The organism is Streptomyces sp. NPDC088124, from assembly GCF_040685895.1.
In the GTDB taxonomy this organism is placed as follows: domain Bacteria; phylum Actinomycetota; class Actinomycetes; order Streptomycetales; family Streptomycetaceae; genus Streptomyces.
In genome coordinates this window covers 1-56,927 of record NZ_JBFBJB010000044.1, presented here as the reverse complement: position 1 = coordinate 56,927, position 56,927 = coordinate 1, and the positions used below count along the sequence as shown (strand labels likewise).

General features: G+C 72.7%; 52 protein-coding genes and 1 pseudogene (1 of these 53 running past the window's edge). 26 read left to right on the top strand and 27 right to left on the bottom strand.

Going from position 1 to position 56,927, the window contains the following annotated elements:
• The 3 genes from AB0P17_RS30795 to AB0P17_RS30785 form a co-directional block, all read right to left on the bottom strand.
• A protein-coding gene (locus AB0P17_RS30795; protein ID WP_365815913.1) for a S1 family peptidase crosses the window boundary here: on the bottom strand, positions 1-123 show its 5' end (the start). The gene continues 1,281 nt to the left of window position 1, outside the view; only the first 123 of its 1,404 coding nucleotides appear in the window; the start codon lies at positions 121-123; the stop codon falls past the left edge of the window.
• Between the two features lie 150 nt (positions 124-273).
• A complete protein-coding gene (locus AB0P17_RS30790; RefSeq protein ID WP_365815911.1) occupies positions 274-2,391 on the bottom strand; it encodes a tetratricopeptide repeat protein in 2,118 nt (705 codons plus the stop codon).
• Positions 2,388-2,786, bottom strand: coding sequence for a hypothetical protein (locus tag AB0P17_RS30785; RefSeq protein WP_365815909.1), 399 nt, complete (start codon positions 2,784-2,786; stop codon positions 2,388-2,390). Before AB0P17_RS30785 ends, AB0P17_RS30790 begins: the two co-directional genes overlap by 4 nt.
• Positions 2,787-2,966: 180 nt before the next feature.
• Between AB0P17_RS30785 and AB0P17_RS30780 the strand changes: the two genes are divergently transcribed.
• Positions 2,967-4,199: a cysteine desulfurase-like protein gene (locus AB0P17_RS30780; protein WP_365815907.1), complete on the top strand. Its 1,233-nt coding sequence runs from the start codon at positions 2,967-2,969 to the stop codon at positions 4,197-4,199.
• A gap of 282 nt (positions 4,200-4,481) precedes the next feature.
• Here the strand turns inward: AB0P17_RS30780 and AB0P17_RS30775 are convergent, their stop codons facing one another.
• Positions 4,482-4,913: an ATP-binding protein gene (locus tag AB0P17_RS30775; RefSeq protein ID WP_365815905.1), complete on the bottom strand. Its 432-nt coding sequence runs from the start codon at positions 4,911-4,913 to the stop codon at positions 4,482-4,484.
• Positions 4,913-5,185, bottom strand: coding sequence for a hypothetical protein (locus tag AB0P17_RS30770; protein ID WP_365815903.1), 273 nt, complete (start codon positions 5,183-5,185; stop codon positions 4,913-4,915). The genes AB0P17_RS30775 and AB0P17_RS30770 overlap by 1 nt, the downstream gene beginning before the upstream one ends.
• A gap of 351 nt (positions 5,186-5,536) precedes the next feature.
• Here AB0P17_RS30770 and AB0P17_RS30765 point away from each other — a divergent pair, with 351 nt between their 5' ends.
• Both AB0P17_RS30765 and AB0P17_RS30760 read left to right on the top strand, forming a co-directional pair.
• Positions 5,537-6,400, top strand: a complete 864-nt coding sequence (locus AB0P17_RS30765; RefSeq protein ID WP_365815901.1) for a helix-turn-helix transcriptional regulator — start codon at positions 5,537-5,539, stop codon at positions 6,398-6,400.
• A 16-nt stretch (positions 6,401-6,416) separates the two neighbouring features.
• Positions 6,417-6,620, top strand: a complete 204-nt coding sequence (locus AB0P17_RS30760) for a DUF397 domain-containing protein (protein WP_365815899.1) — start codon at positions 6,417-6,419, stop codon at positions 6,618-6,620.
• Positions 6,621-6,658: 38 nt separating this feature from the next.
• Here the strand turns inward: AB0P17_RS30760 and AB0P17_RS30755 are convergent, their stop codons facing one another.
• Complete coding sequence (locus AB0P17_RS30755; RefSeq protein ID WP_365815897.1) at positions 6,659-6,805, bottom strand: hypothetical protein; 147 nt, start codon at positions 6,803-6,805, stop codon at positions 6,659-6,661.
• Positions 6,806-6,943: 138 nt separating this feature from the next.
• On the opposite strand from AB0P17_RS30755, the gene AB0P17_RS30750 reads away from it, so the two are divergent.
• Positions 6,944-7,696: a DUF5753 domain-containing protein gene (locus AB0P17_RS30750; protein WP_365815895.1), complete on the top strand. Its 753-nt coding sequence runs from the start codon at positions 6,944-6,946 to the stop codon at positions 7,694-7,696.
• Positions 7,697-7,918: 222 nt separating this feature from the next.
• Complete coding sequence (locus AB0P17_RS30745; RefSeq protein ID WP_365815971.1) at positions 7,919-8,521, top strand: response regulator transcription factor; 603 nt, start codon at positions 7,919-7,921, stop codon at positions 8,519-8,521.
• On the opposite strand, the gene AB0P17_RS30740 is transcribed toward AB0P17_RS30745, so the two are convergent.
• From AB0P17_RS30740 to lanKC, 4 genes are all read right to left on the bottom strand, one after another.
• Positions 8,490-10,493, bottom strand: a complete 2,004-nt coding sequence (locus AB0P17_RS30740; protein WP_365815893.1) for an ABC transporter ATP-binding protein — start codon at positions 10,491-10,493, stop codon at positions 8,490-8,492. The genes AB0P17_RS30745 and AB0P17_RS30740 overlap by 32 nt on opposite strands.
• On the bottom strand, positions 10,490-12,271 hold the full coding sequence (locus AB0P17_RS30735) for an ABC transporter ATP-binding protein (protein WP_365815891.1): 1,782 nt from the start codon (positions 12,269-12,271) through the stop codon (positions 10,490-10,492). The genes AB0P17_RS30740 and AB0P17_RS30735 overlap by 4 nt, the downstream gene beginning before the upstream one ends.
• 150 nt (positions 12,272-12,421) lie before the next feature.
• Positions 12,422-12,535, bottom strand: a complete 114-nt coding sequence (locus AB0P17_RS30730) for a SapB/AmfS family lanthipeptide (protein WP_365815889.1) — start codon at positions 12,533-12,535, stop codon at positions 12,422-12,424.
• A complete protein-coding gene (gene lanKC, locus AB0P17_RS30725; protein ID WP_365815887.1) occupies positions 12,532-15,240 on the bottom strand; it encodes a class III lanthionine synthetase LanKC in 2,709 nt (902 codons plus the stop codon). Before lanKC ends, AB0P17_RS30730 begins: the two co-directional genes overlap by 4 nt.
• A gap of 199 nt (positions 15,241-15,439) precedes the next feature.
• Between lanKC and AB0P17_RS30720 the strand changes: the two genes are divergently transcribed.
• Entirely contained in the window at positions 15,440-16,330 is an 891-nt protein-coding gene (locus tag AB0P17_RS30720) for an ABC transporter ATP-binding protein (protein WP_365815885.1), read from the top strand.
• Positions 16,331-16,441: 111 nt separating this feature from the next.
• Positions 16,442-18,889, top strand: a pseudogene (locus tag AB0P17_RS30715) (ABC transporter permease); the annotation flags it as partial.
• 28 nt (positions 18,890-18,917) lie between these two features.
• On the opposite strand, the gene AB0P17_RS30710 reads toward AB0P17_RS30715, so the two are convergent.
• Entirely contained in the window at positions 18,918-20,219 is a 1,302-nt protein-coding gene (locus AB0P17_RS30710; RefSeq protein ID WP_365815883.1) for a histidine kinase, read from the bottom strand.
• Positions 20,220-20,536: 317 nt separating this feature from the next.
• Between AB0P17_RS30710 and AB0P17_RS30705 the strand changes: the two genes are divergently transcribed.
• The gene (locus AB0P17_RS30705; protein WP_365815881.1) at positions 20,537-23,578 is read left to right on the top strand and encodes a SpoIIE family protein phosphatase; all 3,042 of its coding nucleotides are present in this window, start codon (positions 20,537-20,539) and stop codon (positions 23,576-23,578) included.
• 61 nt (positions 23,579-23,639) lie between these two features.
• On the opposite strand, the gene AB0P17_RS30700 is transcribed toward AB0P17_RS30705, so the two are convergent.
• Positions 23,640-24,230 carry a helix-turn-helix domain-containing protein gene (locus tag AB0P17_RS30700; protein ID WP_365815879.1) on the bottom strand — a complete coding sequence of 197 codons (591 nt, stop codon included), beginning with the start codon at positions 24,228-24,230 and terminating at the stop codon, positions 23,640-23,642.
• A 121-nt stretch (positions 24,231-24,351) separates the two neighbouring features.
• Between AB0P17_RS30700 and AB0P17_RS30695 the strand changes: the two genes are divergently transcribed.
• The 5 genes from AB0P17_RS30695 (at position 24,352) to AB0P17_RS30675 (ending at position 30,065) form a co-directional block, all read left to right on the top strand.
• On the top strand, positions 24,352-25,167 hold the full coding sequence (locus AB0P17_RS30695; protein ID WP_365815877.1) for an SDR family oxidoreductase: 816 nt from the start codon (positions 24,352-24,354) through the stop codon (positions 25,165-25,167).
• Between the two features lie 790 nt (positions 25,168-25,957).
• Positions 25,958-27,271 (top strand): AbfB domain-containing protein, encoded by a 1,314-nt coding sequence (locus tag AB0P17_RS30690; protein ID WP_365815875.1) that lies wholly within the window; start codon positions 25,958-25,960, stop codon positions 27,269-27,271.
• Positions 27,272-27,377: 106 nt separating this feature from the next.
• Entirely contained in the window at positions 27,378-28,430 is a 1,053-nt protein-coding gene (locus AB0P17_RS30685) for a peptidoglycan DD-metalloendopeptidase family protein (RefSeq protein WP_365815873.1), read from the top strand.
• A gap of 151 nt (positions 28,431-28,581) precedes the next feature.
• Positions 28,582-29,703, top strand: coding sequence for an ABC transporter permease (locus AB0P17_RS30680; RefSeq protein WP_365815871.1), 1,122 nt, complete (start codon positions 28,582-28,584; stop codon positions 29,701-29,703).
• Between the two features lie 38 nt (positions 29,704-29,741).
• Positions 29,742-30,065 (top strand): hypothetical protein, encoded by a 324-nt coding sequence (locus AB0P17_RS30675; RefSeq protein ID WP_365815869.1) that lies wholly within the window; start codon positions 29,742-29,744, stop codon positions 30,063-30,065.
• 59 nt (positions 30,066-30,124) lie between these two features.
• Here the strand turns inward: AB0P17_RS30675 and AB0P17_RS30670 are convergent, their stop codons facing one another.
• Positions 30,125-31,030: a DeoR/GlpR family DNA-binding transcription regulator gene (locus tag AB0P17_RS30670; RefSeq protein ID WP_365815867.1), complete on the bottom strand. Its 906-nt coding sequence runs from the start codon at positions 31,028-31,030 to the stop codon at positions 30,125-30,127.
• A gap of 483 nt (positions 31,031-31,513) precedes the next feature.
• On the opposite strand from AB0P17_RS30670, the gene AB0P17_RS30665 reads away from it, so the two are divergent.
• The 6 genes from AB0P17_RS30665 (at position 31,514) to AB0P17_RS30640 (ending at position 36,524) form a co-directional block, all read left to right on the top strand.
• Positions 31,514-31,900, top strand: a complete 387-nt coding sequence (locus AB0P17_RS30665; RefSeq protein WP_365815865.1) for an NAD(P)-dependent oxidoreductase — start codon at positions 31,514-31,516, stop codon at positions 31,898-31,900.
• Between the two features lie 312 nt (positions 31,901-32,212).
• On the top strand, positions 32,213-32,728 hold the full coding sequence (locus AB0P17_RS30660) for a hypothetical protein (RefSeq protein ID WP_365815863.1): 516 nt from the start codon (positions 32,213-32,215) through the stop codon (positions 32,726-32,728).
• Between the two features lie 174 nt (positions 32,729-32,902).
• Positions 32,903-33,502 (top strand): toxin, encoded by a 600-nt coding sequence (locus AB0P17_RS30655; protein WP_365815861.1) that lies wholly within the window; start codon positions 32,903-32,905, stop codon positions 33,500-33,502.
• 53 nt (positions 33,503-33,555) lie between these two features.
• On the top strand, positions 33,556-34,803 hold the full coding sequence (locus AB0P17_RS30650; RefSeq protein ID WP_365815859.1) for an MAB_1171c family putative transporter: 1,248 nt from the start codon (positions 33,556-33,558) through the stop codon (positions 34,801-34,803).
• Positions 34,800-35,444, top strand: coding sequence for a hypothetical protein (locus AB0P17_RS30645; RefSeq protein WP_365815857.1), 645 nt, complete (start codon positions 34,800-34,802; stop codon positions 35,442-35,444). The genes AB0P17_RS30650 and AB0P17_RS30645 overlap by 4 nt, the downstream gene beginning before the upstream one ends.
• 126 nt (positions 35,445-35,570) lie before the next feature.
• Positions 35,571-36,524, top strand: a complete 954-nt coding sequence (locus AB0P17_RS30640; protein WP_365815855.1) for a type II CAAX endopeptidase family protein — start codon at positions 35,571-35,573, stop codon at positions 36,522-36,524.
• On the opposite strand, the gene AB0P17_RS30635 is transcribed toward AB0P17_RS30640, so the two are convergent.
• Positions 36,497-36,712, bottom strand: coding sequence for a DUF397 domain-containing protein (locus tag AB0P17_RS30635; protein WP_365815853.1), 216 nt, complete (start codon positions 36,710-36,712; stop codon positions 36,497-36,499). The two genes, AB0P17_RS30640 and AB0P17_RS30635, sit on opposite strands and share 28 nt — an antisense overlap.
• Positions 36,709-37,533 carry a helix-turn-helix transcriptional regulator gene (locus AB0P17_RS30630; protein ID WP_365815851.1) on the bottom strand — a complete coding sequence of 275 codons (825 nt, stop codon included), beginning with the start codon at positions 37,531-37,533 and terminating at the stop codon, positions 36,709-36,711. The genes AB0P17_RS30635 and AB0P17_RS30630 overlap by 4 nt, the downstream gene beginning before the upstream one ends.
• Positions 37,534-37,776: 243 nt before the next feature.
• On the opposite strand from AB0P17_RS30630, the gene AB0P17_RS30625 reads away from it, so the two are divergent.
• The 3 genes from AB0P17_RS30625 (at position 37,777) to AB0P17_RS30615 (ending at position 40,148) form a co-directional block, all read left to right on the top strand.
• Complete coding sequence (locus AB0P17_RS30625) at positions 37,777-37,986, top strand: hypothetical protein (RefSeq protein WP_365815849.1); 210 nt, start codon at positions 37,777-37,779, stop codon at positions 37,984-37,986.
• A gap of 247 nt (positions 37,987-38,233) precedes the next feature.
• Positions 38,234-38,902 carry a lysophospholipid acyltransferase family protein gene (locus AB0P17_RS30620; protein WP_365815847.1) on the top strand — a complete coding sequence of 223 codons (669 nt, stop codon included), beginning with the start codon at positions 38,234-38,236 and terminating at the stop codon, positions 38,900-38,902.
• Between the two features lie 58 nt (positions 38,903-38,960).
• A complete protein-coding gene (locus AB0P17_RS30615; RefSeq protein ID WP_365815845.1) occupies positions 38,961-40,148 on the top strand; it encodes a DUF418 domain-containing protein in 1,188 nt (395 codons plus the stop codon).
• Between the two features lie 98 nt (positions 40,149-40,246).
• On the opposite strand, the gene AB0P17_RS30610 is transcribed toward AB0P17_RS30615, so the two are convergent.
• From AB0P17_RS30610 to AB0P17_RS30575, 8 genes are all read right to left on the bottom strand, one after another.
• On the bottom strand, positions 40,247-41,650 hold the full coding sequence (locus AB0P17_RS30610) for a zinc ribbon domain-containing protein (RefSeq protein WP_365815843.1): 1,404 nt from the start codon (positions 41,648-41,650) through the stop codon (positions 40,247-40,249).
• A complete protein-coding gene (locus tag AB0P17_RS30605) occupies positions 41,647-42,198 on the bottom strand; it encodes a phage tail protein (RefSeq protein ID WP_365815969.1) in 552 nt (183 codons plus the stop codon). Before AB0P17_RS30605 ends, AB0P17_RS30610 begins: the two co-directional genes overlap by 4 nt.
• Positions 42,199-42,263: 65 nt before the next feature.
• Positions 42,264-44,222 carry a putative baseplate assembly protein gene (locus AB0P17_RS30600; RefSeq protein WP_365815841.1) on the bottom strand — a complete coding sequence of 653 codons (1,959 nt, stop codon included), beginning with the start codon at positions 44,220-44,222 and terminating at the stop codon, positions 42,264-42,266.
• Positions 44,222-44,665 (bottom strand): GPW/gp25 family protein, encoded by a 444-nt coding sequence (locus AB0P17_RS30595; RefSeq protein ID WP_365815839.1) that lies wholly within the window; start codon positions 44,663-44,665, stop codon positions 44,222-44,224. The genes AB0P17_RS30600 and AB0P17_RS30595 overlap by 1 nt, the downstream gene beginning before the upstream one ends.
• Positions 44,665-46,572 (bottom strand): VgrG-related protein, encoded by a 1,908-nt coding sequence (locus AB0P17_RS30590; protein WP_365815837.1) that lies wholly within the window; start codon positions 46,570-46,572, stop codon positions 44,665-44,667. Before AB0P17_RS30590 ends, AB0P17_RS30595 begins: the two co-directional genes overlap by 1 nt.
• Complete coding sequence (locus AB0P17_RS30585; protein WP_365815835.1) at positions 46,572-47,294, bottom strand: LysM peptidoglycan-binding domain-containing protein; 723 nt, start codon at positions 47,292-47,294, stop codon at positions 46,572-46,574. The genes AB0P17_RS30590 and AB0P17_RS30585 overlap by 1 nt, the downstream gene beginning before the upstream one ends.
• 7 nt (positions 47,295-47,301) lie before the next feature.
• Positions 47,302-47,736: a phage tail protein gene (locus tag AB0P17_RS30580; RefSeq protein WP_365815833.1), complete on the bottom strand. Its 435-nt coding sequence runs from the start codon at positions 47,734-47,736 to the stop codon at positions 47,302-47,304.
• 71 nt (positions 47,737-47,807) lie between these two features.
• A complete protein-coding gene (locus AB0P17_RS30575) occupies positions 47,808-48,269 on the bottom strand; it encodes a hypothetical protein (RefSeq protein WP_365815831.1) in 462 nt (153 codons plus the stop codon).
• Between the two features lie 136 nt (positions 48,270-48,405).
• Between AB0P17_RS30575 and AB0P17_RS30570 the strand changes: the two genes are divergently transcribed.
• The 3 genes from AB0P17_RS30570 (at position 48,406) to AB0P17_RS30560 (ending at position 50,763) form a co-directional block, all read left to right on the top strand.
• Positions 48,406-48,627 (top strand): hypothetical protein, encoded by a 222-nt coding sequence (locus AB0P17_RS30570; RefSeq protein ID WP_365815829.1) that lies wholly within the window; start codon positions 48,406-48,408, stop codon positions 48,625-48,627.
• 45 nt (positions 48,628-48,672) lie between these two features.
• Positions 48,673-49,797, top strand: coding sequence for a hypothetical protein (locus AB0P17_RS30565; protein WP_365815827.1), 1,125 nt, complete (start codon positions 48,673-48,675; stop codon positions 49,795-49,797).
• A gap of 138 nt (positions 49,798-49,935) precedes the next feature.
• Entirely contained in the window at positions 49,936-50,763 is an 828-nt protein-coding gene (locus AB0P17_RS30560) for a hypothetical protein (protein WP_365815825.1), read from the top strand.
• A gap of 1,177 nt (positions 50,764-51,940) precedes the next feature.
• Here the strand turns inward: AB0P17_RS30560 and AB0P17_RS30555 are convergent.
• The 4 genes from AB0P17_RS30555 to AB0P17_RS30540 all read right to left on the bottom strand — a co-directional run bounded on the left by AB0P17_RS30555 (position 51,941) and on the right by AB0P17_RS30540 (position 54,815).
• Positions 51,941-52,099 (bottom strand): DUF6760 family protein, encoded by a 159-nt coding sequence (locus AB0P17_RS30555; RefSeq protein ID WP_365815823.1) that lies wholly within the window; start codon positions 52,097-52,099, stop codon positions 51,941-51,943.
• A complete protein-coding gene (locus AB0P17_RS30550) occupies positions 52,096-52,602 on the bottom strand; it encodes a hypothetical protein (protein ID WP_365815821.1) in 507 nt (168 codons plus the stop codon). The genes AB0P17_RS30555 and AB0P17_RS30550 overlap by 4 nt, the downstream gene beginning before the upstream one ends.
• Positions 52,602-53,045: a phage tail protein gene (locus tag AB0P17_RS30545; RefSeq protein ID WP_365815819.1), complete on the bottom strand. Its 444-nt coding sequence runs from the start codon at positions 53,043-53,045 to the stop codon at positions 52,602-52,604. Before AB0P17_RS30545 ends, AB0P17_RS30550 begins: the two co-directional genes overlap by 1 nt.
• Before the next feature lie 144 nt (positions 53,046-53,189).
• Complete coding sequence (locus AB0P17_RS30540; protein ID WP_365815817.1) at positions 53,190-54,815, bottom strand: phage tail sheath subtilisin-like domain-containing protein; 1,626 nt, start codon at positions 54,813-54,815, stop codon at positions 53,190-53,192.
• Between the two features lie 409 nt (positions 54,816-55,224).
• Between AB0P17_RS30540 and AB0P17_RS30535 the strand changes: the two genes are divergently transcribed.
• Positions 55,225-56,787, top strand: a complete 1,563-nt coding sequence (locus AB0P17_RS30535; RefSeq protein ID WP_365815815.1) for a hypothetical protein — start codon at positions 55,225-55,227, stop codon at positions 56,785-56,787.
• Positions 56,788-56,927 lie beyond the last annotated feature (140 nt).

Genomic DNA, 56,927 nt, shown 5'->3' with positions numbered 1-56,927 from the left:
GCGCCCGGCCGGTTCACCGGCCACCGCGTTCGAGACCAGCAGACCGCCGCAGAGCAGTCCGCCGACGGCGGCGAGTCGCGTCACCCGCCGGAGCGTGCGTCGCGCGTGCTTCGTCCGTGGCATCCGTGGCATCCGTGGCCCCCAGTGTCGTACCGGTACGACGTCGTCAGCGACGGAGCCCCGGGCATCAGAGGGCCCTCCTCCCATACGTACGCGATCCCGGGCCCGTTCAACTCCCGACCGGAAATCAGGGCCGGGGATCAGGGCCGGGGATCAGCGCCGGGGATCGAGGAAGCCGCGGGCGAGTTCGGTGAGGGGGTGGCCGGGGCCGTAGAGGCGTTCGCGATCGGCCAGCACCCGCTCGAAGAGGGCCGTGGCCGCGTCGGTGTCGCCCGCGAGCCGGAGGGCGTAGGCGAGGTTGCTGCGGGCCGTGACGGTCTCGGAGTGGTCGGGACCGTGGACCCGTTCGTAGTCGGTGACGACCTGGCGGTGGAGGCCGACAGCCGTCTCCAGGTCGCCCGTATCGCGGTAGGAACTGGCCAGGTTGGCACGGGCGTTGATGGTGTGGGGGTGGTCCGGGCCGTGCACGCGCAGCAGGTCCGTCAGGTTCCTCCGGTGCAGGTCCCGTGCGCGCGCGAGCTCGCCCCGCAGGGCATGGAGGTAGGCGAGGTTGGCCCGGGCGACAAGGGTGTCGGGGTGGTCGGAGCCATGGACGCGCTCGTGGTCGGCCAGGTTCCGTTGATGCAGGGCGGTGGCCGTGTCCAGGTCACCGGCGGCCCGGTGGGCGCTGGCGAGGAAACTGCGGGTGGCGAGCGTGGCCGGGTGGTCGGCGCCCTGGAGCCGGGTGCGGATGTCCACCGCGCGCCGGGCGCAGGCTATGGCCGTGGCGGTATGACCGTCGCCCTGGAGGTATCCGGAGGCGGCCACGAGCAGGCCGGCGATGCGCGGACTCTCCCCGTCCGCCGGAGTCCGGTCGGTCAGGGCCAGCAGATGCGGCAGGAGCGCGCGCCACCGGGGCCACCCGGAGACGTCGAACAGCGGGTCCGCCGGCAGTACGCGCTCCAGCAGCAGGGCGGCGCGTTCGCGGGCGGTGGCGATGGCCCGGACGGTGCGACGGGGATCGGCGGGGTCGGGGGTGCGTGCCACGGCTTGCACCAGGCGGTGGACGGTCACGGTGCCCCGGGTCAGCGTGATCATGCTGTAGGCGTGGAGGAGAGCCAGCGCCTCGTCGACGGCGAACGGCTCCTCCCCGGGCGCCGCCGCGGGCGCCGCCGCGGGGTCCTCCCCCGGGCCCCCGTCGAGGTCGTGGCGGAGAACGTCGAGCAGGCCGTCGAAGATGTCGCGCGGCAGCGGGACGGGAGCGAACCAGGCGAGCAGCCGCAGCAGTTCCAGGGCCAGCGGCTGCTCGGCGGTGATCGCCTGGAGGGAGAGCTGCCAGATCCGGGCGACGGTGCGCTGGTCGTCGGCCTCCCGGCCGCCCGCCGCGGCGGCGGCGAACATACGGCCCGGGTAGCGGCGGAGGCGGTCGAGGTAGGCGGCCGGGCCGATGGCGGTGGACTCGATGTAGGAGGCGGCCTGCTCCAGGGCCAGGGGCAGCTGCCCCAGCTCATCGGCGAGACGGGCGAGGCAGTCGAGGCGCGCGGGAGCCCCCGGGTCGTCGGAGGCGCCCGGGGCGTCGGGAACGTCCGGGTCGTCGGGGGCATCCGGTTCGATCAGGCGGCTCAGCAGCTCCACCGCGGCGTCGGGGACCAAGGTGTCCAGCGGGAGCGGCCGGGCCAGCCGGCGCCAGCCGGTGGTCCGCCGGCTGGTGATGACGTACCGCCCCGTGGTCATCCCCAGCACCGGGGCCAGATCGCCCGGTGAAGCGGCGTCGTCCAGCACGAGGAGCCAGCCCTCGTGAGCCCCCAGCCAGCTCAGTGCCCACTCGGCGCGCTCGGCGCTCGTCGCGGCGGCCAACTGCTGGTGGGGGACGAGCCGGACGGCCAGCTCGGCGAGCCCGTTGGTGATTCCGGCGGCGGAGTCCGCGCTGAGCCACCACACCGGGTTGAACCGCTCCCGCAGTCGGTGGGCGGCCTGGAGGGCCAGGGCGCTCTTGCCCGTACCGCCCAGACCGAGCACGACCGGCGGCACCGCGGGACCGGCCGCGTCCAGCGCGGCCTCCAGGCGGGCCAGCGGTTCGACACGGTCGACGAAGTCGGGGTTGGCCGGAGCGGGCAGGTTGGTGGTCCCGTGCGGCGCCGGCACCTCGGCGGGCGGCCGGACGGCCTCGGCCGGCAGGTGTACGGTGCGTGCGTCGATCGTGGCGTGGTCTCCGGTGGAGACGATGCCGCTGTTGGTGCCGACCGCCACCGCCTGCTCGCCGGACGCCTCGACGTGGGTCCCGTCGCTCACCGCTGGATGGTGGCGCCGTCACCCGTGCTGATGACGCCGCTGTTCGTCTCCACCGCGACGGCGCCGTCGCCGGAGGCGGTGAAGGAACGCGCGGGCAGCATCCGCGCCAACTCCGCGGCCAGCTCGGCGTCCTGCCGCAGGATGCGCCGCACCTGGACGCGGAGCGCCGCCCGGGCGTCGTCGTCCTGCGGATCGTCGGCGACCTCCTCGATGGCCTGCCGCAGCCCGTCCCGGTTCTCCTCCCGGCTCCACAGCCGCTGCACGATGCGCCGCCCCAGGGACACCGTCGCGTCGGCGACCCCATCGGTGGTCCGGGTGACCACGGCTCCCCCATAGGCGGCCACGGCGGCGGTGACGTACGGCACGACGTCGTTGGCGACGGTCAAGGCGTCCATGGCGTTCCCCCTCGGTCGGTTCACCCGAGCATGCCACGGCCGCCTCCAACACGGTGGCCCGGCGGGCGGGAGCCGGAAAGCCCGCGCGGGCTGCGGAACGCGAGGCGTGACAGCGCGTGCCGCCCTGGGTAGAGCTTGACCGGGCAGCGGGATCGGGGACGGCGGAGGGAATCGAGCGGCATGAGCACACACCACGGATCCGTCGGGGACGAAGGCTTCGACGTCACGGCGGTACGCGCGGCGTACCCCGCGCTGCGCGACGGCGTCGCGTACCTCGACGGGGCGGCCGGTACGCAGACCCCGGAGCCCGTGATCGAGGCGATCGCGGCGGCCTATCGCGCGGGCTTCGGCAATGTCGGGGGCGCGTTCCCGGCGAGCGAGCGCGCGGGCACGATCGTCGACGCCTGCCGCGCCGCCGTCGCGGATCTGGTCGGCGGCCGGCCGGAGGGTGTGGTGCTGGGCGCCAACACCACCACGCTCGTCTACCGGTTCGCCGGGATCCTCGGGGCGACCTGGCGGCCGGGGGACGAGATCGTCCTCTCCCGCCTGGACCACGACGCCAACGTCCGGCCCTGGGTGCAGGCGGCGGCACGGGCGGGTGCCGCCGTACGGTGGGCGGAGGTGGACCCGGACTCCGGGGAGCTGCCGGCCGGTCAGTACGACGCCCTGCTCGGCGCCCGGACCCGGCTGGTCGCGGTCACCGCGGCCAGCAACATCCTGGGCACCCGCCCCGACGTCGCGGCGATCACGGCGCGGGCCCACGCGGTGGGCGCGCTGACGTACGTGGACGGCGTGCACGCCACACCCCACGGCCCGGTGGACGCGCGGGCCCTGGGCGCGGACTTCTACGCGACGAGCGCCTACAAGTGGTCGGGCCCGCACGTCGGCGCGGTCGTCGCGGACCCGGCGCTCCTGGAGACCCTGCGCCCCGACAAGCTGGCGCCCTCGCCCGACGCGGTACCGCAGCGGTTCGAGACGGGAACGGCGCCCTTCGCCGACCTGGCCGGGGTCACGGCGGCGGTGGACCACCTGGCATCGCTCGGCGGCACGCGCATGGGCACGCGCAGGCAGCGGCTGCTCGCCTCGATGGCGGCGGTGGAGACGTACGAACAGGAGCTCTTCGCCACCCTGCTGGGCGGCCTCCGGGACCTGCCCCACGTCACCCTCTACGGAGATCCCGCGCACCGCACCGCGACGGCGTACTTCCGCGTCGCGGGCCACACCCCGTCCGCCGTGGCCCAGCACCTGGCGACCCGTGGCGTGAACGTCTGGAGCGGCCACAGCTACGCCTGGGAGCTGACCGGTTCGCTGGGCCTGCGGGACACGGGCGGCGCGGTCCGCGCGGGCCTGGTCCACTACAACGACACGTCGGACGTGACCCGCCTGCTCGCGGGCGTGGCGGAACTGGCCTGACCCGAAGGTACGACCGAGGCGGGGCCGGGACGGGGGCACGGCCGGCTCGGGGCCGAGGCCGGGGCCCCTGCCGCCCCGGCGCCCGCCTCGGACCGCTACCTCACCGCCCCCCCGCCCCGAACCGGACCGGGCCCGGCCTCCTCGTCGCCTCCCAGCCGGCAGCACCCCCAGGGACAGCGCCCGTACGGGCACCCGCCCGGCCCGCCATCACTCCGTACCACCGCCCCCAGCGCCCACAGGAACAGCACCCATCCCGGTCTCCCACCGCATCCGCCGAACATGTCACTCCCCCGGCCCGGTACCCGGCGGCGACAGGGTCGCCCAGACGACCTTCCCGACCCCGCCGTCCCGCGCGCCGACGCCCCACCGATCGGCGAGCGCGTCCACGATGGCCAGCCCCCTGCCGTCAGGCGCCTCCGGATCGGGCGCCCGGGGCACCGGCCGTACGCATGACGCGTCATGCACCTCGATCCGCAAGCCGTCCGACTCGGCGAGATACCGGGTCTCGATCTCCCGCCCGGGCGAGACACGGGCATGCCGCGCCGCGTTGGTCAGCAGCTCCGAGAGGATCAGCGCGGCCGAGTCCTCCAGCCCACTCAACCCCCAACCCGCCAGCGCCTTGCGCAACTCCAGCCGCGCCAGCCCCACCGAGGACGGATGCCGGTTCCACCGCAGCACCACGGCCCGGCCGCCAGGATCCTGAGCGCACACCATCAGGCCACCTCCCCGACATGAACAGCACCGCGCAGGTCCCGGCACCGCAGCCGCCGCTCCACACGCTGCCACCGCTCGAACTCGGCCCGGGGGTACGGCACAAACAGCGCGCTGCACCTGATGCGCGGCGGCAGCGAGTGGCAACCGTGCACGAAGACCACGGCACCGCGACGCGCCGCCGGTCGGGGCGCCCCCGAGGACACCAGCGGCGACACCACCGCCGCCCGATGGCGCCCCGCGCCGGGAAGTAAGAGCCGCAGCAGCGGCTGCATGTAACTGACGATAAAATTCAACACGTTGACGCTCCCAGTAAGCGTTGACCGTGCCCCGGGACGCCTGCAGCGTCGCCGGGGTCTTCTGTTGTCGCGCGGGGGCGCCACCCCCCACCCGTCATCACTTGAGGCGAGAAAGCGGCTCAGGGCCGCAGCCGATGGCTACTCTCCGCACCCACGCGAGCACCCTTCGCGACCATCACAGAGTGGACCCGCCCGTGGCGCCCTGGCAACCCGGAAACCTACAAAATTGTCGAAATCGCAGATGCATTCACTCGTTGGGGTAACTAGCGCATATCGAACGTGCCCATATGCCACACTTGCGCCCAACCTGCCCTCAAGGAGACCGCGTTGCCGAGCCATCCACGTCCGACCGTGCGCCGCCGCAAGGTAGGTGGCGAGTTCAAACGACTTCGGGAAGCAGCCGGCATCAAGATGGAGCAGGCCGCTGAGCGCATCGGCGGCGACAAATCCAAGATCTCCCGACAGGAGAACGGCCGCCAGGGCATGACCAAGCTGGAGGTCGAAGCGCTTCTCGCCCTCTACGGGGTGGACGACCACCGGCTCAGGACCGCCCTGACCACCTTGGCCCGGGAGAGCCGACGCAAGGGTTGGTGGGCGCAGTACAGCGACTTACTCCCTGATGTTTTCCAGGAGCAGTTGAGCATTGAGTCCGACGCCGTGCGCATCCTCATCTTCCAACCGCTCCTCGTACCTGGACTGCTTCAGACACGCGAGTACGCCGAGGATGTCATCCGAGGGGTCGAGAAGTCGGCGTCGGACGAGCAGATCGAGTCGTTCATCTCGGTACGGATGGACCGTCAAGAGGTCTTGCGCAGAAAGGACGCGCCTCAGGTCCTGTGCCTGCTCGACGAGGCCGTCCTACGTCGCGTCGTCGGAGGGCCCAAAGTCATGGCGGATCAACTGGAAGCCCTGATCAAACGCAACAACCCGCCGCAACTGTCCATCCAGATCATCCCGTTCGGTCAGGGCTGGCACGCTGGGCTGGACGGCGCGTTCAGCGTCTTCTCGTACCCGGACCCGATGGATCTCGATGTCGCCAGGGTGGAGTACCTCGACGGCGCCCTATATCTGGAGGACGATGGTCCGGTCAAGCGATACCAACTGACCTTCGATCAACTCCGGGCCACTGCACTACCGTCAGGACAGTCCATGGATCTGATCGCACGAGCGGCACGAGATCTCAACGCATAGAGGCAGGCGGGACCACATGATGCGGCACGATCTCCCCCGGGACCGGTGGCGGAAGTCGTCCCACAGCACCGACAACGGGGGGACCTGCGTCGAGACCCAGCAGACGGCAGACGGGCTCATAGCCATCGGCGACAGCAAGAACCGGCCGCTGGGCGCCTTCGCCTTCCACCCCGCGAACTGGCAGGCATTCGTCAACAGCCTCAAGGCCGAGGGGCTGTAGACGTCCACCGGCGCACCCCCGTGGTCCATCGCCCCTGATCACCCGTGGGTGCGTGAAGGACGTTCCCGATCGGGCAGTACGGCGCGGGCGCGGGACATCAGGGCCGGGTCGGTCAGCTCGAAGCGGCCGGTGTGCAGGGCGTCGTGCCCGTACATCGTCCGGACCAGGTCGGTCGAGCGGTCCACCGCCAGCGACCATGCGGCGCACCGGAGTTCGAGGTTCCCGGGCTTCGGTACGCTGCGCCCGCTCCGCCCTACGCAGATCAACCAGCACGCCTCCGCGAACCGGCTGCCGTCCGCGGGCCCGTACAGCCGTGTCGGCCCGTGCCGCGCCGCACGTGGCACCACGCGAAGACTTCCCGCGTCGAGAACGCCCGCACCGCTCCGTCCGCCAAGGACATCCGCCTGTGGTGCCGCGCCTGTCAGGCGGACGACCATGCGGAGGGCCTGATCGCCCAGTCTCTCAACGCCGAGTCGCTCTACGTCGAGTGGCGTGAACGGATGCGCGGGGGGCTGGAGCGGTTACAGAACCGATCGGCGCAGCTCTTCCGGGACACCCGGCTGTTCCGCGTGTACTCCTCCACCCTCGTACCGGGCCTGTTGCAGACGGAGGGCTACGCGGCTACGGTGCTGCGCTTCGACGCCGCCTTCCGCGAACTTCCCGTCGATGACAGCGCGGCAGCGGCTCGCACCCGGGTCGAGCGCTCCCGTGTCCTCCACGAACCGGGACACCGATGTGTGCTGGTCGTGGAGGCGACCGTACTGCGTTACCGGATCGGGGATGCCGACGCAATGGCCGTGCAGCTCGGCTACCTTTTGACGGCAGGCGCACTGCCTTCCGTGTCGTTCGGCATCATCCCGGCAGCGGCACGCCGACAGAAGCAGTGGCCTCGCGAGACATTTCACGTGTATGACGACACCCTCGTATCCGTCGAGTTGGCGTCCGCGCGCATCAGGATCACCCAGCCCAGCGAGATCACCCTGTACCTCAAAGCGTTCGAGGAGCTCCGCGCCATGGCCGTGTACGGGCCGGCCGCGCGGGCGCTTGTCGTGGAGGCCATCGAGGCGCTGGGGTAGCCGGGGCTCAAGGGCCGCAGGCCTCGGGCCTGGGGCCCCGACCTCGGGCCCCCCGGCCTCAGGTTTCGGCCTCGGGCATATTTGTTCCGGGCGGAGGCCGTGCGCCGATATCCTGCGATCAGGTTCAGTGGTGCACTACTGATCCCAGGAGGGACATTGCGCAAGTTATCGCAGCATTCGGTACACCACGCCAGACCCGAGGAAGCCGGCGCCGTACGGCCGATCACCGTACTGCTGGCAGAGGACATGCCGTTGATCCGGCAGGCGCTCGCCGCGCTGCTCTCCCGTGAGCAGGACATCGACATCGTGGCCGAGCTCGACCGTGGGGAGCAGATCGTGCCGACGGCCCTGCGCCTGCGGCCCCGTATCGCGCTGCTCGACATCGACCTGCCCGGTCTCGACGGCATCAGTGCGGCCACCGAGTTGTACGAGCGCCTGCCGCAGTGCCGGAGCGTCATACTCACCGGGCTCGGCGGGCCCGCGCACCTGCGACGGGCGCTGTCCGCGCAGGTCGGGGGCTTCATCCGGAAGGACGCGCCGATCGCGCATCTCGCGCAGGACATCCGCAGAGTGGCAGCCGGCGAGCGGGCCATCGACCCGGAGCTGGTACTGGCCGCCGCCGGAGCCGGCGAGAACCCTCTGACTCCGCGCGAACGCGATGTCCTGCGGCTGGCCGCCGAAGGCGACTCCCCCGCGGACATCGGCGTACGGCTCTACATCTCGGTGGGCACCGTACGGAACCACCTCGCCTCGGTGGTGGCCAAGACGAAGGCGCGGAGCAGGGTGGACGCCATCAGGATCGCGAGCGAGGCGGGCTGGCTCTGACCGGCCGCCGTGCGGAACCGGGCTCCCCCGGCGCGGACGGCGTCTCCTCCGGATCCCCCGGATCCGGCGGCGGCTCCTGCCAGTGGCCCACCAGGTCGCGGTAGAGGGCGGAGCGCCGTAGCAACTCGTCGTGGCTGCCGTGCAGGACGTCCGTGCCGTCCATGAGGAGAACGCTCCGGGCGCGCAGCGCGCTGCTGATCCGGTGGGCGACAACCACCAGCGAACCGGGCCGCCGGGCGAACGCCTCCTCCGCCTGTGCCTCCGCCGCCGGATCGAGGTGGCAGGTGGCCTCGTCGAGCACCACGAGGGGGGCCGGGGAGAGATAGGCGCGGGCGAGGGCGATCTGCTGGCGCTCGCCCGCGGAGAGACCGGCGGCGCTGATCCGGGCGGGGTATCCGCCGAGCCGGCCGATGAGCGGCTCCAGCCCGAGCGCGGCCACGGCGTCATCCAGCTCGGCGGCGCTCGCCCCCGGGCGCAGATAGGCGAGATTGTCGTGAACCGTGCCGGCGAAGACGTACGCCTCCTGCGGGATGAGGACCCGGCTCCGCGCGAGTTCCTGTCCGGAACGGCCGGCCGTCGGCGCGCCCGCGAGCCGGATCTCACCGCTGTCGGGCGCCAGCATTCCCGTCATGAGGCCGGCGAGGGTGGACTTGCCGATACCGCTGGGACCGACGACCGCCACATGGTCGCCCTCGTCCACGACCAGGTCGAGCCCCCGGATCAGAGGTTGGGTCCGGATCAGGGGCTGGGTGCGGGCCCCGTAGCCGAAGGAGACGGAGCGCAGTGACAGCCGGTGGCTGTCGGGGGGAGCGGCGTGTGGGCGGTCCGTCTCCGGTGCCGGTGCCGGTGCCGGCTTCCCGGCCTGCCGGGTGCCGGGACCGGACTGCGGGGTGGCGGGACCGGACTGCCGGGTGCCGGGACCGGGCCGCTGGGTGGCGGGGCCGTCCACCGCCGTCTCCAGGATCCGGCGCAGGGCCACGACCAGCCGCAGCCCGCTGCCGCCGAGCCCCTGGACCAGGGTGCGCAGCGCCGGCTGGAGGCTCTGGAGCACGTACGTCACGGCGCCCATGACCGCGCCCGACGAAACGCCGTTACGGGTCAGCCATGGCGCGGTGCCCAGCAGCAGGAGCACCGGGAGCCAGCCGCCGAGCGCGAGCGCGAGCGTACGGACGGGCATCAGCGTGGCCAGCCGCCGCGCGGCCAGGGCCTGGGCCTCCACCCGTCGGCCCAGCGTCTCGCGTGCCTGCTCCTCCGCGCCGCAGGCGACCACGTCCCTGACCCCCGCGACCAGGGTGCCGACGGCTTCCGCGACCTGTTCGTCGGCGAGGATGAGGTCACGCTGACGCTCCGCCATCCGGCCGATCAGCAGGGCGAACAGCAGCACCCCCGCGAGGAGCGGCGGCAGGACCAGGGCCAGCACCAACGGGGACAACAGGAGCAGGCCGATGAGCGCGGCGGCGATGGTGAAGACGAACCGCCGGACGCCCATGACCAGCCCCGCGTACGACTCCCGCACCATCTCGACCTGTTGGGTGAGCCGGGAGACGCCGGAGGTCCCGGCCGGGCCGTGCCCCGCCACCGCCCGGCGCAGCGCGCCCTCCACCACCCGGCCGACCAGGTCGTCCCGGTACGGTTCGACGATCTGCGCCAGCAGGGGGTAGACCTGCCGGGTCCCCCAGGACCCGGCGAAGATGCCGGCCCCCATGAGACCCAGCCAGCCGAGACCGGCCCAGGGGCGCCCCGCGGCGAACCCCGAATCCACCGCCCTGGCGACGAGTTGCCCGGTGAGGAAGGCGGGCAGCGCCTCGACCAGCGACCAGAGAAACAACCGGACCAGGACCCGGGTACGGCCGCGCAGCGGCACACCGAGCTCCTGGCGCAGGCTCCGGGAAGGGACGGGAAGCGGTGACGGGGGTGACGAGGAGGACAGGGAGGACGAGGAGGGGGAGTTCGGGGCCGGTGTCCTGGTCACTTCGAGGCCGTCCGGTCGTCCGGAGCCAGCCGGTCACCCGGAGCCGGCCAATCGCCCCGGACCGGCCGGAACAGCCGCCGGTACTCCGGGTCGTGCCACAGCTCGCGGTGGGTGCCCCGGTTCCGGATGCGTCCGCCGTCCAGCCAGACGACCTGGTCCGCCGCCGCGGCTGTGGAGGCCCGGTGGGCGACGAGGATCCTGGTCCGGTCGCCCAGCGCCTCGGTGAGGGCGAGGGTGACCTGCCGTTCCGTCACGGTGTCGAGGCTGGAGGTGGCATCGTCGAGCACGAGCAGCCGCCCGGCGTGCGCGAAGGCCCGGGCCAGCCCGATCCGCTGTGCCTCGCCGCCCGACATGGGCACGTCGGCCAGCGGCGTCCCGTACCCCTCGGGCAGGTGCTGGACGAAATGGTCGAGACGGGCCCGGCCGGCCGCCCAGGCGATCCGCTCCGGGGACGGCTCCCGGGCCCCGTAACCGATCGCTCCGGCCATCGTGGCCCCGAAGAGGGCGGGCCGCTCGAAGGCGTGGCCGACGGCGGAGCGCAGCTCCGGCCGGGAGAGCCTGGGCAGGGGTACACCGTCCAGGAGTACGGTGCCCCGGTCCGGGTCGGCGAGGCGGCCCGCCACGGCCGCGAGGAGCGACTTCCCCGCGCCGGAACCGCCGACGACGGCCACGGAGGTCCCACCGGGGACGACCAGGTCGATCCCGTCGAGGACGCGTACCCCCCGTCGGCTCACGGCGACATCGCGCAGTTCGAGGCGGCCGGGTCCCTCGGGCAGCCGGCCGGTGCCGTAGCTCATCCCCGGTTCCGCCAGCACCTCCGCCGCGCGGCGGCCGCCTGCCCGGGCCCGTGCCAGCCGCCCCAGCTGCACCGTGGTCATCCCCAGCCCCGCGGCGAGGGCGGTGTACTGGGCCGCGGCCACCATCTGGCCCAGGCTGATCCGGCCGCCGGCGAGCGCGAACCCGGCGACGCCGAGCACCGCCACTTCGAGCAGCGGGATCAGCAGGGCGGTCTGCGCGGCCATCCGGGTCTGGGCGCGCCACATCCCGTGGCCGAGCCGGTTGAGCTCGGGGAGGCGGTCCAGCACGCGTACGGCCTCACGGTCGGCGGTGCCCGCGGCGGCGATGGTACGGATACCCGTGAGCGCGTCGACCAGCGCCGTCGCCAGGGCGCCCTGGGTCCGCTGATAGCCGGTGATCACCTCGGACACGTCACGGGTGAAGGCCCGCAGACACAGCAGCAGGGGCGGCAGCGCCAGCAGGAAGGTGACGGCGAGCCAGGGGTCGATGAGCCACAGCGCGACGACGCCGCCGACCGTGGGGACCAGGGACAGCACCAGCCAGGTCGCGGCGGAGACCGCGCCGGCGGCGTCGGCCGCGCCCGTCACCACCCGGCTGACCAGATCGCCGCCGGGGAAGCGGGAACCGGTGCGGGGCCCCAGGGCGAGCAGGTGGTCGAGAAGGCGGTGGCGGAGCCAGGCGGTGGCGCGGGCGGCGCTGTGGCCCGTCGCCAGCTCGGAGAGGGCCTCTCCGGTGACGAGGAGCAGGACCACCGCCGCGCATCCGGCGGTCCAGGGGCCCGCGAACCGTCCGGAGAGCGCGTCGTCCAGCGCCCTGCCGAGCAGAGCGGGGAGACAGAGCTGAGCCACCGTCACGATCAGCGCGGTCACCATCAGGGCGGGGGCCCAGGGCCCGCTGTTCCTGGTCACCCGTAACAGCAGACGATCCGCGCCCCGGCGGTTCCGGATGGCGTCGGACCGGTCGAGGACACTCCCCGTCATGGTGTCCTCCGTTCGGATCGCTTTCGCGTCGGGCGGCTGCGAGAATGGGCCCTGAGCAGAGACCCGCCGGGAACCCGGGTGGCGGGTGATTGGTGCACTCGCCACCCGGGTCCTGACCGTGAACGGATGTTCAGGTCACTTCCGCTTCACTCAGCAGAAGACCCAGCTCGCGTCGGAGCAGTCACGGCTCTGGCCGCTGTCCAGAGCCGCCTCGTCAGCGGTCTCGGACGGCAGTTCCATCGTCTGGAGATCGAGAAGCGTCATGGTTGGTCACCTCCTTCCTGCGTGGATACGCGGTGCCCGTCCTGCGGGCGCCCTCCGTGATCGGAGAGCTGGTCTGTGGGGTGGTGCGGACTCAGGAACGGCAGGTGCACGGGGCGGTCGTGCAGCACGGAGCCCAGCGCGAGCAGCACCCCTGCCGTGCCCGTGGCGAGGTCCATCGAGAGCCGGAGCAACTGCTCGCCGGGGAAGGCCGGACGGCCCTGGTACGACAGCGCGTGCGAGTTCAGGGCGCGCACCTGCCGGGCGATCTCGGGGTCATCGGCCGGAGAGGGGTGCCGGGTCGTGGCGGCGAGATGCGCCAGGATGCCGGCCCGTCCGTTGAAGAGCCCGGACTGGACGTAGAACTCCGACTGGGAGGAGAGCCGGGCACCGGCCGCGGCGCTCGCGAACTGTTCGTCCTCCCGGTGGCGGAGATACGCCTCCAGCACCAGCGCGAGCCCGGCGCCACCGGTGGCGAGATAGGGCATCGTGCGCCAGCCCTCGTTCACCTGGAGGGCGCCGTCCGCGCGGGTGAAGCAGCGGCGCAGATCCTGCCGCAGCGCGGTCGCGGCCAGGTCGAGGAAAGCCTCGTCGCCCTGTTGTTCGTACAGGCGCAGGAACATCAGCGCGATACCGGCGGAGCCCCGCATCAGGCCCGCGTAGGGGTGTTTGCCTCCGCTCACCTCGGCGACGTCCTGTTCACCGCCGAGCCGCGAGGCCACCAGAGCGGCGGCGCGCAGGGCCGCCTCACGCAGTGAACCGTCCCCGGTGAGGGCCGCGAAGTGGGCGAAGTTGAGCCCCACCCCCGCCAGGCCGCTGAACAGGTCCGAGCCCAGGCGCTCCCATTTCTCGTGCAGGCACAGCTCCAGCAGGTCGAGTGCCGCGCCCCGGTGGCCGAGGCCGTGCAGCGCGTGTGCCACACCGTGCAAGCCGTCGTAGAACCCCAGGCGTCCTCGCTGGTCCTTGCGTAACGCCGAGCGCAGGAGCCACTGTTCGTGCTCCGGTCTTCGGCCCGCTCCGGTCGCTCCCAGCGCGTACAGGACACCCGCCGCTCCGTAGGCGAGGCTGACGCCGCCCCCCGCGCCGAACTGCGCGATGTCACCGGGGAAGAGCCGGTCGTCCCGTTCGGGGGTGGCGCTCGCCCGGACGGCTCCGGCCAGGGCGTCGCGGGTGGCCGGCCAGCTCCCGGGGTCCGCCGTGAGACGCACCGGCGCGGAGTACACGGGCACGGAGTACGCGGGCGGCCGCTCCCCCGGCGACCCGGCCGAGACCGGGGACCCGGCTGTTCCGCCCCGGGGACCCTCGCCGAGGATGTCCCGTACCGCCGTGTCGAGGAACTCCCGGTCCACGGGGAACCGTTCGGCGATCTCGTCGGCGAACTGGACACACTTGCCCAGGTCCTGCCGGAGCAGCGCGGTCAGGGGCAGGAAGACCGCGAGCCGGATACAGCCCAGCGCGTACCGGTCGACGCCGAAGCCGGTCCGGTCGCGCGGCGCGGCGTACGCGGGGTGGCCGAGCGTGGGCCGTTTACCGGCACCCGCCAGGGTGGCGACCTCGAAGTCGATCAGGGAGACCCGGCCGTCGGGACGCACCATCACGTTGTACGGATGCAGGTCCCCGAAGATCACACCCCGTTCGTGCAGCGTGGCCACGGCGCTCTCCAGCCGCTCGCAGACCCCGACCGCCCACTCGGTGTACTCGGCGATCCCCGCCGCGTCCGTCCTCGCCCCGGTGTACGGATAGCGCTGGGCGAAGACCTTGCTGAGCGGCTGTCCCTCGATGAACTCCTGGACGAGGAAGTGGTGGTCGCCCAGGAGGACGTGGTCAAGCACGGCGGGAACGGCGTCGAGCCCCGCCAGCCGCCGGAGGATGTCCCGCTCCCAGCACAGCCGCGTCACCGCGTCCGCGCCGTCCACGGTCAGCCCGGCGTGCGGGCGGGCCTCCTTGAGGATCACCTGGCGTCCGTCCCTGGTGTCCTCGGCCACGTAGACACCGCCACCGTTCGAGAAGTGCAGCACCCGCTGGACGCGGTACGGCAGGTCCGCGACGGAATCGGCCTCGCGGGCCCGCAGGTGCGGTTCGAGGAAGCCGGGCAGCGTCACCCAGGACGGCACATGGAAGCCGGGCTCCCGCCGGTCGGGCACGAGGGTGCCGTCCGGGCGTTCCACCGCCGGCTCCAGCACCCCCTTGTCCGAGATCACATGGCGCTCGGTGAAGCCCCCGTACCGGACGTACAGCGGCCCCGCGCCCCAGCGCAGGTCGCTCAGGATGTACGGGCCCGGCTCACCGCCGATTTCCCGGTCCAGCCCTTCCAGGGTCTCCCGCAGTTCTTTTTCGTCCTGCGGATAGATCGTCACCAGCTTTCCGCTGGCCGCGCGGGGCGCGTACTTCAAGTTGCGGGTCTGCAGGACATGACGGCCCTTCAGGAATTTGAAGGGAATTCCCCGGCCGAGACAGTACGTCCAGACCGCGTCGAGCACCTTCTCCGCGTTGTCCATACGGGCCGAGGCGTGTATCTTCCAGCCCTGCCCGGGGCGTCGTGCCCCGTCAGGCCGGCAGACCAGCCAGTCGTCCTGCGGCGAACGGGTCCAACCGGCGGGCAGCGGACGGTCGGTGACCCCGAAGGCGAGACCCTTGTCCGTCGCCGTCGCGGGCGAGTCGAAGAACACGGGATCCGCAATGCAGTAGACGTCGTATCGCTTTTCCATCCGCTTTCCCCCCCGCTCGTCCAACTTCCCCCTGAGCAAGGAAAATCCTGCCAGACACTTCGGGGAACAGCCAGTGCGGAATACCTTTAATTACCCGTGAAAAACCCATGGGTGGTCTCATGGGAAACACCCGGTTCCCCCCGGTGCCGGGAATTGAGGCGGTACGCTCGAATCCCCCCACAGCACGGAGGAAGGGACCATGTTCTTACGCGCGGGCAGGCGATCGGGATCGGGTGAGAACTCCCCGGCCGGCACGGACCGTACGGATCCCGCGGGCCACCCGGACCGGGCGGAGCACACGGCACACGCGGACCGGGCTGCGCACGCGGACCGGGCGGAGCCCGCCGCCGGCCAGGACCCCGGGGACGTGGTCGTCCGGCTGGAGTCCGTACGGCGCGTCTACGGGACGGCACGGAACGAGGTCCATGCCCTCCGCGGCATCTCCCTCTCCTTCGCACGCGGCGGCTTCACCTCCGTCATGGGGCCCTCCGGGTCCGGCAAGAGCACTTTCCTGCACTGCGCGGCGGGGCTCGACCGGCCCACCGCCGGACGCGTGTACGTGGGCGGCACCGAGCTGGGGACCCTGGACGAGACCGCGCTGACCGTGCTGCGCCGCGAGGAACTGGGCTTCGTCTTCCAGGGCTTCAACCTCGTCCCCTCCCTGACCGTCGAGCAGAACATCACCCTGCCCCTGCGGCTCTCACGCCGCCGGGTGGACCGGGCGTGGCTCGACGACGTCGTCGGCCGTACGGGGCTCGGGGACCGGCTCCGGCACCGGCCCGCCGAGCTGTCCGGCGGGCAGCAGCAGCGGGTCGCCGTCGCCCGCGCCCTGATCGCCAGGCCCACGGTCGTCTTCGCGGACGAACCGACCGGCTCCCTCGACCTCCGTACGGGCCGGGAGATCCTGGCGCTGCTGCGGCACGCGGTGGACGGCCTCCGCCAGACGGTGATCATGGTGACCCACGATCCCGCCGCCGCCTCCCACACCGATGACGTGCTGTTCCTCGCGGACGGGCAGCTCGCCGGTGCGCTCCCCGCGCCCACCGCCGCGGCGGTGGCCGAGCGCCTGGCCCGACTCGGGGAGGACTGACCGGTGTTACGTCTCGCCTGGCAGACGGCGAACGGCCGGAAAGCGGGGTTCGCCGGAAGCTTCGTGGCACTGGCGTTCGCGCTGCTGCTCGTCACCACCTGCGGTGTCCTGATGGAGTCCGCCCTGCGCGCGGAGGCGCCCACGGAACGGTACGCGGCCACCCCCGTCGTGATCGGCGGCCAGCCCGTCGTCACCGATGCCGGACCGCTGGTCGAGGAGCTGGCAGCGGCACCCGGCGTCGCGGCGGCCGTGCCCGAACTGTCCTTCCCGGTCACGGCCGTCGGCGGCACCGGCGCGGTGCTGGAGGCGCCGTGGGACGGCCCGTCGCTGGGGCACTCCTGGGAGAGCGCCCGGCTCGCCCCGTTCCGGCTGCGTGAGGGGCGGGCCCCGCGGGCGGCCGGGGAGGTCGTCCTCGACAGCGGGCTCGCGGCCGCGGCGCGGGCCGGGAACGGGGACCGGATACGGCTGACGACCACCGCCGCGCCCAGGACGTTCCGCGTCGTCGGCGTGGCAAACCCGCCGAGCACCCCGCTCCGGCAGTTCGCGGTGTTCTTCTCGCCGGGCGAGGCGTCCGAACTGGCCGCCACCGCCCGGCCCGTACGCGCGATCGGGGTCCTGCCGCGCGCCGGCACGGATCAGGCGGAGCTGGTGCGGGAGGTGCGCCGGGTCGTCGCGGCGCGCTATCCCGACGGGGCCGTCGGGAGCGGAACGGGTGCCGGCGCCGGTGGCCCGGGCGGCGGCGCCCCGGAGGGGGACCAGGCGTACGACGCGGCGAACGAGCCCTCCGTCGCGACCGGCCAGGGGCGGGCCGGCGTGGAGTTCTGGGGGATCGGCTCGCCCGGCGACACCCTGTCCTCCCTCGTCGGCGCCCTCGGCGTCATCTCACTCTCGGTGGCGGCCTTCGTGACCGCGGGCACGCTCGCCCTCTCCGTACGCCAGCGACTGCGGGAGATCGGGCTGCTCCGGGCGGTGGGGGCCACTCCCCGGCAGATCCGCCGGATGATCGCGGCCGAGACCCTGCTGGTGACCCTGGCGGCGGCGGCCGTGGGCGTACCGGCCGGGATCGCACTAGCCGCCGTGCTCCACGGGCGGCTCGTCGACGGCGGGGTGCTGCCGCCCTCCCTCGTCCTGCACGCCGGCCCGGCCGCCCCGTGGGTGGCGGTCGCCGTGGCCGTCGTCACCGCACAGCTCGCGGTGCTCGGCGCGGCCCGCAAGGCGTCCCGGGTCCGGCCCACCGAGGTGCTGCGCGAGGCGTCGGGCCCCACCGGGCGCACCGGTCCGGCGCGGATCGTGGCCGGGCTGGCCGTGCTGGCCGTCGGCGGCGCGGTGCTGGCGTCGGTCGCCTCGGGCCGGGGTGACGGAGGGTCCGGTACCGCCGAGAGCATGGTGCTGGTCCTGATGGTGGGCGTCGCGCTGCTGGGGCCGCTGATCGCACGGGTGGCCGGGGCGGTGCTGGGCGGTCCGGTCGCCCGGCTCTTCCCGGTGGGCGGCTTCCTGGCCTCGGCCAACCTCCGGGCGGAGCACCACCGGCTCGCGGCGGCCGTCACGCCGCTGGTACTGGCCGTCGCGTTCACCTGCACCGTGCTGTCCGTCCCCGGGATCAAGGCGGACGGCGCCGAACGGGAGGAGCGGCGCCGGGTGCTCGCCGACCAGGTGGTGCGTGCCACGGGCGCGGGGTTGCCCGCCCGGTTCGCCGAGGAGGCCGCCACGCTGCCCGGCGTACGCGCGGCGACCGGCCTGCTGTACACACCGGTCGAACTCGCCGCCGGCGCAGGGGCCGGTGACAGTGACGACACCGAGGGCCTCGCCTCGGCCGAGGGGGTCGCCGTACGCCCGGAGGGCCTGGCGAGCCTGCTCGACCTGGAGGTACGGGCCGGATCGCTCGCCGGGCTGCGGGGCACGACCGTCGCGCTGGGCGCGGGTGTCGCGCGGGAGACCGGCGCCGGGGTCGGCGCCACCGTGCGGATCCGGTGGGAGGACGGGACCCGCGCCACCGCCCGGGTGGTGGCCGTGTACGAGCGGGAGCGGGGCCTCGGCGGCGTGCTGCTGCCGAGGGCGTTCGCCGCGCCGCACGCCGCGAGCCCGATGGACGAATCCGTTCTGGTGCGGACGGCGCCGGGCGCGGACCGGGACCGTACGGCCGAACGGCTGGACGCGCTCGCGGCGGGCTACCCGACGGCGCGCCCGGACGGCCACGGGGCCGAAGGGAAGGGGGAGGGAGCCGCGCAAGGGGACGGAGACGCGCAGAGCGGGGGCCCGGGTCCGTCGGCCGCCTTCGGGCTGCTGCTGCTCGGGATGGTCAACGCGTTCACCGCGATCGCCGTCGTCAACACCCTCGCCATGGCCACGGCGGGCCGGGTCCGGGAGTTCGCGGTGCTGCGGTCGGCGGGCGCGACCCGGGGCCAGGTGCTGCGGATGACCGGCTGGGAGGGGGTGATCACCGTGCTGGTCGCGCTCGCGGTCGGCACCGTGGTCACGGCGGCGGTCCTGGTGCCGGTGAGCCTCGCGGCCACCGGGTCACCGGTCCCCGCGGTGCCCGCCGCGCCGGTCGGGTCGGTGCTCGCGGGCGCGGGGCTGCTGGGCGTCCTCACCGTGGTACTGAGCGCCCGCCTGTCCCTGCGTGCCGGTGAACCGCCCCGGGAAGCGTCCGGGGAACCGCCGGATGACCCGTCCGGGGAGCACTCCGCCGGACCAGGGGTACGGTCACGGTGAGCCGGAACCACCCCTCGCGGTCGGTCACCGCGGACAGGCTCCCCTCCAGCTCGGCGCTCCGCTCCGCGAGGTTGCGGATGCCGCTGCCGCCGGCCCCCGGGCAGCGGCCCCGCACCACGGCATGGGCCCGGGTCCCCTCGACCGGCGCCCCGTGCGCCCGGTCGGCCGGCGCGCCGTACGCCCCGTCGGCCGGCGCCCCGTCGACCGGCGCGCCGTCGTTGGACATCGTCAGACGGACCGTCCCGGCGTCCTCCTGGATCCGGACCACGATGGAGCAGCGGCGGGCCTTGCTGTGCCTCATCACATTGGTAAAGCCCTCGCGCACCACCGTCGCGAACAGCCCGTCGACGCCCGGGGGAAGGGGGCCGGCGGCGAGGTCCGTCACCACCTCGGCGCCCGCCGTCTCCAGCAGCGAAGCAGCGGCCGTCGCCTCCTTCGCCAGCGACAGGTTCCGGTAGCCGGCCGACACCGATCTGACCTCGGCGAGCACCTCGCGCACCATCACCTGGGTCTCCAGCAGCTCCGCCTGCGCGCGCCGTGGATCGGTGGACACCAGCCCGTGGACGAGTTCGCACTTCAGGGCGACCGCCGACAAGGAGTACCCGCAGAGGTCGTGCAGATCGCGCGCGAACCGTACGCGTTCCTCCCCCACGGCCTCCCTGGCAAGTTCCGACCTGGCCGCGTTCAGTTCCCCGGCCAGGTCCGCGAGGCGGGCCACCCCGTACACCGCCAGGCCGCCGACCGTCGCCGAGATGAGCGCGCTGACCGCCTGGCCGGTGGTCTCGCCCACCGCCAGGGTGAGCGGGAACTGCAGGCCGACCGCCCCGGCGAAGACCGCCCAGGAATGCGGCAGGGGAAGCGTCAGTAACAGCGCCGCCTCGAAGGAGCCGGGGATACCGACCCACGCCCCCTGGAAAATCAGGTACGGCAGATAGGTCAGCGTTCCGTGGACGACAAGGCTCCACGGCCACCACGGACGGCGGCGGCGCAGGGCGGCGGGCGCCGAGTGCAGGAGATGGAGTCCGAGTACCGGTACCAGGAAGGTCAGCGCTCCCGACAGATGGGGGAGACCGTCACGGTTTCCGGCGGTGGCGACCACGGAGGCGGCGAAAAAACAGACGGCCACCACGATCACGATGTACCGGGCAACGCGCGGCCCGTACTCCTCGCTGAACATGAAAGCCCCGTACCCCCGTTGGTCAAGAGCGAAGAATTCGCCATTCCGTGCCGCACACCCCCGGGCATTCCCCCGTGCGCGCACCACGTGAAGATGAATCAAGACGAATCAAAAACCTTCATAACCTCACATATATCATCTTTACATTTCAACCAGCCGCTCTGTAGGTGTATTTCAGTCACGTTAAGTCCCCTTTCAGGCCTTCGTAATCTTGGCCGGACCATGCCAACACCGACCGGCCACCGGCACCCCGCACCGTCATCACTTCGCAGCAATAAGTAGGCAACCGCAGATACCGCGACATGTAGCCTTAAATAATGAAAGCGCGGCTGGATCTGCTGGCCACCGTGGACGAAGGCGTCACGGAGAGTGAGATCTTCCGGCTGGCCCTCCAGCACTCGGTGGCGGAGCTCGGAGGCCTGGGCGGGACCGTGCATCTGCGCGGCCCGATGTCCGCGCTGCGGCTCGTCTCCTCGACGGGGCTGCCCCCGCGTCTGGTGCGGCCCTGGGAGATCATCGACCAGGAAGGGCCGACCGCCCCCGCGCGCGCCCTGCGCGAAGGCGGCGCCGGTGGCGGCACCGGGGCCGGGGTGTGGGTGCCCACCGGGCGCGACGGCAGCTGGCCGGGAACGGGGCTCGCGGCCGTACCGGTGTCCGGTCCGGAGCGTCCCGTCGGCGCGCTCACCCTCGTCATGGGGGAACAGGGCCGGCCGACCGACGCGCAGTGGGCCTTCCTGCGGGCCGTCGTCGCCTGGGCCGAGGAGCGGATGGGGCAGGCGCCGCCGCCCGCGCGGGTCCGTACCCCCGGCGAGGAGTCGGGCGGGCGGCAGCTGCGGCAGGCGCTGAAGGCCGTCCAGGTCGGCACCTGGGACTGGGACATCCAGAGCGGCGAGCTGGCCTGGGACGACGCCGCCATGGACATCTACGGCACCGACCCGGCCGACTTCCTCCACAGCATCGAGAGCTGGCTCAAGGTCGTCCACCCCGACGACCTCCCCTGGACCCTCGCCGCCGTCCAGCGGTCGATCCGCGACCGGGTCGTCTTCGAGGCCGAGTACCGGGTACGGCGCCCCGGCGGCGGCTACGTCTGGACGCAGGCGCGCGGCCGGGTCGTCCTGGACGACCGGGGGGAGCCGGTCCGTATGGTCGGCCGGGCCTGGGACAGCAACGAGTCGCCCGCCGCCCGCGACGCCCTCGGCCGTGCCCTTCGCTACATGAGCGACGGCTTCCTCGCCGTGGACGAGGACTGGCGGATCACCTTCGTCAACCTCGCGGCGGAGCGCACGCTCGGCTCCTCCGAGGCGGAGCTGGTCGGCCGGGTCCTGTGGAAGCTGCCCTCCGTCCACGGCGTGCCCGACCTGGAGGCACGCTGCCGGAAGGCCGCCGCCGCGGGCCGCCCCGCCGGTTTCGACGTACGGGTGCCGGACATCGCACCGCCGCCCGAGGGCGACCCGACGCCCGGCGCCGGAACCGAGCCCCACGGCACCCAGGCGCCCGGCACCGGACCGGCGGCCGAGGACGTACCGGCCCCCGCCGACGGGCGCAGCTACCACCTCCGGCTCGTTCCCGTGCCCGACGGCGTCACCCTCTACTTCACCGATGTCACCGAGCGCCGCCGCCGCGAGGCCGAGCAGGCCGCCACCGAACGGGCCACCGCCGAACGCTCCGCCCGGATCGCCGAGCTGACGACCGCGCTCGCCGGGGCGACCAGCTCACGGGACGTGGTGGACGCCGTCGCGCGGGGCGTGCTGACACCGTTCGGCGCCGCCGGGCTGATGGTGCTGGCCGTGGAGGGCGGCAGCGGCCGGCTCTCGTACATCGGATCCGTCGGCTACGGGCGCGAGTTCGTCGACGCGATCATCGGAAGCTCACCCGAGCGGGGCGGGCCGATCTGGGAGGCCATCCTGACCTCGTCGCCGGTCTTCCTCTCCTCCGCCGACGCGTTCATGGCGCGCTACCCCGGGATGCGGGAACGCCCGGCCGAGGGCGGCAAACGGGCATGGGCGTTCCTGCCGCTGACCGCCTCCGACCACACCTTCGGCATCTGCGTACTCGCCTTCGACCGGCCGCGCCCCTTCCCCGACGGCGACCGCACCCTGCTGACCGCGATCAGCGCCCTCGTCGCGCACGCCCTGGAACGGGCCCGGCTGTACGACGCCGAACACACCCGGTCCCGCGAACTCCAGCGCGTCCTGCTTCCCCACACCCTGCCCGACGTGCCCGCGTGCACGGCCGCCGCCCGCTATCTGCCCGCCGGGCAGGGCATGGACGTCGGCGGCGACTGGTACGACGTCATCCCGCTCTCCGCCGGGCAGGTCGCGCTGGTCATCGGCGACGTGATGGGCCACGGGCTCTCCGAGGCGGCCACCATGGGACGGGTCCGTACCGCCGTCCACACCCTGGCCGCCCTCGAACTGCCGCCCGACGAGATCATGAGCCACCTCAACGACATCGTCGGCGCCCTCGGCGAGGACTCGTTCGTCACCTGCCTGTACGCGCTGTACGACTCGACCACCCGGGTCTGCTCCTTCGCCCGCGCCGGACACCCACCGCCCGCCGTGGTCCACCCCGACGGCACCGTCCACTTCCCCGACCTGGCCCCCGACCCGCCGCTCGGCGCGGGCGAGCCGCCGTTCGAGACGGTGGAACTGACGATCCCGGAGGAGGGGCTGCTCGTCCTCTACACCGACGGTCTGGTCGAGGCGGAGGGGCGCGAGATCGACGAGGGGATGACCGCGCTCGCGGACCTGCTCCGCGGCGCGGACACCTCCCCCACCGCCGACCTGGACCAGCTCTGCGACACCCTGACGGCCGGACTGCTCCCCGCCGACCAGCGCACCCCCGACGACGCGGCGCTCCTCGTCGCCCGCGTCCACGCGCTCGCCGCCGACCACATGGCCTCCTGGCCGCTCCCCTCGCGTCCGCAGGCGGCCGGGGAGGCGCGCAAACACGTACGCGAACAGCTCGCCGCCTGGGGCCTCGACGACCTGGCGATGACCACGGAACTGCTGGCGAGCGAGCTGGTCGGCAACGTCGTACGGCACGCCAAGGGCCCCGTACGGCTCCGGCTGCTGCGCAGCGCCGAACTGGTCTGCGAGGTCGGCGACGGCAGCCTGACCACCCCTCGGATCCGCCGCGCCTCGGCGACGGACGAGGGCGGACGGGGGCTCCAGCTCATCACGGCGCTCTCGCAGCGGTGGGGGACGCGCTACACGGCGACGGGCAAGTGCATCTGGACCGAACAGGCGCTCCCGGGTACGGAGGCGTACCGCGCGGGACATGGCGCCGGCGGGGGCGCGGACTTCGCCCTCGGCGAGGACTTCGGGTCGCTGGGGGACTTCGTCACGGGTGAGTTGTGAGGCGGAGGCCGGTCCCCGGGGCGGCACGGCGCTCCCGGCCGGGAGCCGGATCCCCCGCCGGTCAGCGCGTCGCCACCCCGCGCATGAGGGTGTCGAGCAGGCGTGACGCCAGCGCGTCCGGATCGGCGTCGGCGTCCGGGCCCGCCGGTGCCGTCATGCCGTCCACCGTTTCCGTGAGCAGCGCGAGGTAGGCACGGCGGGCCCAGGCCACGTCGGCGTCCGGGGGCAGGATCCCGGCCTCCTTCGCGCGGTGGAAGGCCGCGTCGCACTTCTCCATGACGGACGCCTGGAGCGTACGCGCCTCCGCGCCCAGCGGTACGGACCTGGCCAGGGTGAAGCGCCAACCCGGTTTGGTCCTGAGGATGTTCGCGGTGGCCTGGTGGAGCGCCACCAGGGGCGGCGCGGTGCGCGGGCGGGCCGCGTCGACGGCCTCGTCCATCTCTCGCCAGGCGGTGGCCTCCATGGCCTCGATCAGTGCCTCACGGCTGGCGAACCGCCGGTGGATGGTGGTGCGCGCGACCCCGGCCGCCTCGGCGATCTGCTCGGTCGTGGCCGCCGGATTCTCGCCGAGCAGCCGCTCGGCCGCGGTCATGATCGCGCGCATGCTCCGTTCGGCGTCCGCCCTGAGGCGTCTTCCTGGTGTGGTGGCCATGGACAGAAGTTACATCACCGTCCACTTTTCAAGCTAACTGCTACTTTGAGTTGCAGTTATGTGTTTAGCTAGAACAAGCAGATGCAGTATCGCCGCGCGAACCGAAGGAGCGTACGTACTCATGACCAGCACCAGGAACCCACTCGCCCTCGTCACCGGCGCCTCCTCCGGCATCGGCGCCGAGTTCGTCCGCCGGCTCGCCGCGCGCGGTGACGATGTCGTCCTCGTCGCGCGCGGCGAGGAGCAGCTGCGGGCCCTGGCCGAGGAGGTACGCGGGCGGTACGGCGTACGGGCCGAGGTGATCGTCCAGGATCTGGCCGCGCCCGACGCCGCGGCGCGGGTGGCCGGGGAGCTGACCGCGCGCGGGCTCACCGTCGACCTGCTCGTGAACAACGCGGGCTTCGGCACGGCGGGCCGCGTCCAGCATCTCGACGCCGGACGCGAGCACGACGAGCTCATGGTGAACGTGGTGGCGGTCGCGGATCTGACGTACGCCCTCGTCCCCGGCATGCTCGCGCGCGGCTCGGGGGCCGTGGTGAACATCAGCTCCACGGCCGCCTTCAACATCGCGCCGTACTTCGCGACCTACGCCGCGTCCAAGACGTTCGTGCTCAACTTCAGCCTCGCGCTGTGGAGCGAGTTGCGCGGTACGGGGGTCACGGTGCTGGCCGTCGCGCCGGGTCCGGTGGAGACGGCGTTCTTCGAGCGGCTCGGCACCCGGAAGGCGGCGCTCGGGGCGGCGTTGGACACGCCGGAGAGCGTCGTCACCGCGGCCCTGCGCGCGCTCGGCCGCGACCGCGGCTATGCGGTGCCCGGCCGGGGCAACTTCGCGATGGCCCACCTCACCCCGCGCCGCCCGCGCAAACTGGTGGCCCTGATCGGCCGGAGGATCACCCGGGGCGTCGCGGAGGCGCAGGCCCCCGCCACGGCGCACTGACCCCTGCGGGGCGCAGGCCGATACGTGCCGGGGAGGCGCCGAGACACACCGAGGGCGCACCGATACGCGCCGGGGCGGGCGCCGGTACGCACCGAGGAGGCACCGCACACACCGAGGGGCGCTGATACGCGCCGGGGGGTGCCGATACGCGCCGGGGCGGGCTCGGGAGCGTATGAATTTCGCCATATCTGAGCGATCGCCGGGCGCGGGCGGCGATTCGGTGCCAGCATCGCCGTCCGGGTCAGCCCGAGGCCAGACCCGTCGGGACCTCGGCAGACGCGCGGAGATCGCGAGGCGGTGCGAGGCAATTCATCGCGCCAAACCGACCCTTCCGTGTTTGCGGCCCGGGAACCAGGCGCCGCAGCCTTTACGCAAAGGTCACTTGGTCCACTACTCTTCCACCTGTCACACCGAAGCAACACACTGCATACACCCAACACGCCACACCCCTGGCCTCGTTGGGCCATCCGCGTCCACCGCGACGCCCACCTCCTCCCCCGTCTCCACCCCTCCCCCTCTTCACCCCCTCCCCTTTTGCCGACCGATCGCAGATCCCGGACCTCTGATCCCGGAACTCGGTCACGGATCCGCGTCCCCCGTCCCCGCGGGCGACGCTGGAGGCAAGCTGCGCATGTCAGAGATGAGCGGTGCCGACCCCACTCGGCCCATCGATCAGCGATCTCCCGCCGACGAGCCGGGCGCCGTTCCCGTGCCTCCGGGCGGAATCCCCGCCCCGGCGGGCCCGCCCGGACCCGTGAACGCTCACGGCCCCGTGAACGCTCACGGTCCCGTGAACGCTCACGCCCCCGCACCAGCGGCCGGCCCCCTACCCCCGCACGGTCCGGGCAAGGAACTCGCGGCCCTGCGCGCACCCGATCCGTCCGCCGGCCCCGACCCGTCGGACCTGGAACTCTTCGAGGACGCGCCCGGAAACGCCCCGGCGGCCCCGGACGCGCCCACCGCCGTGATCTCCGCGACCCCCCTCGTCGGCACCGACCCCGGCCGGCTGCCCCCCGAGGGGCCGCCCAACGGGCTCGGCTGGCCGCGCGGTTCGGTCGGGCCCTCGGCGCTGCTGCCCGTGCCGCCGCCGGGGCCGCCGCCCGGTCCGGGCCCTGGCACACTGCCGGGCGGGCGGATCCCGTTCGAGCAGCCCGAGCAGCACGGCCGCTCCCTGTGGGTCACCGTGCTCGCCGGGGCCGCCGCGCTCGCCTGCGGCGCCACGCTCGTCGTCATGGCCGGATCGCAGGACCGGGAGGCCGTGAAGGCCGCCGCGCCGATCACCGGAGCGACCGTCCCCGGGCTGCGCGGCTACCCCGAGCCCCCGGAGGGCAATCCGGGCGACGGCGGCGACTCCGCGGGGTCCCTGTCGGAGGCCGAGTCCGCGGTCTCCCCGGGTGTCCAGCACGGCGAGGCCGCGAACGACCCGCCGCGCGCCGCGAAGACCGGCGAACCGGGTTCCGAGGACGGTAAGGGCGCCACCACCGGCGGCGCGGACGGCAAAGGCGACGGCGAGAAGGGTGACTCCGCGTCGGGCGGCTCCGGGTCGGGCTCCGGCTCCGGATCCGGTGGCGGCTCCGGCGGCAACCCCGCCCCGGGCCCCGGATCGGCCGGCGGCTGGGGCGACGGCGGCAGTGGCTGGAACGGCGGGAGCGGGGGCGGCAGCGGCTGGAACGGCGGCTCGATCGGCCGGCCGACCTCCTCGCCGGACCGCACGGCGGCCATGCAGGCCGTCAACTACCCGGACCGCTACTGGTACATACGCGGCAACGGCGTCGGCTATCTCGACCGAGTCAGCCGCGGTGCGGCGGCCTTCACCGTCAAGGAGGGCCTCACCGACTCGAATTGCTACTCCTTCGCCCTGAGCAACGGCCGCTACCTGCGCCACTCGAACTTCCGGCTGCGCGCCGACTCCGACACCGGCGGCACCTTCCGCAAGGACGCCACGTTCTGCCCGCGCTCCGTCGGCAACGGCACGATCATGCTGGAGTCCGTCAACTACCCCGGCCGTTTCATCCGCCACCGTGACTTCCAGCTCTGGCTGGACCCGTACCAGAACAGCGGCCTCTACCGGGCGGACACCGCCTTCCGCATGGTCTCCGGCTGACGGCCCGGACCCTGCCTGGGAGAGAAGGGCGGGGTCCGGTCCTGACCGGCCGATGGCATAGGGTCGTGCGCCGTCGGGACTTCGAACACCCGTCCTGGGAGAACCGATGGGAAACGCGCGTTGGATCGTCCCGGTGATGGCCGGGCTGGTGATGACCCCGATCGCGGTCGGCCTCGGCTTTCTGCTGATCTCGTCGGTCAACGACGGGGAGGACGCCGACCTCGGCGCACCCGCGCCGATGGGGACCGAGCTGAAGGCCGGCGACGGCGGTGTGCCCCCCGAGTACGGGCAGCTCATCCTCGACGCGGCGGCCGACTGCGACCAGAAGCTGCCCGCCACCGTCCTGGCGGCGCAGCTCAAGCAGGGCAGCAACTTCCAGGCGCGCGCCCAGTCGATCGAATCCGGGGACCGTCCGCCGGCACAGGGCATCGCCCAGTTCCGGCCGGACGTGTGGGAGGCCGAGGGGTACGACGCCAACGAGGACGGCCGGGTGGACGTCTGGGACCCCGCCGACGCCATACCGTCGCAGGGCCGGGCGATGTGCAAGCTCCTCGTGAAGGCGAAGGAACACCCGGACTACCGCGGCAAACCGATCGAGGTGGCCCTGGCCGCGTATCACGCCGGGTGGGAGACCGTGGAGACGTACCGCGGTGTGCCACGCGCCAGTTGGTCGGACGGGGCGACGTTCGAGTACGTACGCGGCGTCATGAAGTCCTCCTCCTACATGGTGGTCCCGGCCGGCGGCTCACTGCCGGGCAACTGGACCCTCCCCGTCGTCGGCCCGGCGGGCGCCCCGTACCACCAGCAGGGCTCCTCCTGGTCCACCGGCTTCCACACGGGCATCGACTTCGTCGTGCCCACGGGGACCGAGGTCCGGGCGATCGGTCCGGGCGAGGTGGTCACGGCGGGCCCGGGCGGTGACTACGGCAACCAGATCGTCATCCGCCACGAGGACGGCACGTACAGTCAGTACGCCCACCTCCTGGAGATACGGGTCACCGCCGGCCAGCGCGTGGAGGGCTCCCGGGTCATCGGTTTCTCCGGCGCCACGGGCAATGTGACGGGCCCGCACCTCCACTTCGAGATCCGCACGGGCCCGGACTTCGGCTCGGACGTCTCCCCGCTGCCGTACCTGCGGGGGAAGGGCCTGATCAGCTAGAGCCGCCTCCATCTGCACCTCCACCTCCACCTCCACCTCCACCTCCACCTCCACGCGGGGCGTCAGCGCCCGCCGGCGGGCCGCCTCCACCGCGTCGGTGCCGTTGGCGGCCTCGGCGACGACGTCCATGTCCGGCTGCGCGCCGAGGATCATGCGGAAGGCCGACCGGATCATGACCGGCGAGAACGCCCTGCGCAATCCGCGCCGTACCGCGGCCACGGCGTCGGCCCTCACCATCGGCCTCACCCTGATCACCGCGCTGACGGTGGTCGGGGTCAGCGGCGAGCGGAGCATCGACCAGCGGGCCACCGCCACCCTCGCCGCGGACTACGTCGTACGGATGGCCACCTACGAACCGCTCTCCGGGACGGTGGAGCAGCGCCTCCGCGAGGTCGACGGGGTCGGCGCCGTGAGCCCCCTGCGCGAGGCGTCGGTCCGCGTCGCCGACGAAGAGACGTACGTGACGGGCATCGACGCCGCCACCGTACGGAGCATGGTCCGGCCCGACTTCACCGACGGCTCGCTCGCCTGTTTCGGCGGCCGCGGCGTCATCGTCTCCACGGGCACCGCGGAGTGGCGCGGATGGCGCACCGGCACCACCGTGCCGGTCACCTACCCGGACGGAAAGCGCGACCGGTTGACCGTCGCGGGCGTCTTCGAGGCGGACGATCTGCTGAGCGGCCTCGTCATGGACACCCGCACCCTCGATCCGCACCTGGAGACCCCGCGTGCGAGCCAGGTCCTGGTGAAGGCCGAGGACGGCCCCGGCTACGCCGTCGGGCGGGGCATCGCCGCGGCGCTCGGCGACAGCCCGGCCGTACTCGTCCAGAGCAAGCAGGACCTCTCCGACTCCATCGCCCGCGGTACGACCATGATGCTCAACATCCTCTACGGGCTGCTCGCCATGGCGGTGGTCGTGGCGGTCCTCGGGGGCATCAACACCCTGGCCATGTCCGTGGTCGAACGGGCCCCGGAGATCGGCATGCTGCGCGCCATCGGGCTGGACCGGCGGGGCGCCCGGCTCATGGTGCGGCTGGAGTCGCTGACCATCTCCCTCTTCGGCGGTGTCCTCGGCATCGGTCTGGGCACCTTCTTCGGCTGGGCCGGATGCCGGCTGCTCGCCTCCGACACCCCGGGCCTCGAACTCGTCCTGCCCTGGGGGCGCCTGGCCGTCTTCCTGGCGCTGGCGGGCCTGGTGGGCATGCTCGCCGCGCTCTGGCCCGCCCGCCGCGCCGCCCGCCTCGACCTGCTCGGGGCCATCAAGGCGGAGTAGGGCCGTGGTCCGGTGCGGCCCCCGGACATACTGGGCGCATGTGGAAGTGGTGGCTGACCGCCGTGGGCATGAACCTGGTCCTGGGAGTTCCCGCTGTCGTCGCGACGTGGCTGCTCTGGTACTTTCTCGCGAACGGGCCGCTCGCGGAGTACGGCGGGGAGATGCGCAACCCGACGGAGAACGACGGCACGGCGGTCCTGCTGGTGTTCCTCGCGCCGGTGGTCGGGTTCGCTCTGCTCTGGTGGCTCGCCAACCGCCCCGTACGGCGCAGGATCCCCGTGGCTTGGCCGCTGTACTGGCCGGTCAGCCTCCTGGTGACGCTGGTGCCGACGCTCGGGCTCGTGATCTCCTCGGGCTCGTGATCCTCTCCGGCTCGTGATCTCCTCGGCCTCATGACGGGCCCCGCGGGCCCCGGCGGGGGTCACACCATGACGACGGTGACGTGCTCCAACTCCCGGAAGGGCCGCAGCTGTTCGTCCGTCGCGCCGGTGTCCGTCACCAGGGTCCACGCGCGGTCCAGGGGCGCCCACGCCGTGAAGGGGCGCTGGCCGAACTTGCTGCTGTCCGCGAGGACGTAGAGCTCCGCGCCGCGCGCCGCCATCAGCTCCTTAAGGGACGTCTGCTGAAGGCTCGCCTCGCAGATGCCGAGCTTGGCGTCGAGGCCGTCCGCGCCGAGGAAGACCTTGTCGGCCGTGAGCCGGGACAGGGCCAGTTCGGCGAGGGGGCCGACGAAGCCGTGGCTGACGTGGCGGAGTGTGCCGGCGAGGGTGATGACCTCGACGCCGTCGGCCTCGGCCAGCTCGACCAGGGTGGTCAACCCGTTGGTGATGACGGTGAGTTCGCTCTGACCGCGCAGGTGGTGGGCGAGCCGGCCGGTCGTCGTGCCCGCGTCGAGGATGACCGTATCGCCATGCGCGATCCGCGCAGCCGCCCAGCGCGCGATCCGGTCCTTCTCCGCCACCGCGAGCCCCGAGCGCTGATTGAGCGAGGGCTCGGGTGTGTGGCCCGGGGTGATGGCTCCGCCGTAGGTACGGGCCAGTTTGCCCTGCTCCGTGAGGTGGGCCAGGTCGCGGCGGATCGTGGAGGGCGTGACGGCGAGGGTGCGCGCCAGCTCCTCGACCGCCACCGTGCCGTCGGCGGCGACCATCCGCAGGATCAGCTCACGGCGGTCGGCCGCCCGCAGCCGTTCGGCACCGGCGGGGGCCCCGGGACCATGGCCGGAACCCGAGCCGGAGCCGGGCGCGGAGCCGGAGCCGGGCACCGCGCCGTCGGCAGGGCCGGGGGCGGCGGCGTCGTGCGGGCCCTGGGGGGCGTTCTGCGGATCCATCGTCGTCATCCTCTGGTCACCCGGGTCACCGGACAGATTACGGGCCGGGCACGGCTCGTTGTCCCCGTTGCACAGAAGACACCACACAGATCCTCGCGCGCATCACGCAGTCACGCCAGCGATATGCACGCACCACGCAATCTCGGCAGGCGAGATACGGGCCGAACACGCCCAACGGCGGGCACTCAGGCGGGAGAAGCATGACGATCGGCGGCACCGCCGCGGCGCGCAGCACCCTCCGGCCCATCGGCGGCCCGGCCCTCGGCACCACCTCGCTGACCGTCTGGACCGTGATCAGATCCTCGTGACAACGCCCAGTTTCGGCCAGACTTCCCGCGCCCCTCGGGAGGTCTTCGGGACCGCCGGCGCCCCGGCCCGCCGCAGCGCCTTCACCCACCCCCTCGGCGAGGCACAACTCACCAAGGAGATACGGGACATGGCGGCCCCGGCGCACCGGTGCTCAACGCGGCGCGCGGGGGCCTGGTGGACGAGGAGGCCCTCACCGATCCGCTGCACAGCGGGCACCTCGGCGGCGCCGGAATCGACGTGTTCAGCAGCGAACCGCCCGTCGGCAACCGGCTCCTGGACGCGCCCGGGGTCGTACTGCCGCCGCACTGCGCGGCATTCAGCGACCAGGCCAACCAGGCGATGGGCACCACCGTCGCGGCCGACGTGGTGCGCGTCCTGCGCGGCGAGGAGCCGGCGAACGCGGTGATCCGACCCGCCTCCGACCCACCTCTGGCCCACCTCCGACCCACCGGGCCCCCAACCGCCCAAGAACCTGTCCGGCATCGAAGAGACGCGTCCGACCTGCAAAAACAGACACTCTTTGGCAGGTCGGCTGTCGAACGCGCTGACAAGGTGTCATAATGGCTCGCGTAGCCCTTCGTGCATCCCCCGTCGCGAAGGGCTACACCTCTGCCCAAAGCTCTACAGCCCCGGTACGCCCCAGGCGACCGGGGCCTTTTCGCGGGCGCGCGCTGCCATGAGCAGGGGACTCCCCTCGTGGTCCCCTGCCCATGTTTTCTTGAGTTAACAGCGCCCGTGATTGTTTGCGCAACCCTGTACTGCGGGTTGGACCAGGACGCTCCACTTCTCACCGCCGACGGTGCCCCACCGCCTCAGGGTCCGTTACAGTCGGGCCCGTTGACCAAAGCCGTACGTGGACGTAGGGGGGGCTGCATGGACAGCGGCGACGGGCAGGTCCCGGAGCAGCGCCCCGCCGACCGGCGATCCGCCGGCGAGGAGACCCCCGAACTGCGCACGCTGCAGCAGAAGGTCGAGTACATGGTGGAGAAGACCTTCCCGGACCAGCGGATCTCCGGCCGGGTCTTCGCGGATCTGGTCAAGGAACGCGGCGGATCCCTCTCGCACAGCTACTTCTCCAACATCCTCGCCGGGAAGGTCACCCACCCCTCCGAGGACATCCTGCGGGCGCTCGGGCTCGGATTCGGCGTCGACTGGCGCTTCTTCAAGGAGGAGTCCGAGGTCGTGGACGAGGTCGTGGCCGGCCTCCAGTTCCTCGTGAAGCGCCGTACGGGCGAGATCAGCGGGCTGGCCGCGCGGGGCCTGGGCGACGGCGGGCTCCCGCCCGAGCTGCTGAAGTTCGCGCTCTCGCTCCTGGAGGACACGAAGGCGGCCCAGCGGGACCAGCGGCCGCCCTCGGGACCCGACACGGGAACCGGGCCGGGCGCCTGACCCGGGGTCCGCGAGGCCGTCCGGGAAGCCGCCCAGGAGGCCGTCCGGAGGCCGTCCGGGAGCGCTGTCGAGATCAGCCGGATCCCGATGCGCAGAGCGGGCATGCACATGTCCTTTGGCTAGAATCGCCGACCGCATGCCACCCGCACGCGCGACGACGATCAAGGGGCTGCCATGTCCATGCGCTCCAGCCGATCCATGCGCGCGCTGCGGCGGGAGTGCGAGTCCGGACTCGCCGATCTGCCCCTGCCCACCCCGTTCACCGTCGAGGGCCTGGTCGCCAACATGGCGGCGGCGCGCGGCCGTACGATCGTGCTGCACGAACTCCCCGACGCCCTGGCCCGCCTCGACGCCGCGTGCGGCCTGCGCATCTCGGCCGGTGACACCAGCCTCGTCCTGTACCGGCGGCGCCCGACCGCGTACCAGACCCAGCACGTGATCCTGCACGAGCTGTGCCACGAGTGGTTCGACCACGGTACGGGGCTCGACGAGGAGCAGTTGCGGCGCTTCCTCCCCGTCTTCGACACCTCGCTGATCAGCCGCGTCCTCGCGACTGACGAACCGCCGACGATCCAGGCACGCGCGCAGTACGACGCCCACGACGAGCGGGTGGCGGAGTTCGGCGCGTCGCTCATCCCCCGGATGGCCAGGGACCTGACGAGCGACGACGTGGTGGGCAGGCTGGCCAACTCCCTCTCCCGGCCGGTGGCGTACCGCCGCAGGGGCGGCGGCCCGGGCGCGGGCCCCGAGAGCCCCGGCCCGCCCCCCACGTAACCCGCGCCCCGTACGTACCCCCTCCCGTACCGCTCCTTGAAGGATGGACGCCCGTGACCGCGCTCGACCTCGCCGGATATCTCATCGCCGGCCTCATGACGGCCGTGGCCCTGTGGCGCATGCCCGCCGCGCTCTGGGGCGACGAGGAGGACAAGCGCCGACGCGCGCTGTGGGGGTGTTACGCGGGGTTCGCGATCGCCCTGTGGACGAAGACCCGGATCGTACGGATCAGCCTCAACAACAGCCCCGTCACGGATCTCGCCGTACTGATCAAGCACTACACGGCGACCATCGCGATTCTGGCCATTCTCAGCTACATCGTCGCGATCTACGGGCGCTACCCGGACGACGGGGACGTCCCCCGGCACGTACGGTTCGCGCGGACGGTCCAGCACGTGGCGGCGAAGGCGTCCGTGGCCACGCTGATCCTGCTCACGGTCCTCTTCTTCACCGTCGTCGACCGCTCCGTACCGTCGGACCGCTTCGTCTCCGACCACGCCGGCCAGTGGGGCGCGACGCTCTACATGAGCGTGTTCTACCTCTACTTGGGCGCCGCCTCGGCCGTCTGCGCCTATCAGTGGGCGCTGGCCACCGGCGCCGCCACGCTGCGCCATCTGCGGGTGGGGCTCGGCATGATGACGTTCGCCATGTTCATCGGCGTCGGCTACACCGTCAGCCGGACCCTGTTCATGTGGGTCAGCGTCGTCGACACCCCCAGCCCCTCCTTCGCGCTCACCTTCGACGAGGTCACCGAGGCCGCGCAGATCGTGCTCTTCGCCTTCTTCGCGCTGGGCGCGTCCATCCCCGCCTTCAGCAAGGGGTGGCGGCGGGCCAGGCTGTGGCGGGCCCAGGCCGCGCTGCACCCGCTCTGGTACGAGCTGATGACGGCCTTCCCCGACCAGCCGTTCGAGCCGCCCGCGTCGCTGTCCCGCGAGCTGACCCGCTTCGACACCCCGGCGGACCTGCGCGTGGACCGGTGGGCGGCGGACATCGCGGACGCGATGGAGAAGCTGCGGCACTACGTACCGGACAGCCTGCTCCCCGCCGCCAAGAGTGCGGCGGCGGCCGAGACCGGCGACCCGGAACAGGCCGGCCCACTGGCCGACGCGTACTGGATCAAGGCGGCCCTGACCGCCAGGACCGACGGCGCGCCCGCCGGCCCGGCGGCGGCCGTGGAGCCGCAGCACGCCGCCGACCAGGACGACGAGGTCGCCTGGCTGACGCGGGTGGCCGCCGCGTACCGGACCATCACCGACGAGCGGACGCGGCGGGTGCTGGCGTCCATGGAGCAGCCGGCATGACCACCGACACCACCAACACCACGGACACCCCGTCCACCACCGACGCGGAGGCTCCCCAGCCGTACGTGACCCCCGACCGGCCGTGGGCGCTCGCGGTCACGAACATCCTCCAGCCCCGCAACATCATCCTGGCCGCGATGCCCGGTATCGGCCTCGCGACGGCGGGCGACTGGACCGGGATCCCCTGGGGGCTGCTGGCGGCGCTGTGCGCGGGGCTCATACCCGCCGGCTACATCGAATGGCGCCGCAAACGCGGCGCGTGGGGCGACCGCCACGTGGTCGACCGTACGCAGCGCGCGCCGATCTTCTTCGTCATCCTGGGCTCGATCGGCACCGGGGCGCTCGCGATGGTGCTGGGCAACGCCCCGACCGGCATCCTGGCGACGATGCTCGCGCTCTGGGTAATGACCGTGGGCATCCTGATCATCAACACGGTGTGGAAGATCTCCGTGGACGCGGCGGTGGCCTCCGGCCTGGTGGCCCTCCTCGCGGCGGCGCACTCCCCGTGGTGGCTGCCGGCGTACACGCTGGTGGCGGCGGTCTGCTGGTCCCGCGTGGCCCTCACCTACCACACGGTCGCGCAGACGCTCGCGGGCACGGCGCTGGGCGCCTCGACGGCGGCGGCGTTCCTCTTCGTCTGACGCCGGTCGGGCGCCGGGGGGTGGAGCGGACTCCACCCCACCTTCGGCAGTGCGCGGGAATGACCCCGGGGCCCGGTTTTTGGTGTGCTGATCACACCGAAAGCCACCCTCTCGCAGAGGAACACCGTGACCCTCCACGAACATCCGACTCTCGCCCACGCGCCCACCGAGCCCCGGAAGTCCGGGATCCGGGGCGCGATCGACCGCCGCCCCATGCTCTGGTTCTTCGCCGGGGCGATGGTGCTGAGCTGGATCGCGTGGACGCCGTACATCCTCTCGGCCACGGGGCTCGGCGTCTGGGACTTCCGCTTCCCGGCGCTCCTCGGCACCACCCAGTTCCTGGGCGTCCTGCCCGGCGCCTACCTGGGCCCCATCCTGTCGGCGTTCCTCGTCACCGCGGCCACGGAGGGCCAGGACGGGCTCAGGCGGTGGGTCGGCCGGCTGACGAAGTGGCGGGTGAGCTGGCGCTGGTACGCCGGGATCATCGTGGGCGTGCCCGCGGCCCTCATCCTCGCCACGCTCCCCCTGTCCGGCGGCGACATCCGGTTCCCCTCGGCGGCGGTGGTGGTCGCGTACCTCCCCATGCTGCTCATCCAGATCCTCACGACGGGCCTCTCGGAGGAGCCCGGCTGGCGGGACTTCGCCCTCCCGCGCCTCCAGGACCGCTTCGGACCCCTGGTGGGCACGCTGATCCTGGGCCCGCTCTGGGGCGTGTGGCACCTGCCGCTGTTCTTCAGCGAGTGGGGCGGCTACCCGCACATCAGTGCCCTCGCCATCGCCGAGTTCGTGCTGGCCGCGACGACCATCAGCCTGGTGATCACCTGGGTGTTCAACCGGACGGGCGAGAGCATGCCCATGGCACTCCTGCTCCACGTGGGCATCAACAACTTCGCCTCGGTGGCGGCGTCCGACATGTTCCCGACAGTCGACTTCGACCACAGCAACGCCGGCCGGATCTCGCTGATCGCCTCAGGCGTGGTGGCCGTCATCCTGCTCATCGCCACCCGGGGCCGCCTGGGCTACCAGCCCAAGCCGGCCGCGGCCACTCCTGATCAGCAGCTCGGGAGCGTACGGTCCTGAACGGCGGCCACGAACGCGGCGAAGACGCCGGCCGGGAAAACGAGCGGGGTCCCTTCGGGGACCTTGCTGTCGCGTACGGGGACCACGCCGGGGAAACCCTCGGCGACCTCGACGCACTGTCCGCCGTTGGCGTCGCTGTAAGAGGACTTGACCCACTGGGCGGTAGCGAGCTTCGAGCCGGCGCTCATGCGCGGTACTCCTTCGACAAGGTCCTGATCAGGGTCAGTGATCGATCCGGCGACAACGCGTGCGCTCTGAGCAGATCATAGTCATCGAGCGCCACCGTGACCGTCCTGGCGGAGTCGTGCATCCTGCCCCCTACCCGGGTCTCCGTGTACAACACGGTCGGGGAGTCCGCGAATTGGAGCAGGGTGTACGGCTTGCTGCTCGCCGCCGGAGCGCCTGCGGAGAACGGCATGATCTGGAGCTTGATGTGCGGCGACGCGGCGGCAGACGCCAGGTACGCGAGCTGCCCGGCCATGACAGCGGCATCGCCCACGATCGTCCTCAGGCACGCTTCGTTGAGGATGGCCCAGAGCAGGGGCGGGTTCTCCCGCTCGAACACCTCGCGCCGTCGCAGTCGCGCGGCCACCTTGCCCTCGATCACCTCTACAACTCCATGAGAGAAGTACGCATCGAAGACGGCCCGCGCGTACTCCTCGGTCTGGAGGATCCCCATCACAAGGTTGGACGAGTAGTCGAGTATCCGCGTCGCCTTCCGCTCCAGATCGAGATACGGCGCGAACCAGCTCGGATGGTCCCCCTCGTCGATCCTCCGCAGCAGACCCGCGAAGAGTCCGTTCGTACCGAACACCAGGTCGCAGCCCTTGGCGAACTTCTCGCTGGCCATCCACTGCCCGCTCTCCACGCGGCTGACGTACGCCTCGGAGTAGCCCGCCGATTTACCCAACTGCTTCTGCGTCAGCTTCCGTCCCAGCCGGACCGTTCTGACGTCAAGTCCGAAGCGCTGGAGTGGATTCAATTGCTCGGCCGGGGTCGTCTCGTCCACTGCGGTGACCTCTCGCTCCACTGATCACACGCGGCATCCCAGCAGGCAGCCGCCTTGCACGATGCCGCTCAAGTAGGGCAATTCTATTGGAATCAGCGGCGCTCCGTGACCAACTAGCTACACCCAGTACACAACCGGGGTAGTCACCAGCCGGACAAGGAGCGGCCATGACGGTTCAACGGACGTCGCGCGCCCACAGCGACACGGACCATCTCCACGCACCCGTCGGGAGGAGGCCCGGCCATGGCACGGAGTGAGGCCCGGCGGCGCCTGTCGCTGCTCATCGAGACGTACGGGACCGACGGAGTCCTGGTCGTGAAGAAGACCGCCCCCGGCGCACCGCTCACGTGGCCGCCCTGCGAGTGCGGCAACACCGTCTGCCCCGACTACCGTCGCCCGGACGACCCCGAACAGCCCCGCACCGGCATCGACTTCGAGGCGGACACGCGATGAAGACCGTACGGGCTGCGGTCCGGGCATGGCTTGCAGCCGACCGAAAGGCCGGTGCGCCGTGGTGGACCCGCAGGGGCCAGTGACCGCCCGGCACCCGTACCGGTAGTCCCAGCACGCGGGACTACCGCTACAGCAAGCCGGCTCGGCCCACGGCCCCGATGAGTACGGCTACTCACGCGGTCGCGGGGATTCCGGGTGACCATCGGAACAGCAGGTGCCCGACCCGCCCCGATCCGGAGGACCGTACGTGCTCAGCAGCATCGCCCACCGCCTCGTGCCCGCCTTCGGCTCCCTCACCGTCACCACCGACGCCGAGGACGGCGGCGGCCCCGCGCCCGGGAGCATCGTCGCGGCGAATCACACCAGCCTCTTCGATCCCGCCCTGGTGCTGGCCGCCCTGCGGCGGTTGGGAGTTGAGCCGGTGGTGATGGCCACCGCCGGGTTGTGGCGGATACCGGGGCTCGGGGCGGTGCTCGCGCGGGAGGGGCATGTGCCGGTGTACCGGCGGAGTCCGCGCGCCGGTGAGGCGCTGGACGGGGCGCGGGAGGCACTCGCCGCCGGGCGGTGTGTGCTGATCTACGGCGAGGGCGGGCTGCCGGAGCGGGGCGATTCCGGGGAGGCGGCGCCCGAGCGGTTCCGGCTCGGGATCGCGCGGCTCGCCCGCGAGAGCGGGGCGGCGGTCGTGCCGCTGGGGCAGGCCGGGGCGCGGCGGGTCAGTTCGGGTGGCGCGGGGAAGCAGGTCGCCGGGCTGCTGACCGCGCCCGGGCGCCGCCCCGCGCTCCATGTGCACGTCGGGCGGCCGGTGACGCTGGCCGGGGACCCGGTCACCGCCGCCGAACAGGCCCGCCGGGCGGTGACCGACGCGTGGCGCACGGCGGTGGAGCGGCTGGGCGGGACCGTACATCCTTCTGTGTAGTGCCATCTCGTCTCCGGTCACGACGCGGTCGGCGCCGCGCGAACGGACGATGAGACGCATGACCGACACCCTGCCCTCTCCGGACGCCGCAGCCGCGGCACCCGCCCGCACCGCCCGGCTGCCGCTGCTCGACGTGGCGCGCGGCGCCGCGATCCTCGGCACGCTGGCGACCAACGTGTGGATCTTCACCGGTCCCACCGCGGAGTGGGGCGTGCTCAGCGGCGGTACGGCCGGGACGTCCTTCGGGTCGTTCGCGGACGCGGCCGAGTCCGTCGTGCGGCTCCTCGCCAACGGCAAGTTCCTGTCCCTGCTGACCGTCCTGTTCGGCGCGGGCCTCGCCATCCAGTACGCCGCCGCCGCCCGGCGCGGGCAGCCGTGGCCGGGGCGGTACCGGTGGCGGGCGCTCTTCCTGTTCGCCGAGGGGACCGCGCACTTCCTCCTGGTCTTCGCCTGGGACGTCCTGATGGGGTACGCGGTGACCGCGCTGCTCGTGGCCCGGCTGCTGACCCGCTCCGAGGCCGCGCTGCGCCGGGTGATGTGGTGGACGGCCGGGGCGCATCTCGCCCTGATGGGGCTGCTGACCGCCGCGTTGGCGGCGTCCGGGCCGCAGGAGGACTCCGGGGTTCCGCGCGATGTGGCCGAACTGTACGCGCGCGGGTCCTACCTGGATCAGGTGGGCTTCCGGGTCGAGCACGCGGCGGTCTTCCGGATGGAGCCGGTGCTGACGTTCCTCCTGCTCGTCTTCCTCTTCCTGCTGGGTGTACGGCTCTTCCGCGCCGGCGCGTTCGGCGACGACGCCACCGGGCGCCGGATCCGTGGCAGGCTGCTCGCCTGGGGTCTGGGCCTCGGGCTCCCGCTCACCGTCGCCGCGTCCTGGGCCGGGCCGGACTTCTTCCTCCTGGACCGGTACGTGGCAGGCCCGCTGACCGCCCTCGGCTACCTCGGCCTGCTCGGCGCCCTCGTGGACCGGGTCCGCAGGCCGGGGCCCGTACTGAACGGCCTCACGGCGGTCGGCAGGACCGCCCTGTCGGCGTACGTCCTTCAGAACCTGCTGTGCGTCCTCGTCTCGTACGGGATCGGCCTCGGCCTCGCCGACCGGCTCGGCCCGTCCTGGCACCCGTGGTGGGTGATGGGCCTGTGGGCGGCGGTGTGCGCGGCGCTGATGGCGGGCTCGACGCTGTGGCTGCGGTGCTTCACGGCGGGGCCGCTGGAGTCCGTCCAGCGGTGGGCGCTGCGGCGACGCTAGACGCCGACCGGCAGTCGGCGACAACGGGACAGGCCCCTCGTACCGGTTTCCCGGTACGAGGGGCCTGCGCGAAGGGCCTCTGCGAGTACGCCGCCGGCTCAGCCGTCGTTCGCCCTCGACCGGCCGAAGAACTCGATCTCCGCGATCGAGACCTGCTTCTCGGGGCCCGCGCCGTACGCCGAGCGGATGATGAAGCGGACGCTGGACACCTCGCCCACGCGGAACTTGCGGCGCTGGGGGCCGCTGCCCTGGTCCAGGGTGATCTGGCGGGTGGTCTTCGTGCCGTCGGCGGCCGTGATCACCGCGTCCATCCGGTGCGGCATCGCCGCTTCCGTCAGGTCGCTCGCCCGGACGGAGATGCCCGGGGTGATGATCACGTCGAGAATGCGGATCGGCTGCTGGAATTCGGCCTGGATCCACTCGCCCTCGGCCGACTGGTCGATGCCGGGGCCCCACCAGGAGTTGCTGACCTTGTCGAAGGCCGCCTTCGGCTCGTGGTTCTTGAAGGAGCGGGACGCCGTCATCTTGTCGGGGTTGACCTGGGCGCGCTTGGCGAAGTGGTCGCGTGCGGCGTTCCAGGCGTTGTCCACGTTGAACGCGGCGAACACCACGAGCACCAGCGCGAGGGCCAGGGCGATCCAGCTGAAGATCCCGCTGATACCCCGCCGCAGACGCGGGCGGTCGCCGGCCCACGGGGCCGGGCGTTCGCCGGCGCCCCACCACATGCGGCGCCACCAGGGACGGGGGGCGTCCGGGATGCCGGTGCGGTCCGTGAGGGCCATGGCGCAGCGGCGGCAGAAGTGGCGGTCGGGGCGGTTGCCGGTGGAGCACCAGGGGCACGGGGGGCCGGTCTCGTCGGCCGGTTCCGCGCCGGGGGACTGGACGCGGGGCCGGGCGGCGGCGGGGCGGCCCGGGAGGACCGGGGCCACGTCCGGGGTGGTGGCGGGGCGCCCCTCCGGGTCGGCCACCGGGACGAGCAGGGCCCGCGCCCGTTCCGCCTCCTCGGCGGCGGAGGCGGAAGAGTGCGAGGGCGTCACCACGTGGGTGGGCGGCGCGGACGCGTAGGGGTTCGCCGGTGCGGCGTCCCGGGGTTCGGCGGCCTGTGCCTGGCGGTTGCGGAGCGTGGGTGTCGTGTCCTCGTCGTCCGGTGTCACCGGGTCCGCGTGGGGCCGCGGCGCGGGGGTGTTCGCCGCCGGGGCCGTACCGCCGGGGCCGGCCGCCGGGGCCGTACCGCCGGTCGGGCCCGTACCGCCGGTGTCCGGCGTGCCGCCCGGCGCCGAAGCAGCCGAAGCGGGCGAAGACGCCGGGGACGAAGACGCCGAAGACGAAGACGGCGGCTCCGGGGACCAGTTGAGGACCGCCCCGCAGCCGTCGCAGAAGGACTGGCCCGGTTCCGGCCGCGTACCGCACTCCGCGCAGTTGCTCGCCCTGCGACCGGAGGTGTCCGACGCCTGCGACGGCGGGGGCGAGGATGCCGGCGAGGAAGAAGTCTGGCTGGTCACCTGTCGGATGTCCTTTCAGCGGCGGTCACCTGGACCGTGTAAGGCATATGGGCGGGCCGCGCTGCCGCGACCAGGCGCTCCAGCCGGTGCGCGTCGGCCGGGGAAGGGTTCTTGAGCCGTACGGTGACGTGCAGTGCGGGCCTGCGCTCGCCCGGGACCGGGCCCAGCGGGCGGGCGTCCCAGGTCGCCGCGCCGCTCTCGGTGATCTCCGGCTCCACGCCGAAGACCAGCCGGACCGCCTCCGCCAGACCGAGCCGCGTGCCGCGGATACGGTGCAGGCGCACGGCGGCGGCCACCGCGGCGCGCAGCGCCGCGATCGTCTCCGGGGCGGGGGCCGTCTCGCTGGAGGTGAGCGCGGCGTCGTAACTCTCGGTCTCCGCGCCCACCCAGCTCCCCACCCAGCGGGTGAAGTCCGCCGGGGCGAGCGACGGGGTGAAGTAGGTGTCCAGGCAGTCCAGGACGTTGTGGAACGGCGCGAGCACCTCGTCCAGGCCCGCCACGAAACGCTGGGCGAGGTCGTCGTCCGCGAAGACCGCGGGGAGCATCATCCCCAGCGGGAACGAGGAGGCCAGCCCGTCCACCGAGCCCCGCGTGCTCGCCCCCGTACCGGTACTCACGAGGCGTCTCCGATGACCCGGACCCGGTGGTCGAACGAGAAGACCAGCGCCGGCGCCTGGAGGTCGATCCGCTCCGTGGGGTCGCCGCGCTTGCCGCTGAGCGGGTCCGCCGGGTGCAGCAGCACCTCGTCCACCAGCTCGACGCCCGGCACCCGTTGCAGCACCGCGAAGATCTCACCCGCCTGCACCGGGCGGCCGAACGGCCACCCCGTGCCGTGCGCGCCCCCGGTCAGCGGGTCGAGGTGGCGGTAGAGCGCGTCGTGCGCCAGGCGCCGTACCCGGTCGGTCTCCGTGCCGCGGAAGGCGTGCACCGTCGCGACGACCGTCACGCCCTGGTAGAACGGCGGCCCGACCGCCAGCCGGGTACCGATCAGCCGCCGTTCGTCGAGGTAGCGGGTGATACGGCCCAGCAGGGCGTCGCCCGGCACCAGTTGCTCGAAGCGCAGCCGCCCGCCCGGGTCGGAGACCGCCTGCGGGACCACCAGCACCCGTACCCCTTGCGCCCCGTGCTCGTCGGGATCCGCCTCCAGACAGGTGATCCGGGCCGTCTCGGGCGCCGCGCGCCGCGCCAGCTCCTCGTAGTCCCGCAGCGTGACGGCCCGGTCCTGGGCGCTCAGCGCGATCGGCGCCCGGAGCTTCGCCTCCTCGACGCTCTCACCGTCGACCCCGCCCACCGCGGCTTCCCGGTTGATCACCTCGGAGATGTACGGGACGGAGTCGCGCAGCACCCGGATCGCGCCGCGCGCGACATTGCCCGCCTTGCCGCCGCCCGTACGGTAGCGGCTCGCCCGGATCGGCGCTCCCTTGGGCGGCACCGCCCCGTACTGGCGCAGCGTGCCGTCCGGTTCGCGTACGGACGGGCCGAAGGCGATCTCACCGGTCGTCGCGTCGAGCGTGATGTGCCGGTCGTCGGGGCCCGAGGCGGCGAAGTGGCCGACGGTCTCCCAGTCGACCCAGCCGTCGCGCTCGGCGACCTGGAGGAGCAGCGGGGGCACATCGCCGATGACCGGGGTGTTGGCCAGCTGCAGCCGGAGCGCCGGCAGCCCGGTGGCCTCCCCCAGCGCCTCGTCGCGCACCGTCTCCGCGTGCACGACGCGCGTGGTGCCGCCGATGGTGAACGCCTCGGCGGACCGGATCGTCGGCGAGGTGGTGTAGAACGGCTGGTCCTGGAGCGGCTCGGTGACCCGGCAGCGCAGCCACCCCGCCTCGTGCCGCCCGGTACGGGAGAGCGCGTGGCCGCCGGGGACGTGCAGGACGACCTCGCCGGGCCGGTTGAGACCACCGGTGGTGTCCCGGTCGACCTCGCAGGCGGCCCAGCCGTCCGGCGTCCACGCCTCCCAGACGAGCGGCGGCTGCCGCGGGTCCACACCGACACCGTCGACCTGGCTGTCGAGCTCCAGGACGACCGCGCAGTCCGGCACGGCGGCGCTGAGCCCGAACATCATGCGGTCGCCGGGCCGGGGGGGCTCGCCGAAGCAGTGCACGTCCTTGGACTCGGCGAGGTCGGCGGTGCGGTCGACGGCCTGGTCGCCCTCGCGCTGCACCGTCAGGTACGACAGCTCACAGGGCACGACGGTGAGTTCGCGCTCCGTGGCGAAGACGACCGCCTCCTCCTCCTGGGAACGGGTCGTGCCGACCTCGGTGCCCGTCGCCAGGATCACGGGCTGCTGCTGCGGTGCCGACAGCCAGAACGTGACATCGGCGCGCGCCGCCGAGGGCGGGAAGAGGGTGATCCCGATGAGGTCCAGGAACGCCAGGTGGTTCTTCTCGGGCACCCGGTTGAGCCGGTACACGATCTGGTCGGCCATGTGCGCGACGGTCTCGACGAGGGTCACGCCCGGATCGGAGACGTTGTGGTCGGTCCACTCGGGGGCGCGCTGCTGGATGTACCGCTTGGCGTCGTCCACGAACTGCTGGAAGCGGCGGTCGTCGAGGTTCGGGGAGGGGAGGGCCATCAGCGGTCGTTTCCAATGTGTGCGTCGGACGTACCGGACCCCTCGGGTCCGTCGTGTGAGGGGATGACATAGAACGGGAAGACCAGGCTGCGCGGGTTGTTGGTGCCCCGGATCGAGTAGCGGACGTCGATGTAGAGCACGCCCTGCTGCTCCCCCGCGGTCACCGCGACGTCGTCCACGTCGATCCGCGGCTCCCAGCGGTCGAGGCTGGCGTACACCTCGTGCTGGATCCGGCCCGCGGTGGCCTCGTTGACCGGTGCGAAGACCATGTCGTGGATGGCGCAGCCGAATTCGGGCCGCATCGGCCGCTCGCCGGGCGCGGTGGCGAGGACGAGCCGGATGGCCTCCTCGACCTCGCGTTCCCCGCTGACCATGGCGATGCCGCCGGTGGGGCTGATACGGAGCGGGAAGGCCCACCCGGAGCCGACGAACTGTTCGGCCATCACAAGCCTCCTGTGGGGATGACCGGCACGCTGGACTTGATCGTGAGGCCCTTGAGGCCGAGGTTGGCGGTCGCGGTGAGCTGCATGGTGGTGGCCGCGGTGAGCGCCATGAGGCCGACGGTGGTCATGTTGATCGCCCCCGTCGCGTTGAGGGAGGCGACGCCGCCCGCCTTCATGGAGAGGGCGGCGCCCGCGTTGACGTTGAGGACGGTGCCCGAGGTGATGTTGAGCGGGCCGCCGCTGCGGATCGACAGGGATCCCCCCGCGTTCAGCGACAGGTTGCCGCCCGCCCGGATCGACACGGCGCCGGTGCCCTTGATGGACACCGTGCCCTTGCTGTCGATGACGATCTCGGTCTTCGTCCGGTCCAGGTTGATGGTGAGCTTCCGGTCGCCGGTGGTCAGCCGCACCCCGCGCTTGCGGCCGACGCTCTGGTCGAGCAGGTCGAGCCGGTTGTTGCTGCGGTCGGCCAGAGTGCGCCGGGTGACCTTGCCGCGCGTCGCGTCGTACACCGGCACGTCGTTGGGGGCCGGCTTGTCCTTGCCGTTGTAGAGGCCGCCGATCACGTACGGGTGGTCGAGCGCGCCGCGGTCGAACGCCACCAGCACCTCGTCGTCGACGTCCGGGCCGATGAGGCTCCCGCCCTTCTCGCCGCCGAACTGCACCGTGCGGACCCAGTCGCTGACGTACGTGTCGTCCAGCCACGGGAACTTCAGCTTGACCCTGCCCTGTTTGAGCGGATCCTTGATGTCGGTGACCAGCGCGTTGGCGACGCTCGGCAGCCGGGACGAGGCCGCCCCGCCACCGCCGGAGGCGAGCCCGTACAGCGAACGCCACTGGCGTCCGCTGACCGTCAGGAACGTCAGGTAGTGCTCCTGGTCCCCGAAGCTGTGGCGCGCGCCCGTGACCGTGTACTTGCCCTCGAACGGCTTGCCCACCTTCGCGAGGGTGACGGGGATGCCGGGACGCAGCTCCGGGTTGCCGTGCGCGGTGACCTCCACCTCGGCGAAGGAGGAGGTCACGTCGTCGGCGAGCGCCTCGGCCGCGTCCTGGGCCTCGGTGTCCTTGTCATAGGGCAGGTCGGTCCCGACCAGTTCGGCCTTGCCGAACTTGTCCGTCACCCTGGCCGGGGTCGTACCGATCTTCAGGCCGTCGTTGTCCAGGGCGGGAGACTTGCCGATGACCGTCCGCTTGGCCTGGACGTCCCAGCCGCGTACCCGGACCTCGGCCACCTGGTCGGCCGAGGTGACCGCCGACCGGCAGCGCAGGATCTCCTTACCGGCCGCCAGGACGAAGGGGCTCTTCTCGCTGGGGGTACTCGGCGGCGGGGCCTTCGACGCCTTTTCCCGCTTGACGAACCGGAACTCGCCCTTCGAGTCGATGTACGCCACCATCTCGTTCTCGTCCGCGAGCCGCTGGACGAAGTCCCAGTCGGTGACATTGGACTGGCTGATGAACTCGTACGCCCCGCCGCTCGACTCGACCTTGCCGAGCGGGATGCCGCTCTTGCCGGCCAGTTCCTTCGCGATCTCGGTGGCGGACTTGCCCTTGTACGCCTTCACCCGCCGGTGCCGGAGCATGCGGTGACCCTTGTCGTAACCGCGGATGACGGTGAACGTACCCGTCTGGTCGTAGTCGGTCTCAAGTGCCGTGACCTCGGCGGTGATCAGCGGGTTCTGCGCACCGTCGCCGTCCGTGACGGGCGCGATCACCACGGGCACGCCGATCTTGACGCTCAGGTCACCGAGGAGCATCTTCTTGTTGTCGCGGAAGGTGAGATGGAACGCGCCCGGCACGCCCGCGCCGAAGTCGACCCAGCCGCCGACCAGTTGCTTGTTCTCCGGGTTCTTGAGCTTGGTGCCCCCGATCTTCACGAAGAGGATGTTGGAGAAGCCGACCTCGGGCATCAGCCGCGCACCTCCTCGGCGGCGGGCAGCATCAGCTCGGTGCCGGGCGCCAGCACCGACGGGTTGTCGATGCTGTTGGCCTCGGCGATCGTGCGCCACGCGGTGGCGTCCCCGTACTCGCGCCAGGCGAGGAACTGGAGCGAGTCGCCCGCCACCACCCGGTGCACCCGGCGGGAGGTGAGCGCGCCCGAGGTGGGGTTCTGTCCGAGGGTGCTGCCCGGGATCTCGTTCATGCTCACCTGGCAGGTGGCCCGGATCGGCATCCCCGTGGTGTTGAAGAGGGTGTACGTGGCCTGTACGGAGGTGACGTACGCCGGGAACCGGGCGGTCGAGAAGGCGCCCCACTCGAAGACCACCCAGGGGGTGGAGGGCTGGTTCGCGGCGATACTCGCCGTGGTCGTCTCGCAGCAGGAGAAGAGCGCCTCGACCTTCTTGCGCACGTCGTTGCTGTCCGGGTCGTCGGAGCGGTCGAGGAAGATCTCCACCGACATCTCGCGGGGCTCGGGCCCCATGAACTCCGGCACCGCGCCGTCGCGTACGGCGGCGGTGGGCGTGGTCTTCCAGCTCGCCCGCCGGGTCAGCGACAGCTGGGCCGGGTTGAAGTCGAACTCGAACGTCTTCATCAGCGCACCGGGCGTGGTGCTGCTGCCGATCGGCGGCTGATGAATGGCGAGCGTCGCCCGTACCAGGCTGTCGCCCACACCGAAACTGCTGAGGTCCATCGGTCGGCTACTCCCCTACATCCGTGAAGCCGTGGTGCGCGATCTCCAGGACCTCGGTCGCCACGGCGGGGCTGTTCGGATCGAAGGACGGCCCGCGCCAGCTCACCGGGAGGACGTCGAGCAGCCCCCACCGGGTGACGATCGAGCCGTTGGCGCGCATCGCGACGATCTGCGCGGTGGGCCGGGTCACTCCGGTGGTGACGGAGGAGATCCAGGCCGCGACCTTCGAGGTCTCCGGACGGAGCGGGCGCGTCAGCGTGATGTTGGAGTAGCTGATGCGGGTGGGCAGCTGCCAGACGAAGTTGTTGTTTCCGCCTTCCTGCCGCTGCTCGACCTCGACCTGCGTGGAGAGCCCGTCACAGCCGTTGAAGGTGCCCAGGCTCTCCCCGTCGATGGAGAGGTTGAAGAAAATGGTGGTGCCGGGATCGAGCTCCTGGGACATCCGGTGGGCCTTCCTGCGGTTCCACGTGCGGTTCGGGGACGGGGGGACAGCCGGTCAAAGGGGACAACCGGTCAACGGCGGGGGTCGCGCAACTTGCCGATCCGCTCCCGGTCGACGCGGAGTTCGGTGCGGAGCATCCGGGTCATCGGTCCGATGAGCCGGTGGACCAACTCCGCCATCTGGTCCTCCTTCAGCTCACGGGGCTTGAACTGGCTGGTCACGGACGGTGGTTCGGGGTCCGTGGACTTCTTGCCGGACGTGTCTTCGTCCGGCGAACGCTGGACGGTGACCTGATGGGCCGGGGCCCGCTGAACGGAGGAACGCTGCGCCGGGGCCGTCGTGTTCCCTGGGGGCGACATGCTCCCCGCCGGCCGGCCGCCTCGCTCGGGGGCCCGCTGTACGGCGACCGTCGTGGACCCGCGCGGCGGGGACGGCCTGGCGGGCGCGGCCGGCGTGGTGAGCCGGGCGGCCTGCGGGACGTCCGCCGGTGCCACGGCCGGGGTCGCGGCGGCCCGCTGTACGGGGAGCGCCACGGGCGGACGGGGCGCGGCGGGCGCGAGGGAGACGACCCGGCTCGGGGCCGCCGGGGGCGCCGTGGCACCGGGGGCGGGGGGCCCTGAGGTGCCTGGGGCGCTTGGGGTGCCGGGGATGCCCGCGATGGCCGGCTGAGTGCCGGGGTTACGGGGAGCGGCCGTCATCGGCGTAGGGACCGGCCCCGCGGGGGCGCGCTGTATCGAAACCGGCGCCGAAGCCGGAGCCGAAGCAGGGACAGCGGGTGGTGTCGGTGCCGAGGTCGGCCGCACCGCCGTCGGCCGCACCGCCGTCGGCCGCACCGCCGTCGGCCGCACCGCCGTCGGCCGGACCGCCGTCGGCGCCGCGAGCGAGCGCTGAACGGTGGGGGAGGCCGGGGCGACACCGCTGAACTTGAGCCCGTCCGTGCTGAGTTGCACGGGCGGCGGCGCGTCCTGCGCGGCACGGGGCGCGGGCGCGGCGGCCGCGCTCGGCATCGCGGCCGGGGCGGATATCGGGGCGGACAGCGGTGCCGCCGGGCGGACAGCGGCCGGGCCGGAGCCGCCCGCGGCGGACGGCGCGGGGGCGTGCGGGCCCGGTTGCGCCGGCCGCTGCGCGGCGGGGCGTGGCGCCCCGGGCTGTACGGCGCGCTGCACGGTCGGCGGTACGGCGGCGGACCGCGCGGTGCCACCGGTGGCCGGGGCCGCGCCCGAACCGGTCGGGGCGGTACGGCGCAGCGGAACGGCGGCCGGGGCGCTCGGCGCCGGAGCCACCGGCGCCGAGGGAGCCCCCGGAGCCATGGGGGCCACCGACGTCATCGGCCCGGAGCGCGGCTGCGCGGCGAGCAGGGGCCGCCCGGCGGAGCCCGGACCCGCGACCGGGCCCGTGGACGGACCCGTCGAAGGCGCCGTGGCGGCACCACCGGGAGCGGCGGACCGCTGTACGGCGACGGGCGCGGGGGCCGCCGCGGTCCGGCGTGCCGGAGCAGCGGAGGAGGGAGCGGGAGTGGAAGCGGAGGTAGGGGCGGAAACGGAAGAGGAGGCGGGAGGCGCATCGGCGGGCAGGCGTCGCAACGGAGTCCCGGACGGGCGCGGAGCGACCGGCGCCGTACGGGATACCGGAGCCGCCGCGGCGGACGGTGCCGTGGTCACCGGCGGAGTCGAACCCACCAGCGGAGCGACCGGCGCGGGCGCGGACGGGAGCACCGTCGGCGCCTCGGCCGCTGACGTGGTGACGGCCGACGATCGCTGGACGACCGGCGCGGGCACGGATGCCGGCGCGGGCGTAGGCGCGGACTGTGCCGGACCCCCCGCACCGGCCGGACGCGCCGACGGGGCCGGCGTACCGGGCACCGAAGGCCGAGGACCGGAACCGGCGGAGGAAGGCGAGGGCGAGGGCGAAGGTGACGACGGCGACGGTGCGGGGGTGTTGACCGACTGCCGCTGCACCGGAAGCGCACGCGCGGGGCCGCCGGCCGGGCCACCGGAACCGGAAGCACCGGACGGCTCACCCCGGCCGGGGCGGACCACAGGAGCCGGAGTCGAGGCCTGAGCCGACGCCGGAGGAACCGGCGGAATCGGCCGCACGGGCGAGTCCCCGGTGGCCGAGCGCTGCACCGGAGCGGATGCACCGGTCGAGCTCCCCCTCCTGGACGCGGCAGGGCTCGTCCCCGTACCGGCGTCAGGAGCGGTGAGCCGCTGCGCGCCGGTCGGCGCCGCCGCACCACCGGAGCGCGTCCGCGTGGACCGCTGGACCACCGGCGGCCCCCCTGCGGCGGGCGAACCGGAGACCGGCGCCCCGAGCAGCGGGCGTCGCGGCGGCGTCGGCTTCACGGGAGGCACCGCGGAAGAAGAGGAAGGAGACGGCGGAGAAGACGGAGCGGGCGAAGCCGGGGCGGGCGAAGCCGGAGCGGGCGAAGCCGGGGGTACGACAGAGCCGCTGGTGGGCGCCCCCAGCGCGGTCGTACGAATGGGACCACTGGACGCGCTGCGCTGTACGGGCGCCGGGGCCGCCGAAGAGGCGGGCGCCGCCGACGGGGCGGACCGGCCGGTCCCCCCACGCACGGGAGCCTGCGCCGTGGAGCCCGTGGAGCCCGTGGAGCCCGTGGAGCCCGTGGAGCCCGACGATGCCGGGGCCGTGGGCGCGGCCGGAGGCGCCGGGACCGCCGGGGTTGCCGGGCGCTTCGGCGGCGCCGGGGGCGTCGCGCCCTTCGGCGCCGGAGGCCGGGGTCCGGGCCCCGGCGGCACGGCCGGCGCCGACCCGCCCTTCGGACCGCTGCCCGAGTCGCCCCGGGTCTCGCCGCCGCTCCGGGCGCCGGACGGCTTCGTACCGGGCGCGACGGCCCGCTGCACCGGAGTGACCGGAGCAGGCGCGGGCGTAGGCGCGGGCGCCGAAGAAGCGGCCGGGGAAGAGGAAGAAGGTGCGGGCGACGCGGCAGGACGCGTGGCGGACCCGGGACGCGCCGCCGGAGCGGGCGCGGCGGGGGACGGCGTCGCCGGAGAAGCAGGCGCGGCCTGAACCGCCGGAGCCGAGGGAGCGGAAGGAGTCGCGGGAGCCGGTACGGACGACGCGGACCCGGTCAGTGCGGACGCACGCGGCGCCGGAGCGGACCCGGCCGACGCGGCCGGAGCAGCCGCACGCGGCGCCGGAGCAACCGGAGCAGAAGGAGTCGCCGGAGCCGGTGCGACCGGAGCAGCCGCGCCCGAGGCCGGAGCAGACGCACCCGAACCCGGAGCGACCGCACGCGACACCGAAACAGCCGAGCCCGCGCCCGAGCCCGAAGCAGCCCCGCCCGGGCCCGAGGCGGACGGACGGGAAGCGGGAGCAGCCGCACGCGGCGCCGGAGCGGCCCCGCCGGAGGCCGGAGCGGACGGACGAGAAGCAGGGGCCGGGGCAGGGGCCGGGGCCACCGTGCGTGGCTCGGCCGTGGTCGGGGCGGGGGCGGACGCGCGGGGCGCGGACGCGGGGAGCACCCGGCGCTGGGGCGCCCGCGGGGTGGGGGCCTTGGTCAGCGCGCGCGGGGCCGGCGTGGCCGCCGGTCCGGAGGCGGACCGGGGCCGTACGGGCGCGACCCGCGGGCCCGTCGCCCGCTGGACCGCGAGGGCCGCACGAGAGACGTCGGCGCCGGCACCGGCCACCCTGCGAGGCCCGCCGGTACCGGCGGCGCCCACGCCGGGCGCACCCGCGCCGCTCGCGGCCGCCGGGTCGTCCTCGACCACGACGACCGGCAGCGAGAGCGAGGGCTCGCCCAGCCCGCCCGACCTGGAGGACGAGGCGGGTGTCAGCGCGTCCCGGATCAGACCGGTCGGCGCGCTGTCGAGGACGGCGTGCGAGAGCGTCCCCGTGAAGGACGGGTTCTGCCAGGTGGACAGCGTGCCCGCGAAGTTGGCGGAGGCGACCGAGTGCGTCGCCGGGGCGCGCTGGATCGGCGGCAGTCCGGCCCAGCCCCGCCCCCCGGCCGAAGCCATGGGGGCGGAACCGGAACCGGAACCGGAACTGGAAACGGAGACGCCGGAGTCCGGGCCCGAGCCCGAACCGCCCGCGCCCGTGACACCCGTACCCGTGCCGCCCGTACCCGCGGCGTCCTTAACAGGGGCGGGGGACGGCAGCACACCGTCCCCGTTCCCACCGCCGGTGCCGGCACCCGTGTCGGCACCGGCTCGGCCCCGGCCTCTGAGCCGGTCGAAAATACCCATTACCGCTCCACCGTTGCTCGCGTCACCAGCGTGGCGATCTGCTCGGCGTACCGCCGACGCTCGCGGTGTTCGAGGTCCAGGATGTCCTCCAGGCTCCAGTGGAAGTGATAGGCGATGTACGCGACCTCTTCATGGATACGGTCGGTCGCGTACGTCACGATTCCCCCAGGCGGCTCCCGCCGAGTTCGACCTCGAACGGCTGCTCGCAGTGGGGGCATTGCACCCCGGCCCTCGTGTGGCCCTCGGCATTGATCTGACGGTAGAAATCCTGCAGGAAGGCGAGGTCGGAGGCGAACATGTTCTCCACCACACCGTCGTGCACCTGGGGAACCCCGCCCAGCCGGGTGATCACCCGGCCGAGCAGGACCACCGACAGATACGCGGGGTTCTGCTGAACCCGCAGATCCTGCAGGGGGATCAGTTCGTCCCGCGCGGTCGCCAGACGCATCGTTCCGTCGCGGTGCACGACGCCTTCGCTGTCCACGTATCCGCGCGGCAGCTCGAACGCGAACTCCGTGCGCATCCGCTCCCGCTCGGGCTCCCGGCGCCCGGCGGGCTCCGGTGCGGGGGCCGGGGCCGGCGCCGGCGCGGGCGTCTCCGCCTGCACCGGCGCCGGTACCGCGTCCCCGGAAGCGGACTTGGTAGGTACCCCTCGACGCATTACTCGATTGACATTTCTTCGTAGGTGATCGTGACGGTCTCGGTGAGCGTGCCCGCCTCGCCGGCCTTGAGCGCGCTGCCCTCGACCGCACAGCACCAGGCGTTCCGCATGTTGTAACGCCGGACCGGGTTCATCTGGTAGTCCATCACCACGATGGTGGCGTTCTTGCGCGCCGAGCCCATGTCACCGCGGATCGAGTCCTTGATCCACGTGTCGAAGGCGTCGGACATGGTCATGCCGCGCACGACGGTGGCCTCGCCCGCGACCTGGACGCCGGGGGCCTTCGACGTGGTGGGCTGGCCGTTGGCCGAGTTCTGCTTGCTCTCGATCACGTCCTGCTTCATCGTCAGGCCGGTGGCCTCCTGGAGATACTCCACCAGGACACCGTCGATCTGCAGCCCGAAGTTATGTGAAGTGAAAGAGTCACCAGGCATAAGACTCATGGAGCTTGCTCCTTCTGCTACTGCTGTCGCGCTCGTTGAGAACGGCTACTGCTTGTGCGGCCGCCGCTACTGCCGCTGCCGCGGCGGCTGTTGCCCGTCAGGCGGGCCGGCCGGCGGAACACCGGCCGGCGGAACACTCGCCTGTTACTCCTCCAGCTCGCTGCCGGCGCCGGTGATCTGCGCCAGCCGGAAGATGACGAACTCGGCCGGCTTGACCGGCGAGACACCGATCTCGCACATCACGCGTCCGAGGTCCACCGACTCCGGCGGGTTGGTCTCCTCGTCGCACTTCACGTAGTACGCGGCCTCCGGCGTGGCGCCGAAGAGCGCGCCGCTGCGCCACTCGGTGATCAGGAACGCCGAGATGTTACGGCGGATACGGGCCCACAGCGCGTGGTCGTTCGGCTCGAACACCACCCACTGGGTGCCGATGAGGATGGACTCCTCCAGGTAGTTGAAGTACCTGCGGACGTTGAGGTAGCGCCAGGCCGGGTCGGAGGACAGGGTGCGCGCACCCCAGACCCGGATGCCGCGGCCGGGGAAGGACCGGATGCAGTTGATGCCGAGCGGGTTGAGCAGGTCCTGCTCGCCCCGGGTGACCTGCGTCTCCAGCTCGACCGCGCCGCGTACGACCTCGTTGGCGGGGGCCTTGTGCACACCGCGCTCGAAGTCGTTACGGGCCCAGATGCCCGCCACGTGACCGCTCGGCGGGATGAGCCGCGTCTTGCCGCCGGCCGGGTCGAAGACCTTGATCCAGGGGTAGTAGAGCGCCGCGTACTTGGAGTCGTAGTTGGACGTCTCCTGGCGCCAGACGCGGATCTGGCGGGCGTTGAGGCCCGGCGGCGGGTCGATGATGGCGAGGCGGTCGCCCATCAGCTCGCAGTGCGCGATCAGACCGAGCTGGACGGCCTTGACGGCCTCCAGGTCGATGGCGCCGCGCTGGTAGGCGGCCATCAGGTCGGGGACGGCGACCATCGAGACCTCGTCCACCGCCTCAAGGCCACCGAAGCCGGTACGGTCCGCGGAGTCGCCCAGGTAGTCGGCGACGCCGACCTGCTCGGCCTCGACCGCGCCGGGAAGCGCGGGGGCCGCGGCGGGGGCGGCGGGAGCCGCGAGGGCGACCGTCTGGTTGTCCGGGCGGGCGAGCTGCGAGGCAGCGGCCCCCTCCACCACGGAGATCAGCTTGGAGCGTTCCTTGACCTGAGTGACCACATAGTTGCGGGCGCTCTTCTTCGCCGAGACGTCGAAGGTCTCGACAGCCTTCGCACCGTCCTTGACGACAAGGCGGAAGCGCTCGGCGGGGCCCTCGCCCTCGGCGTCCGCGACCTCGACACTGAGCGTGCCGCTGTCGCCGGGCGCGATGGCCGACACCTTGAAGGTGCCGAGCGCCTTGGGCTCACCGGCCGTCAGCGCGGCGGGCCCCGTGGCGCCCGCGACGGCCGAGCGACCGCGCCCGCCGTCAACGGAATCGGTGCCCTCGCCCCCGGCGCCGGACACTCCTCCACGCACGCCGCCCACGCGGACGACGTAGGCGGCGGAACCGCCGTTGTTGAAGAAGCCGTACACCGAGTGGGCAAGGAAGTAACCGTCGGTGAACTCACCGAAGGCCGCGACGTACTGGGTCCAGTTGGTCACCAGAGTCGGCTCGTTGAGCGGACCTTCCGGCGCCAGGCCGACGAAGGCCGCCACGGAAGTGCCCACACCCTCGATCGGACGCGAGCCGCTGGCCACCTCTTCCACGTATACGCCCGGCGACAGGTAAGACGGCATGCTCTGCTCTCCTCGGGGTACAAGACAAGTCGTCATCTCACTCTCACGCGGGCAGCGCCCGGTTGAAACGTCCTGCCGTACCTGACCGGGGGCACGTTTCCTGCCCTCGGCGGCGTGAACGTCGTGGGCAGGGTGTGACCACGGTGCGGCGGAGGGCCATCTCCCAAGGGCGGCGGCCCCGGAAAATTGCCCCTTCGGGCATCCGGGGGGACCCTTCGGCCCTTCCCCCTGCCTGCCGGACCGCCCGCGCTGCCCGCCAGGGCCGCCCGGACGGCACTTGGGGCATCCGGCCCCGGTGGGAAGCGTGGATTCCGCAAGACTCCGGGGGCAGGGGCCGTCACCTCTTCGGGCAGCGGGGGTACCCAACGGCTTCTGACATCGCTCCGCCCCGGCAACTAGCGTCCGGAGGGTGACCCTCTGGACCTCCCTGGAGCCCGCCTCGACCACCGTCGACCCGGGCAGCAGCACCACCGTACGACTGCGTCTGCGCAACACGGGCGACGTGGTCGACGAGTACCGCTTCGAGCCGGTCGGCGATGTCGCACCATACGTCACGGTGGAACCGCCGACCCTCCGGCTCTATCCAGGAACCACCGGGGCCGTGGAGCTGACCTTCTCCCCGCCCCGGACCCCGGACTCCACGGCGGGGCCGCATCCGTTCGGCGTGCGGGTCCTGCCCACCGAGAACACGGACGCCACCACGGTCACCGAAGGCAACATCACCTTCACCCCGTTCATGGAGGTACGGGCCGAACTCGTCCCGCACACCGTCAAGGGCCGCTTCCGGGGCCGCCCCAAGCTGGCGGTCGACAACCTCGGCAACACCAAGTTCACCGGCTCGATCAGCGGCAGTGACAACGGCGACCAGCTCTCGTACGAGATCGCCCCCTCCAACGTCCAGATCGAACCCGGCCGCGCCGCCTTCGTCGACGCGACCCTCAAGCCCAAGCAGATCACCTGGGCGGGGCAGAAGCAGTCGAGGCCGTACGAGCTGGCGGTGCGGCGCTCGGGGACCGAACCGCTGCCGGTGTCGGGGACGTACGTCCAGCGCAGCGTGATGCCGTACTGGCTGATGACGGTGCTGAGCCTGCTGCTCGCGCTCACCATCGCCGGCATCGTCCTCTGGTTCAGCTTCCAGCCGAACTTCCGGTCCATGGCGAAGGAGATACCCATGGGGAACGCGGCGGCGAAGGCGCTGCCGGAGGAGGCCCCGGAGGTGAAGCCGGAGAAACCGGTGCTGGAGGACGCCCCCAAGGAGCAGCCCGAGGAGCAGAGCGACGGCGACGGAGACGGCGGCGGGGGCGGCGGCGGGGGCGACAAGGAGGAGCCCGAGGAGGAGCAGGAGACCGCTCGGGGCCCGCTGCCCATCACGTCGGCGGACAAGCCGAACCTCTTCGTGCAGTTCGCGCAGGTACGGCTGGTCAAGGGAGCCGGCGGCTGCAAGCTGACCCGTGACCACCAGGTCGGCAAGCTCGACTCGGCGACCCGGGACGCGCTGGCGTGCTTCCAGACGTCCAACGACGAGGCGTACGGCGAATTCAGCCAGCTGGAGAAGACGGACGGGCTCGGGAAGCTGGGCCGTTCGACGATGACCGCGCTCCTGGCGGCCCACTTCGTCGCGGTGAAATCCGTGCCGATGGAGGAGGGCAAGGAGGACCCCGAGGTGCCGTGGGTGCGGAACATCATGTTCTGGAGCAACAACGTGGAGATCGACGAGGCGGAGCTCGCCACGACGGTGGCGCTCACCAAGGACAACATCGCCTATCTCCGGGGCGGCGATCCGAAGCCCACATCGGTGGCGACGAAGAACCTCGCGAACTGGATCAAGTCGTACCAGGCGATCTTCAAGTCCGAGCAGACCGGGACGGTCAACGAGATCACGCTCAACCAGTGGAAGGCGGGCTGGGTCAAGACCCAGGCCGAGCCCGGCACGGTGCCGGCCGAATCGTGGCTCCCCGCACCGGTGGAATGACCGAGCGAGACGGACGGAACAGGTGGTGACGAGCCGACGGAAGGGGCGCGGGATGGCAGGCTGGGGGGATGCGTCTTCCTTCGCGTGGTCCCGGCCGCCTTCCGGGGGCCGTCGCCCGCCCTTCCGCCGTGGGCGGTGCC

Bases quoted from the DNA above. Each gene is read 5' to 3' on its own strand.
- AB0P17_RS30785 (WP_365815909.1), bottom strand. From the start codon at position 2,786: ATGGACGCCTTGACCGTCGCCAACGACGTCGTGCCGTACGTCACCGCC.
- AB0P17_RS30780 (WP_365815907.1), top strand. From the start codon at position 2,967: ATGAGCACACACCACGGATCCGTCGGGGACGAAGGCTTCGACGTCACG.
- AB0P17_RS30775 (WP_365815905.1), bottom strand. From the start codon at position 4,913: ATGGTGTGCGCTCAGGATCCTGGCGGCCGGGCCGTGGTGCTGCGGTGG.
- AB0P17_RS30770 (WP_365815903.1), bottom strand. From the start codon at position 5,185: ATGCAGCCGCTGCTGCGGCTCTTACTTCCCGGCGCGGGGCGCCATCGG.
- AB0P17_RS30760 (WP_365815899.1), top strand. From the start codon at position 6,417: ATGATGCGGCACGATCTCCCCCGGGACCGGTGGCGGAAGTCGTCCCAC.
- AB0P17_RS30735 (WP_365815891.1), bottom strand. From the start codon at position 12,271: ATGACGGGGAGTGTCCTCGACCGGTCCGACGCCATCCGGAACCGCCGG.
- AB0P17_RS30730 (WP_365815889.1), bottom strand. From the start codon at position 12,535: ATGACGCTTCTCGATCTCCAGACGATGGAACTGCCGTCCGAGACCGCT.
- lanKC (WP_365815887.1), bottom strand. From the start codon at position 15,240: ATGGAAAAGCGATACGACGTCTACTGCATTGCGGATCCCGTGTTCTTC.
- AB0P17_RS30720 (WP_365815885.1), top strand. From the start codon at position 15,440: ATGTTCTTACGCGCGGGCAGGCGATCGGGATCGGGTGAGAACTCCCCG.
- AB0P17_RS30710 (WP_365815883.1), bottom strand. From the start codon at position 20,219: ATGTTCAGCGAGGAGTACGGGCCGCGCGTTGCCCGGTACATCGTGATC.
- AB0P17_RS30705 (WP_365815881.1), top strand. From the start codon at position 20,537: ATGAAAGCGCGGCTGGATCTGCTGGCCACCGTGGACGAAGGCGTCACG.
- AB0P17_RS30700 (WP_365815879.1), bottom strand. From the start codon at position 24,230: ATGGCCACCACACCAGGAAGACGCCTCAGGGCGGACGCCGAACGGAGC.
- AB0P17_RS30695 (WP_365815877.1), top strand. From the start codon at position 24,352: ATGACCAGCACCAGGAACCCACTCGCCCTCGTCACCGGCGCCTCCTCC.
- AB0P17_RS30685 (WP_365815873.1), top strand. From the start codon at position 27,378: ATGGGAAACGCGCGTTGGATCGTCCCGGTGATGGCCGGGCTGGTGATG.
- AB0P17_RS30680 (WP_365815871.1), top strand. From the start codon at position 28,582: ATGCGGAAGGCCGACCGGATCATGACCGGCGAGAACGCCCTGCGCAAT.
- AB0P17_RS30675 (WP_365815869.1), top strand. From the start codon at position 29,742: ATGTGGAAGTGGTGGCTGACCGCCGTGGGCATGAACCTGGTCCTGGGA.
- AB0P17_RS30670 (WP_365815867.1), bottom strand. From the start codon at position 31,030: ATGGATCCGCAGAACGCCCCCCAGGGCCCGCACGACGCCGCCGCCCCC.
- AB0P17_RS30660 (WP_365815863.1), top strand. From the start codon at position 32,213: ATGGACAGCGGCGACGGGCAGGTCCCGGAGCAGCGCCCCGCCGACCGG.
- AB0P17_RS30655 (WP_365815861.1), top strand. From the start codon at position 32,903: ATGTCCATGCGCTCCAGCCGATCCATGCGCGCGCTGCGGCGGGAGTGC.
- AB0P17_RS30645 (WP_365815857.1), top strand. From the start codon at position 34,800: ATGACCACCGACACCACCAACACCACGGACACCCCGTCCACCACCGAC.
- AB0P17_RS30635 (WP_365815853.1), bottom strand. From the start codon at position 36,712: ATGAGCGCCGGCTCGAAGCTCGCTACCGCCCAGTGGGTCAAGTCCTCT.
- AB0P17_RS30625 (WP_365815849.1), top strand. From the start codon at position 37,777: ATGGCACGGAGTGAGGCCCGGCGGCGCCTGTCGCTGCTCATCGAGACG.
- AB0P17_RS30615 (WP_365815845.1), top strand. From the start codon at position 38,961: ATGACCGACACCCTGCCCTCTCCGGACGCCGCAGCCGCGGCACCCGCC.
- AB0P17_RS30605 (WP_365815969.1), bottom strand. From the start codon at position 42,198: ATGATGCTCCCCGCGGTCTTCGCGGACGACGACCTCGCCCAGCGTTTC.
- AB0P17_RS30600 (WP_365815841.1), bottom strand. From the start codon at position 44,222: ATGGCCCTCCCCTCCCCGAACCTCGACGACCGCCGCTTCCAGCAGTTC.
- AB0P17_RS30595 (WP_365815839.1), bottom strand. From the start codon at position 44,665: ATGGCCGAACAGTTCGTCGGCTCCGGGTGGGCCTTCCCGCTCCGTATC.
- AB0P17_RS30590 (WP_365815837.1), bottom strand. From the start codon at position 46,572: ATGCCCGAGGTCGGCTTCTCCAACATCCTCTTCGTGAAGATCGGGGGC.
- AB0P17_RS30585 (WP_365815835.1), bottom strand. From the start codon at position 47,294: ATGGACCTCAGCAGTTTCGGTGTGGGCGACAGCCTGGTACGGGCGACG.
- AB0P17_RS30580 (WP_365815833.1), bottom strand. From the start codon at position 47,736: ATGTCCCAGGAGCTCGATCCCGGCACCACCATTTTCTTCAACCTCTCC.
- AB0P17_RS30550 (WP_365815821.1), bottom strand. From the start codon at position 52,602: ATGCGTCGAGGGGTACCTACCAAGTCCGCTTCCGGGGACGCGGTACCG.
- AB0P17_RS30545 (WP_365815819.1), bottom strand. From the start codon at position 53,045: ATGAGTCTTATGCCTGGTGACTCTTTCACTTCACATAACTTCGGGCTG.
- AB0P17_RS30540 (WP_365815817.1), bottom strand. From the start codon at position 54,815: ATGCCGTCTTACCTGTCGCCGGGCGTATACGTGGAAGAGGTGGCCAGC.